34 protein-coding genes, 1 tRNA gene and 2 pseudogenes (2 of these 37 only partly in view) are annotated in these 57,671 nt (G+C 62.6%); 23 read left to right on the forward strand and 14 right to left on the reverse strand.

Annotation, left to right across the window (positions count from 1 at the left end; translation table 11 throughout):
• Together ICJ04_RS07885 and hutC are read left to right on the forward strand one after the other, a co-directional pair.
• On the forward strand, nucleotides 1-639 hold the 3' portion of the coding sequence (locus ICJ04_RS07885; protein WP_188326957.1) for a formimidoylglutamate deiminase. Its footprint begins 732 nt before the window's first position; only the last 639 of its 1,371 coding nucleotides appear in the window; the start codon falls outside the window, past its left edge; it ends in the stop codon at nucleotides 637-639.
• Between the two features lie 23 nt (nucleotides 640-662).
• A complete protein-coding gene (hutC, locus tag ICJ04_RS07890; protein ID WP_188326958.1) occupies nucleotides 663-1,391 on the forward strand; it encodes a histidine utilization repressor in 729 nt (242 codons plus the stop codon).
• A 122-nt stretch (nucleotides 1,392-1,513) separates the two neighbouring features.
• On the opposite strand, the gene ICJ04_RS07895 is transcribed toward hutC, so the two are convergent.
• The 3 genes from ICJ04_RS07895 to ICJ04_RS07905 all read right to left on the reverse strand — a co-directional run bounded on the left by ICJ04_RS07895 (nucleotide 1,514) and on the right by ICJ04_RS07905 (nucleotide 3,628).
• Nucleotides 1,514-2,497, reverse strand: coding sequence for a restriction endonuclease (locus ICJ04_RS07895; RefSeq protein WP_188326959.1), 984 nt, complete (start codon nucleotides 2,495-2,497; stop codon nucleotides 1,514-1,516).
• Nucleotides 2,498-2,742: 245 nt separating this feature from the next.
• Nucleotides 2,743-3,246, reverse strand: coding sequence for a phasin family protein (locus tag ICJ04_RS07900; protein WP_188326960.1), 504 nt, complete (start codon nucleotides 3,244-3,246; stop codon nucleotides 2,743-2,745).
• Between the two features lie 106 nt (nucleotides 3,247-3,352).
• Entirely contained in the window at nucleotides 3,353-3,628 is a 276-nt protein-coding gene (locus ICJ04_RS07905) for a polyhydroxyalkanoic acid system family protein (RefSeq protein ID WP_188326961.1), read from the reverse strand.
• A 115-nt stretch (nucleotides 3,629-3,743) separates the two neighbouring features.
• On the opposite strand from ICJ04_RS07905, the gene ICJ04_RS07910 reads away from it, so the two are divergent.
• The 4 genes from ICJ04_RS07910 (at nucleotide 3,744) to aroA (ending at nucleotide 8,435) form a co-directional block, all read left to right on the forward strand.
• Nucleotides 3,744-4,544: an FHA domain-containing protein gene (locus ICJ04_RS07910; RefSeq protein WP_188326962.1), complete on the forward strand. Its 801-nt coding sequence runs from the start codon at nucleotides 3,744-3,746 to the stop codon at nucleotides 4,542-4,544.
• A 155-nt stretch (nucleotides 4,545-4,699) separates the two neighbouring features.
• Nucleotides 4,700-5,785, forward strand: coding sequence for a 3-phosphoserine/phosphohydroxythreonine transaminase (gene serC / locus ICJ04_RS07915; RefSeq protein ID WP_188326963.1), 1,086 nt, complete (start codon nucleotides 4,700-4,702; stop codon nucleotides 5,783-5,785).
• A 60-nt stretch (nucleotides 5,786-5,845) separates the two neighbouring features.
• Nucleotides 5,846-7,048, forward strand: coding sequence for a prephenate dehydratase (pheA, locus tag ICJ04_RS07920; RefSeq protein ID WP_188326964.1), 1,203 nt, complete (start codon nucleotides 5,846-5,848; stop codon nucleotides 7,046-7,048).
• 79 nt (nucleotides 7,049-7,127) lie between these two features.
• Nucleotides 7,128-8,435, forward strand: coding sequence for a 3-phosphoshikimate 1-carboxyvinyltransferase (gene aroA, locus ICJ04_RS07925; protein ID WP_188326965.1), 1,308 nt, complete (start codon nucleotides 7,128-7,130; stop codon nucleotides 8,433-8,435).
• Between the two features lie 216 nt (nucleotides 8,436-8,651).
• On the opposite strand, the gene ICJ04_RS07930 is transcribed toward aroA, so the two are convergent.
• Nucleotides 8,652-9,197, reverse strand: a complete 546-nt coding sequence (locus ICJ04_RS07930) for an energy transducer TonB (protein ID WP_223203050.1) — start codon at nucleotides 9,195-9,197, stop codon at nucleotides 8,652-8,654.
• Between the two features lie 167 nt (nucleotides 9,198-9,364).
• Nucleotides 9,365-10,009, reverse strand: a complete 645-nt coding sequence (locus ICJ04_RS07935; protein ID WP_188326967.1) for an energy transducer TonB — start codon at nucleotides 10,007-10,009, stop codon at nucleotides 9,365-9,367.
• A 112-nt stretch (nucleotides 10,010-10,121) separates the two neighbouring features.
• Here ICJ04_RS07935 and serS point away from each other — a divergent pair, with 112 nt between their 5' ends.
• Entirely contained in the window at nucleotides 10,122-11,402 is a 1,281-nt protein-coding gene (gene serS / locus ICJ04_RS07940; protein WP_188326968.1) for a serine--tRNA ligase, read from the forward strand.
• 416 nt (nucleotides 11,403-11,818) lie between these two features.
• Here the strand turns inward: serS and ICJ04_RS07945 are convergent, their stop codons facing one another.
• On the reverse strand, nucleotides 11,819-12,397 hold the full coding sequence (locus tag ICJ04_RS07945) for an NAD(P)H-dependent oxidoreductase (RefSeq protein WP_188326969.1): 579 nt from the start codon (nucleotides 12,395-12,397) through the stop codon (nucleotides 11,819-11,821).
• Between the two features lie 120 nt (nucleotides 12,398-12,517).
• Between ICJ04_RS07945 and ICJ04_RS07950 the strand changes: the two genes are divergently transcribed.
• The 3 genes and pseudogenes from ICJ04_RS07950 to ICJ04_RS18525 all read left to right on the forward strand — a co-directional run.
• Nucleotides 12,518-13,510, forward strand: coding sequence for a LysR substrate-binding domain-containing protein (locus ICJ04_RS07950; RefSeq protein ID WP_188326970.1), 993 nt, complete (start codon nucleotides 12,518-12,520; stop codon nucleotides 13,508-13,510).
• A gap of 149 nt (nucleotides 13,511-13,659) precedes the next feature.
• Nucleotides 13,660-13,749: transfer RNA gene (locus ICJ04_RS07955), tRNA-Ser, on the forward strand.
• Nucleotides 13,750-13,961: 212 nt separating this feature from the next.
• Nucleotides 13,962-14,122 (forward strand): annotated as a pseudogene (locus tag ICJ04_RS18525) (XRE family transcriptional regulator); the annotation flags it as partial.
• A gap of 292 nt (nucleotides 14,123-14,414) precedes the next feature.
• On the opposite strand, the gene ICJ04_RS07960 reads toward ICJ04_RS18525, so the two are convergent.
• On the reverse strand, nucleotides 14,415-16,250 hold the full coding sequence (locus ICJ04_RS07960; RefSeq protein WP_188326971.1) for a UvrD-helicase domain-containing protein: 1,836 nt from the start codon (nucleotides 16,248-16,250) through the stop codon (nucleotides 14,415-14,417).
• A complete protein-coding gene (locus tag ICJ04_RS07965; protein WP_188326972.1) occupies nucleotides 16,247-16,576 on the reverse strand; it encodes a hypothetical protein in 330 nt (109 codons plus the stop codon). The genes ICJ04_RS07960 and ICJ04_RS07965 overlap by 4 nt, the downstream gene beginning before the upstream one ends.
• 189 nt (nucleotides 16,577-16,765) lie before the next feature.
• On the opposite strand from ICJ04_RS07965, the gene ICJ04_RS07970 reads away from it, so the two are divergent.
• Nucleotides 16,766-17,928 (forward strand): IS3 family transposase gene (locus ICJ04_RS07970; protein WP_188325893.1). Its coding sequence is split into 2 segments (ribosomal slippage): nucleotides 16,766-17,036 and nucleotides 17,036-17,928, totalling 1,164 coding nucleotides; the frame shifts between segments, so codons are not numbered across the junction.
• A 27-nt stretch (nucleotides 17,929-17,955) separates the two neighbouring features.
• Here ICJ04_RS07970 and ICJ04_RS07975 read toward each other — a convergent pair.
• The gene (locus ICJ04_RS07975; protein WP_223203010.1) at nucleotides 17,956-19,833 is read right to left on the reverse strand and encodes an AAA family ATPase; all 1,878 of its coding nucleotides are present in this window, start codon (nucleotides 19,831-19,833) and stop codon (nucleotides 17,956-17,958) included.
• Nucleotides 19,834-20,207: 374 nt separating this feature from the next.
• On the opposite strand from ICJ04_RS07975, the gene ICJ04_RS07980 reads away from it, so the two are divergent.
• The 4 genes from ICJ04_RS07980 (at nucleotide 20,208) to ICJ04_RS18490 (ending at nucleotide 31,820) form a co-directional block, all read left to right on the forward strand.
• Nucleotides 20,208-22,373: a type I secretion system permease/ATPase gene (locus tag ICJ04_RS07980; protein WP_188326973.1), complete on the forward strand. Its 2,166-nt coding sequence runs from the start codon at nucleotides 20,208-20,210 to the stop codon at nucleotides 22,371-22,373.
• Entirely contained in the window at nucleotides 22,370-23,791 is a 1,422-nt protein-coding gene (locus tag ICJ04_RS07985; protein WP_188326974.1) for an HlyD family type I secretion periplasmic adaptor subunit, read from the forward strand. The genes ICJ04_RS07980 and ICJ04_RS07985 overlap by 4 nt, the downstream gene beginning before the upstream one ends.
• Before the next feature lie 34 nt (nucleotides 23,792-23,825).
• Nucleotides 23,826-24,338, forward strand: a complete 513-nt coding sequence (locus ICJ04_RS07990; RefSeq protein WP_223203011.1) for a transporter — start codon at nucleotides 23,826-23,828, stop codon at nucleotides 24,336-24,338.
• A gap of 195 nt (nucleotides 24,339-24,533) precedes the next feature.
• Nucleotides 24,534-31,820: a calcium-binding protein gene (locus ICJ04_RS18490; RefSeq protein ID WP_188326975.1), complete on the forward strand. Its 7,287-nt coding sequence runs from the start codon at nucleotides 24,534-24,536 to the stop codon at nucleotides 31,818-31,820.
• A 1,193-nt stretch (nucleotides 31,821-33,013) separates the two neighbouring features.
• Here the strand turns inward: ICJ04_RS18490 and ICJ04_RS08000 are convergent.
• The gene (locus ICJ04_RS08000; RefSeq protein WP_188326976.1) at nucleotides 33,014-33,355 is read right to left on the reverse strand and encodes a hypothetical protein; all 342 of its coding nucleotides are present in this window, start codon (nucleotides 33,353-33,355) and stop codon (nucleotides 33,014-33,016) included.
• A gap of 212 nt (nucleotides 33,356-33,567) precedes the next feature.
• Between ICJ04_RS08000 and ICJ04_RS08005 the strand changes: the two genes are divergently transcribed.
• The 4 genes from ICJ04_RS08005 to ICJ04_RS08020 all read left to right on the forward strand — a co-directional run bounded on the left by ICJ04_RS08005 (nucleotide 33,568) and on the right by ICJ04_RS08020 (nucleotide 47,505).
• Nucleotides 33,568-34,245: a response regulator transcription factor gene (locus tag ICJ04_RS08005; RefSeq protein ID WP_188326977.1), complete on the forward strand. Its 678-nt coding sequence runs from the start codon at nucleotides 33,568-33,570 to the stop codon at nucleotides 34,243-34,245.
• A 303-nt stretch (nucleotides 34,246-34,548) separates the two neighbouring features.
• Nucleotides 34,549-42,384, forward strand: a complete 7,836-nt coding sequence (locus tag ICJ04_RS08010; RefSeq protein ID WP_188326978.1) for an Ig-like domain-containing protein — start codon at nucleotides 34,549-34,551, stop codon at nucleotides 42,382-42,384.
• Between the two features lie 226 nt (nucleotides 42,385-42,610).
• Nucleotides 42,611-46,060 (forward strand): hypothetical protein, encoded by a 3,450-nt coding sequence (locus ICJ04_RS08015; protein WP_223203013.1) that lies wholly within the window; start codon nucleotides 42,611-42,613, stop codon nucleotides 46,058-46,060.
• A 161-nt stretch (nucleotides 46,061-46,221) separates the two neighbouring features.
• Nucleotides 46,222-47,505, forward strand: coding sequence for an ATP-binding protein (locus tag ICJ04_RS08020; protein ID WP_188326979.1), 1,284 nt, complete (start codon nucleotides 46,222-46,224; stop codon nucleotides 47,503-47,505).
• A 646-nt stretch (nucleotides 47,506-48,151) separates the two neighbouring features.
• On the opposite strand, the gene ICJ04_RS18495 is transcribed toward ICJ04_RS08020, so the two are convergent.
• Genes ICJ04_RS18495 through ICJ04_RS08030 form a run of 3 tightly spaced genes read right to left on the reverse strand, consistent with a single transcriptional unit; the run spans nucleotide 48,152 to nucleotide 51,551 of the window.
• Complete coding sequence (locus tag ICJ04_RS18495; protein ID WP_274602776.1) at nucleotides 48,152-48,277, reverse strand: hypothetical protein; 126 nt, start codon at nucleotides 48,275-48,277, stop codon at nucleotides 48,152-48,154.
• The gene (locus ICJ04_RS08025; RefSeq protein ID WP_188326980.1) at nucleotides 48,274-49,404 is read right to left on the reverse strand and encodes a PepSY-associated TM helix domain-containing protein; all 1,131 of its coding nucleotides are present in this window, start codon (nucleotides 49,402-49,404) and stop codon (nucleotides 48,274-48,276) included. The genes ICJ04_RS18495 and ICJ04_RS08025 overlap by 4 nt, the downstream gene beginning before the upstream one ends.
• A gap of 8 nt (nucleotides 49,405-49,412) precedes the next feature.
• Nucleotides 49,413-51,551 (reverse strand): TonB-dependent receptor, encoded by a 2,139-nt coding sequence (locus tag ICJ04_RS08030; RefSeq protein ID WP_188326981.1) that lies wholly within the window; start codon nucleotides 51,549-51,551, stop codon nucleotides 49,413-49,415.
• A gap of 309 nt (nucleotides 51,552-51,860) precedes the next feature.
• Between ICJ04_RS08030 and ICJ04_RS08035 the strand changes: the two genes are divergently transcribed.
• The 3 genes and pseudogenes from ICJ04_RS08035 to ICJ04_RS08045 form a co-directional block, all read left to right on the forward strand.
• Nucleotides 51,861-52,310 carry a GNAT family N-acetyltransferase gene (locus tag ICJ04_RS08035; RefSeq protein ID WP_188326982.1) on the forward strand — a complete coding sequence of 150 codons (450 nt, stop codon included), beginning with the start codon at nucleotides 51,861-51,863 and terminating at the stop codon, nucleotides 52,308-52,310.
• Between the two features lie 482 nt (nucleotides 52,311-52,792).
• A complete protein-coding gene (locus tag ICJ04_RS08040) occupies nucleotides 52,793-53,251 on the forward strand; it encodes a BLUF domain-containing protein (RefSeq protein ID WP_188326983.1) in 459 nt (152 codons plus the stop codon).
• Between the two features lie 34 nt (nucleotides 53,252-53,285).
• Nucleotides 53,286-53,663: pseudogene (locus tag ICJ04_RS08045) on the forward strand (IS3 family transposase); the annotation flags it as partial.
• 37 nt (nucleotides 53,664-53,700) lie between these two features.
• On the opposite strand, the gene ICJ04_RS08050 reads toward ICJ04_RS08045, so the two are convergent.
• Nucleotides 53,701-54,450, reverse strand: coding sequence for an abortive infection family protein (locus ICJ04_RS08050; protein ID WP_188326984.1), 750 nt, complete (start codon nucleotides 54,448-54,450; stop codon nucleotides 53,701-53,703).
• 117 nt (nucleotides 54,451-54,567) lie between these two features.
• Between ICJ04_RS08050 and ICJ04_RS08055 the strand changes: the two genes are divergently transcribed.
• Nucleotides 54,568-57,671 carry the 5' portion of a DUF3320 domain-containing protein gene (locus ICJ04_RS08055; protein WP_188326985.1) on the forward strand. 2,497 nt of this gene lie beyond the right edge of the window, so the window shows 3,104 of its 5,601 coding nt (coding positions 1-3,104); it begins with the start codon at nucleotides 54,568-54,570; the stop codon falls past the right edge of the window.

Below are 57,671 nucleotides of genomic sequence, written 5' to 3' on the forward strand. Positions count from 1 at the left end.
GATGCCTGCGTGGCGTGGAGCGGCCTGCGTCCGGTGCGTTGGCTGTACGAACACGCCGCAGTGGACGCACGCTGGTGCCTGGTGCACGCCACCCATATCGACGAAGACGAGCGCGCACGCATCGTGGCCAGCCAAGCCGTAGCAGGGCTGTGCCCGATCACCGAAGCCAACCTGGGTGATGGGCTGTTCCCGATGCAGGCCTTCGCGCGCGAGGGCGGGCGCTTCGGTGTCGGCTCCGATTCCAATGTGCTGATCGATGCGGCCGAGGAACTGCGCCTGCTGGAATACGGGCAGCGCCTGAGCCTGCGTGGCCGCAACGTGATCGCACCCGATGCGTCGCGCAGTTCGGGACGGTTCCTGTTCGACGGCGCGGTTGCCGGGGGAGCACAGGCCCTCGGCGTAGCCGCCGGGCTGCAGGTGGGCGCAAGCGCGGACCTGCTGGAACTGGATGCAACGCACCCGGCCCTGGTGGGCCGCAGCGGCGACGCCTTGCTTGACAGCTGGGTGTTTGCCGCACGTAATGGCGCGCTTCGCACGGTGTGGCGACACGGTCGCGCGTGCGTGTCCGGTGGGCGCCATCATCAGCGCGATGCCATCACCGCCCGCTTCGCCCAGGCCCTGCGCGGCGTACTGGGCTGATTTCCCTACCTCAAGAGACATCCGTGAAGGCCAGCAAGTCCGCCACGCTCAATCAGCGCATCCGCAGCGAACTGGAAGGCCGCATCCTGAGTGGTGAGTGGGCGCCCGGTTTCCGCATCCCGTACGAACACGAGCTGATGGAGCAGTACGGTTGCTCGCGGATGACGGTGAACAAGGTGCTGACCGCACTGGCGGAGAGCGGCATGATCGAGCGCCGGCGTCGCGCCGGTTCGTTCGTGGCCAGGCAGTCACCGCACCTTGAGCAGGTCGCGCTGGAGATTCCGGATATCGCGATGCAGGTCAGCGCGATGGGTCATGCCTACGCGTACCGGCTGCTGCGGCGGCAATTACGTACCGCGCACGAAGGGGATGCGGGCGAGGCCGAATTGGCAGGTACAGCGCGATTGCTGGCGATGGACTGCCTGCACCTGGCGGATGGTCGGCCGCTGGCGCTGGAGCATCGCCTGATCAGCCCGACCGGCGTGCCGGAAGTGCTGGAGGTGGATTTCGCGGTGACGGCGCCGGGCAGCTGGCTGCTGCAGAACGTGTCCTGGACGCGCGCACAGCACCGGATCAGCGCATGGGGGGCGGACGCAGCGACGGCCAAGCTGCTGGACGTCAAGGCAGGCACGGCGTGTCTGGTGATCGAGCGGCATACGTGGCGCGGTGAGCAGGCCATCACCCGAGTGCGGCAGATATTCCTCGGCGATGCCTGGGACCTGGTGGCACGCTTCGCGCCGGGAAACCGGTGAATGGGTAGTGACGGCCGCTGGCCGTCAATCGCCCGAATCGGCCATTCCGCCGAGCATGGCTCGGCGCTACCGACATCGCGCGGATAGGGACCGCCGCTACCGACAATCGTGTGATTCAGGCATTACAGCGTGGTGCACTGCCGCCAGCGCACGGGCTCGTCGACGCCGGGACGGGCGTTGAGCTGTACGCGTACGTTGCGCAGGGCGGGGTAGCGCATCACTTCCTCGCAGATGCGGGGCCACACCTCATCGATCTCCGCGGTGCGGTTCACCGCCAGGGTCTGCCGGGTCTGCCAGATGCCGCTTGCTACGCCGGGCAGGCGGCCCAGGGCGCGCGACAGCTCCTGCTGGTAGCGATCCAGCGTTGCAGTATCCGGATTGATCTCCTGGCCCGCCGGTTCGCGACCCGGGGCATCGGCGGGCGCCGTTGGCGCAGCCGCCGCGGGCGCCACGGCAGGGGCCGCGTCCGCACGGGGTGCCGCTGTGGTCGACTCCACCACCGGTGCCTCACTGTGCACCGTCTGGTAGCCCACGCCCACCAGCAGCCCCAACGTGCTCGACGCCAGCGCGGCAATCAGGATCCGGCGCAACGCTTCATGCCGCGCGGCATTCTTCACGCCCGATTCGATATCGCCCGGCAGGTACGGTGACAGCAACGGCCACAGGCGCCGACCGTCCAGCACTTCCACGGACTGCTTCTCAGCAATCGCCTGGCCGTCGCCGTCCACCAGCCCTTCGGTGATCAGGATCCCGCCGCGTGCACCGGCAAGGCGGGCGGCGGCGCCCAGCTCGTTGATGGCGGCGGTGCCGATGCGGTAAGCCAAGCCGTGCTTGCACGACACCAGCCACTGGTTGGCACCTTCGGCCATCAGGAAATCGCTGCGCGGTTCGCGGCTGTCATCCTCATGGCGCCGCACCTCTTCCAGCCCGCGCCGCTCACGCAGGGCGCGCTTGACCAGTTCAGAGAAATCGCGCCAGTGCATGCCGGCCAGGGCCTGCAGCCCGAGACTCATTTCCTTGCGTCGCCGTTTCACCAGCCACAGGTAGGCGGTGGCAAGCAGGAAACAGGTGAGGGCCAGCAACAGGGCCAATATCCAGGAGAACATGCAGGCGGGAACGCTGACGGCAGAGGGGGGCGGACAGTGTAAAGGTCCTGCGTGCCCATCGCGTCAGGGCCACCCTGACACAGCATCAGCCAAGCCAGGTGCCAGACATGAAAAACCCGCCATTACCTGAAGCCGTGAGGGGAGGGACAAACGGCGGTAACAGCGGGTTGAGGTGATTCTGTTCCAGCAGCCTGCTGCTTTGCAACAAAGCAGCAGGAACGCTGTGTTTCCCGCAGCAACTCCAATCAGGGCGTGCTGCCCGGCGACTGGTGGCTGCCTGGGGTGGGGTCGCCGCTGGCGGTGCTGGCGGTGCGGCTTTCCAAGCGATTGAGGCGCGTGGTCAAGGCATCGATGCGCGCATTGAGCGTTGCCACGTCTTCCGCGTTCGGCACGTGCAGGCGCTTCAGCACACCGTGCACGCGGTCTTCGAAGGCTTTCTCGACCTTGTCCCAGGTGCCGGATGCTTTCTCACGTGCCTGGCCCAGATGTTCTTCCACGTTGTCGCGCCAGCCCGGGCCGTCTTCGGTGGATTTCTCGCGGCGGCGGTTTTCGAACGCTTCGCCTTCCTTCACCAGGCCATCGAAGAAGCGGTTGCCTTCCGCCTGTGCGCGGCCCAACGCGCCGAGACCGGCCAGCCAGACCTGCTGGGCCGAATCACTGAGGCGTCGGGAAACGCGCTCGGCCTGATCCTGGAAGGACGCCTTGTCCTGCGCGTCGTTGCGGGGGTCGTGCTCGTCGTACTGGTTCATGGGGTCTCCTGCATGGACGGATGCAGGAGTCAGCCTAGCGCTGCGAATGCTGGGGCGGCGTGATGGCCGCGCGCCCGGTCGATCCGTGATTCAGCGGGGCGTTGGCTCAGCCCAGCTTTTCCTGCAGTACGCGCTGGATCTCACTTTCCACCATGCCTTTCATCGCTGATAGCAGGAAGCCCAGCTTGGCCGTCACCCGCACGGCGCTGGCCTGCAGCTCGATGGCACCGTCCACGCCGCTGCCGGAGAAATCCAGCACATCGCCGCGCCAGTTCGACTGCACGCCGAACCGCTCGGTGAGTTTGGCCGCCACGTCCTCGATGGCCTGACGCGCAGCGGGCGCGGGCAGGGCGTGGGCGTGGACGATATCGATGCTGGACATGGCGGTTCCTTGCGAATGCTGGTGGTGTTTGACCGTGCATTGTGCGCATGGCGACAGCAAACGCCAACTGACAAGGTTCTTCTGCGAATGTCAGCCACCTGCTAGGCTGCGCCGCATGCCTAATCTGCACGTCCATTACAGCCAGAACCCGCAGCCCGACCAGCCCTTGTTGCCGGGGGTGCAGAAAATAGTGCGCCAGGCCAACGGCAGCATCAAACTGGTGGAAGGCAGCCAAGGCAGCCTGTTGCTGGCCCAGCTCAGCCTGGACCAGCGCGGCCTGTGGCTGCAGGTGGCTGCCGGGGTGCGCGGGCTTCATGTCAACGGCCGTCCGGTGCGGCGCATGGCGCTGCTGCGTGCCGGCGACGCGGTGTATGTGGAAGGCGTGGAGTTGTTGATCGTGGGTGAGGTGGATACACCGGTCATCGCCCCGTCGGCACAGGCCGCACACCCGTCCGACGAACCGCGCCTGCTGCGTGGTGTCGGCGGACCCCACCACGGCCGCGGCTTTCCGCTGGATCGCCCGCTGGTGGTGGGGCGCAGCGCCGACGCAGATATCCAGATCGACGAGCCGGCCTTCGCCGATCAGCATGCGCGCGTGGAAAGTCACGGCGAACGCATCCTGCTGCGCGACCTCGGCACCGGCGAAGGCAGCCGGGTGAACGGCGTGGCCGTGCGGCATTGCTGGCTGCAGGGCGGCGACCAGGTGGTGTTCGATGGCCAGCATCGTTTCGTGCTGGAGCTGCCGGATGACCCGCGCCAGCGACCGCAGCCGATGGACGAGTACACGTACAGCGAGCCGGATGAAGCCGCGACGGATCTGGCACCGCGCCGCGTCCGGCGCTGGCCGTGGTTGTTGGTGAGCGCGCTGCTGCTGGCGGGTGTGCTGAGCCTGCTGCTGTGGTTTGGCGCGCGCTGAGAGATGGCCGCTGCGCTCGCCGAGCGTGGCTCGGCGCTACCGATGTCTCCGGGCGCACGCCGATGGATACCGATGCAACCAAATTTCCCTTGAACGGCCGGGTCTAAAGGCTGGTGCGCTGCGGCATACTAGGGGTCTTGCCTCACAGGTGTGACATGACCCGCGCGTACAACTTCAGTGCCGGCCCTGCAGCGTTGCCGGAAGTGGTCCTGCGCCAGGCGCAGGAAGAGATGCTGGAATGGCATGGTGCTGGCGCCTCCATCGTGGAGATGAGCCATCGCGGACCGGAGTTCATGGCCGTGGCCGCCGCTGCCGAAGCCGATCTGCGGCAACTGCTCAGCGTGCCGGACGACTACGCCGTGCTGTTCCTGCCCGGTGGTGCCACCACCCAGCAGGCACTGATTCCGCTCAATTTCGCCAGCGCCGGCCAACGCGCCGATTATGTGCTGACCGGTCATTGGGGCAATACCGCGGTCAAGCAGGCCTCGCCGTACGTGTCGCCGGTCATCGTCGCCAGCAGCCAGGCCGACGGATTCCGTGACATCCCGGCGCGTGCCGGATGGCAGCTGTCCGACGATGCGGCTTACGTGCATATCACCGCCAATGAAACCATCCACGGCGTGGAGTTCCGCGACACGCCCGATACCGGTGGCGTGCCGCTGGTGGCCGATTTCAGTTCGTCCATCGCCAGCGAACCGCTGGATATCAGCCGCTACGGTGTGATCTATGCCGGCGCGCAGAAGAATCTCGGCCCGGTCGGTATTGCGGTGGTGATCATCCGCCGCGACCTGCTGGAACGCAGCGGGCAATCGCGCGCCGACATTTTTGATTACCGCTCGCACGCCGCGCGCGACTCCATGCTCAATACCCCACCGACCTGGAACTGGTACCTGGCCGGGCTGGTGTTCAAGTGGATGCTGGCCGAGGGCGGCGTGGTCGAGTTCGCCAAGCGCAACGCGGCCAAGGCGGCGCTGGTGTACGCGGCGATCGATGCCTCCGGTGGGTTTTACCGCAACGAGGTCGCCGTCGCGGCGCGCTCGCGGATGAATATCCCGTTCTTCCTGCCCACTGCCGAGTTGGATGCGCGATTTGTCGCCGATGCCAAGGCGGCGGGACTGCTCGCCTTGAAAGGCCACAAGGCCGTGGGCGGCATCCGTGCCTCGCTGTACAACGCCATGCCCGTCGCCGGCGCCGAAGCGCTGGTCGCCTTCATGGCGGACTTCCAGCAACGTCACGGTTGAGTCGCTTCACTGTCCATCCCCGGCGCGCGCTGACTGCGCGCCCTGCATCAAGGAACACAGATGGCTAGCAAACCTGCCAAGCCGGCTGCCGCCAAGGCCGCCAAGGGCAAACCCGCCGCGCCGGGCAAGCCGAACGCCGCCTCGAAAGCCAAGGCCGCGAAGGTCGAAGCACCCGCATCCGTACCCCCGGTGCTGGCCGATGTGCGGGGCAAGATCGACCAGATCGACCGTGACATCCAGTCGCTGATCGCCGAGCGTGCCCGTTTCGCCCACCAGGTGGGCAAGGCCAAGGGCAAGCTCGCCGCGGCCGTGGATTACTACCGCCCCGAACGCGAAGCCCAGGTGCTGCGCATGGTGGTGGACCGCAACGAAGGCCCGCTCAGCGATGAGCTGCTGGTGCATGTCTACCGCGAGATCATGTCGGCCTGCCTGGCCCAGCAGGAGCCGCTGAAGATCGGTTATCTCGGTCCGGAAGGCACCTTCAGCCAGCAGGCCGTGCTCAAGCATTTCGGTCGCTCGGCGCTGGGCCTGCCGATGGGCAGCATCGAAGAAGTGTTCCAGGAAGTGGAAGCAGGCAACGCCGATTTCGGCGTGGTGCCGGTGGAAAACTCGGGGCAGGGCACCATCCAGATCACCCTGGACATGTTCCTGACCTCCAACCTGAAAATCTGTGGCGAAGCCGAACTGCGCGTGCAGCAGTTCATCATGTCGCGCAGTGGCCGACTGGACGACATCGAGCGCATCTACGCGCATCCGCAGTCGTTCATGCAGACCTCGGCATGGCTGCGTGCCAACCTGCCGAAAGCGGAGAAGATCCCGGTATCGAGCAACGCGGAAGGCGCACGTCGCGCCCGCAACGCCGATGATGCGGCGGCGATCGGTGGCGAGAACGCCGGCCACGTGTACAACCTGAAAAAGGTCGTCACCAAGCCGATCCAGAACGACGCCGACAACACCACGCGCTTCCTGGTGATCGGCCGCAACATCTTCCCGACGTCCGGCCATGACCGCACCTCGGTGCTGGTGTTCATCCATGACAAGCCCGGCGCGCTGTTCGACGTGCTCAGCCCGTTCGCGCGCCATGGCATCAGCATGAACCGCATCGAGTCGCGGCCCTCGCACCACGGCAAGTGGGAGTACGGCTTCTTCATCGATCTGGCGGGGCACATCGACGATGAGCCGATGCAGGCCGCACTGGCCGAGCTGGAAGCGCATGCCGCACAGATCAAGGTGCTGGGCTCGTACCCGGTCGCCGTGCCCTGAGTTCATTCCTGCGGGGCCGCCCATGCGCCCCGCACCCAGTTCCTTCGCCGCACGGCGGCGCTGACGGAAGCAGCAGACGATGAGCAACACGCAGCATTGGATCGCCCGCAAGGGCCAGCCCCTGCAGGGCAGCCTGGTCATTCCCGGCGACAAATCGGTGTCCCACCGCGCGGTGATGTTCGCCGCGCTGGCCGACGGCACCTCCACCATCGATGGCTTCCTGGAAGGCGAAGATACCCGCGCGACTGCGCGCATCTTCAGCCAGATGGGCGCACGCATGGAAACGCCATCGCCGTCGCGGCGCGTGGTGCATGGCGTGGGCATCGACGGCCTGCAGGCCCCAACGGGCGAGCTGGATTGCGGCAATGCCGGCACCGGCATGCGGCTGATCGCCGGCGTGCTGGCCGGGCAGGCGTTCGACAGTGTGCTGGTCGGCGATGAATCCTTGTCGCGTCGCCCGATGCGTCGCATCACCGGCCCGCTCGCGCAGATGGGGGCCCAGATCGATACGCAGGACGACGGCACGCCGCCCCTGCACGTGCGCGGTGGCCAGGCGCTGCACGGCATCGACTTCGCCTCGCCGGTGGCCAGCGCGCAGGTCAAATCCGCTGTGCTGTTGGCCGGGTTGTATGCCAGCGGCAAAACGTCCGTGGTGGAACCCCATCCGACGCGCGATTACACCGAGCGCATGCTCGCCGCTTTCGGCGTGGACATCGAGTACTCGCCGGGCAAGGCCCGCCTGCGCGGTGGCCAGCGCCTGCGCGCGACCGACATCGTGGTGCCGGCCGATTTTTCGTCCGCCGCGTTCTTCCTGGTCGCAGCGAGCATCATCCCCGGTTCCGAACTGCGCCTGCAGCAAGTGGGCTTGAATCCCCGCCGCACCGGGCTGCTGCACGCGCTGCGCCTGATGGGCGCGGACATCCGCGAAGAGAATCCGGCGGAGCAGGGCGGGGAACCAGTCGCCGATCTGGTGGTGCGCTACGCGCCGCTGAAGGGCACGCAGATTCCCGAAGCGCTGGTGCCGGACATGATCGACGAGTTCCCGGCGCTGTTCGTGGCCGCCGCCGCAGCGGAAGGCAACACCGTGGTGACCGGCGCGGCCGAACTGCGGGTGAAGGAATCCGACCGTCTGGCCGCCATGGCGGCCGGCCTGCGTACGCTGGGTGTGCAGGTGGATGAGACCGAAGACGGTGCCACGATCCATGGTGGCGCCACGCTGGGCAGCGGCACGATTGAAAGCCACGGCGACCACCGCATCGCGATGTCCTTCGCCATTGCCGGGCAGTTGAGCAACGGGGAGGTGCGGATCAACGATGTGGCCAATGTGGCGACCTCGTTCCCCGGGTTTGATGCGCTGGCGGGTGGTGCGGGGTTCGGGCTGGTGTGAGGTTCGTGACGGTCGCTGGCCGTCAGCTTGGAGCGTTGCTGCTGCAAGGGTAGTGACGGCCGCTGGCCGTCAGCTTGGCGTGTTACCGCTACGCTCGCCGAGCGTGGCTCGGCGCTACCGAGGTGATGCCTCCGGAATTGAACGAGGCAGTGCCTCCGCAATTAAAAATGCCGACCCATTGGGTCGGCATTTTCGTTTCATGTCACGCGATGTTGCTCAACGCTGGGTGCGGAAGTCCACCGGCACGTTGACCACGCTGGCAACAGCACGGCCATTCTGCACGGCCGGCTCGAACTTCCAGCCGCGCACGGTGCTCAGCACGGCGCGATCCAGGTCGCGATCACGCTGGCCGGTACGCGACACGATGCTCGCATCGGTGACGGCACCCGTCGGCGCCACCTTCAGGCTGGCCACCACGCTGCCCTGCACGCCATTACGCAGCGCAGTGGTCGGGTAGGTCGGCTTGGCATTGCTGGTCAGCGGACGCGCTTCGCGGTTGCGTACGGCCGGGGCCGCGCGCTGCTGTGTGGCAGGGGCGGCGGCACGCGGGCGCTCGGCTGGCGCGGTGGCCACGGGGGCATTGGTGGCGGGCAGCATGCGCTCGCCGATAGGCGCCGGTGCCACCTCGGTGTCCGCCATCCGCAACCAAACCAAGGCCGCCGCAAACATCGCCACGATCAACGCAATCCACAACAGCGGTGAGGGGCGACGGCGTTCTACTGCGAGGTCACCATCGGCCTGGTGACGCGACGAAGCGGGCATATCGGGAGCATGGGCCGCACTCATGGTGATTCTCCTGCACTGTCGTTTCCGACGTCGCCCCGAGTCTTGCGCGGTCGGCATGGCGTGTGCGTAAGCATCGCGTCAACGCGGTGCATAAAGTTCAGGTTCGAGTATCGGCTCCGTTCAGCGATGCAGACGGGTCGTGATCAACGACCCGGCGTGAAATCGAACGGCACTTCGACACTGCCCGTCACCGGCTGGCCATTGCTCACCGCAGGGGTGAACTTCCAGCGGCGCACCGCTTCCATGGCGGCGCGATCCAGATCGCGCGAACCGCTGCGCTGCACCAGTGTCACGCCATACGCGCGGCCGGTGGCATCCACATCCACGCGCACCACGACGGAACCGGCGTCGCCGCGGCGCAGGGCAGCGGGCGGATAGGTCGGCGGCGGCGACTGGCCCGGGATCGGCATCGGACGGTCATTGGCCGGCGCGCCCGCGGTAGCCGGGGCAGTGCCCGGCGCAGGAACGCCTTCCGTCATTGCCGGCGGTGCAGGCGTGGTCTCGACCAACTGCGGTATTTCTTCCGACGGCGGGGCAGGGCGCGCCTCGGGCATGTCACTGGACCCGGCCGCAGCGGCCAAGGGCTCCGGCAACGGCTCCACTTCCGCCACTTCCTGCGGCGTCTTCGCTGCCGGTTCGGCCTGGAAGAAGCCCTTGTCGCGGCTTGCCAGCCAGACCGCCACGAACAGCAACAGCCCGACGGCAAACGCGATGCCGGCGATTTTCAGGCTGTTGCGCGGAATCTGCAGGGTGATCGACTTGCCGGACGTAGAACGGGTAGCAGGCATGACTGAAACCGTGAAGGGACCGGGCGATTCTGGCACAGCCCCGATGAACCGGCGGCAGAAATCCGCATAACAAGCGATAATCGGCTTCCTGATCCACAAACGACCTTCCGCCATGCTCGATCCAGCCCTGCTTCGCCAACAGCCCGCCGACCTCGCCGAACGCCTGCGCACCAGTCGCGGCTTCGAGCTCGACGTGTCTGCACTGGAGTCGCTGGAAAGCGACCGCAAGCGCATCCAGGTGCGCACGCAGGAGCTGCAGAGCCTGCGCAACAGCCGTTCCAAGGCGATCGGCCAAGCCAAGGCGAAGGGCGAAGACGTGTCGGCGATCATGGCCGAAGTCGCCGCGTTCGCAGATGAGCTGAAGGCATCGGAAGTGACCCTGGACGAACTGCGCGAGAAGATCGACGCGATCGCGATGATGATCCCGAACCTCCCCTCTGAGGACGTGCCAGCCGGCGCCGACGAGAGTGACAACGTGGAGCAGTCCCGTTGGGGCACCCCGCGCCAGTTTGATTTCAAGGTGCTCGACCACGTAGAGCTGGGCGCCCGCAACAAATGGCTGGACGGCGAGACCGCGGCCAAGCTGTCCGGCTCGCGCTTCACCGTGCTGCGCGGCCCGATCGCGCGCCTGCATCGCGCCCTGGCCCAGTTCATGCTCGATCTGCACAGCGGTGAGCACGAATACCAGGAAACCAACGTGCCGGTGATCGTCAACGCCGACAGCCTGTACGGCACCGGCCAGTTGCCGAAGTTCGAAGAGGACATGTTCATCACCCATCTGGGTGAGCAGAAGCGTTACTTGATCTCGACCTCGGAAATCTCGCTGACCAACATCGTGCGCGACGAAATCGTTGACGCCGAGCGCCTGCCGCTGCGCATGACCGCCCACTCGCTGTGCTTCCGTTCCGAAGCCGGCAGCGGTGGCCGCGACGTGCGCGGCATGATCCGCCAGCACCAGTTCGAGAAAGTGGAACTGGTCACCGCCTGCCGCCCGGAAGACAGCGATGCCGAGCACCAGCGCATGACCCGCTGTGCCGAAGTGGTGCTGGAAAAGCTGGGCCTGCCATACCGCAAGGTGCTGCTGTGCACCGGCGATATGGGGTTCAGCGCGGTAAAGACGTACGACCTGGAAGTGTGGCTGCCCTCGCAGGACACCTACCGCGAGATCTCCTCGTGCTCCAACACCGGTGACTTCCAGGCCCGCCGCATGCAGGCCCGCTGGCGCAACCCCACCACCGGCAAGCCCGAGCTGCTGCACACGCTCAACGGATCCGGCGTGGCCGTCGGCCGCGCCATGATCGCCGTGATGGAGAACTACCAGAACGAAGACGGCAGCATCACCGTCCCCGACGTCCTGCGCCCGTACATGGGCGGCCTGGAAACCATCGCCTGACCGACCAAACGGGTAGAGCCGGCTTCAGCCGGCTGCACGTCGCACCAGGCCCACCGCACCGCCGCACTCGCGCTCGGTAGAGCCGGCTTCAGCCGGCTGCACTTCGCGTCATGCCACACGGCAATGCCGGCCTTGTGCCGTCCCACCCGCCGCTGCGCTCGCCGAGCATGGCTCGGCGCTACCGGGCACCGCCCTTCGCGCCACGCCACACGGCAATGCCGGCCTTGTGCCGTCCCACCCGCCGCTGCGCTCGCCGAGCATGGCTCGGCGCTACCGTCCGACGCGTACCGCAAAAAAAAACGGCCCCACATCTCTGCAGGGCCGCTACACGGGCTGAAACGGGGGAGGGACACTTTCAGCCCACGGTCACCGGCCGACGACGAGCCGCCAGCAACCGCTGGAACACATCAACCAGCTCAGGCCGCAGCCAGCTCCGCTTCCGGCAGGTTCGCCAGCGCCGCGGCGATCGCTTCTTCGCGATGCTTCGGCGAATACGCGATGCCTTCGGCACGCACGAATTCCACGTCATTGATGCCCATGAAGGCAAACACCTGACGCAGCAGCGGCTCCTGGAAGTCCGCCGGCGAATCGGTATAGATGCCGCCACGGCTGCTGACGATGATCACCCGCTTGCCACCCGCCAGCCCAACCGGGCCCGCCTCGGTGTACTTGAAGGTCTTGCCGGCCACCGCAACGCGGTCGATCCAGGCCTTCAGCGTGGACGGGATGCTGAAGTTGTACATCGGCGCACCGATCACCACCACGTCAGCAGCCAGGAACTGCTCCAACACCTGCTGCGCATCAGCGGTTTCTGTCGCGTCCAGCTGGGCCAGCGAGCTGCCGCGCAGGTGGGGGATTGGATTTGCGTCCAGATCGCGGTACGCCACATTCAGGTCCGTAGCGGAATCCTTGAAACGGCCAACCACCGCCGCGGTCAGCTGGCGGGAAACCGAATTGTCGCCGAGCGCGCTGGCGTCGATATGCAGAAGCTTCATGGCAGTCACCTATGTATGGGGGAGGCTTAAGCGCCGCCGACAGGGCACACGATAGGTTGTTGCCAATGTGGGATAAAGATGGTTGAATGCCACGTATTGTTCTACCTATGGAACTGCGACATGCAAGACCTCAACGATCTCTACTACTTCGCCATGGTGGTCGACCACGGCGGTTTTGCCGCAGCAGAACGTGCGCTCGGCATCCCCAAGTCGCGCCTGAGCCGCCGTATCAGCCAGCTGGAAACCGACCTCGGCGTCCGCCTGCTGCAGCGCTCCACGCGTCGCTTTGCCGTCACCGACGTCGGCACCAGCGTGCACCGCCATGCGCAGACCATGCTGGCCGAAGCCCAAGCCGCCCGCGAGGTGGTGGACCGCTTGAGCGCCGAGCCGCGTGGCCTGGTACGGGCGAGTGTGCCGGTATCGCTGGCGCAGATGCAGCTGCCCAAGCTGCTGCCGAAGTTCCTGGAGCAGTACCCCAAGGTGCGGCTGCAGTTGAACATCAGCAACCGCCGCGTAGACATCATCAACGAAGGCTACGACGTCGCCCTGCGCGTGCGTTCGCGGCTGGATGACGATGGCAGCCTGGTCATGCGCAGCTTCGGACAGGTGCAGGAACTGCTGGTCGCCAGCCCGAAGTACCTGGACCGCGCCGGCCGCCCGAAGGATCCGGATGAGCTGATCAACCACGTTACGCTGAGCATCAGCGAAGACGAGGCCCGCCAGCGCTGGGAACTGCACGGACCGGAAGGCGCTGTGCGTCGGGTCGACCTGCAACCGCGCGTAGCCGGCTTCGATTTTCCGCTGCTGCAGAGCATGGTCAAAGACGGTTTCGGCATCACCATGCTGCCGGAAACGGTCTGCGCCGATGCAGTGCGCAAGGGCGAGCTGGAAGTGGTGCTGCCCGAATGGTCGCTGCCGCAGGGCATCTGCCACGCGGTGTTCGCCTCGCGCCGCGGCCTGCTGCCGGCCGTGCGGGTGTTCATCGATTTCCTGGCCGAGCACCTGCCGCCTCAGCTTGAAGCCTCACGACTGGATTGCGGCGGCGCCTGCGAACGGGCCAAAGAGAAGATCAAAGCGACAGCCTTGGGCGCCTTGGCCGTAGACGCCGGCTGACCCAACACGCTGACCGCTGGTAGCGCCGAGCCATGCTCGGCGGAACCCATCACCGTCCAGGCGGCTGGCAGGCACCGAACGATGGGCAAACGCCCCCAACGCATGCGAGAATACGCCTCCCCGGACAGCCTCCGGGACTGCAGCACATCGGAGAGATGGCCGAGCGGTTTAAGGCACCGGTCTTGAAAACCGGCGAAGGGTCAAACCTTCCGTGGGTTCGAATCCCACTCTCTCCGCCAGATACACAAGACGCCCCGAAAGGGGCGTTTTGCGTATCTGACGGAGAGAACCAGGTGCCGAAGCGACGCGGGTTCGACGGATTCGCCAGGAGCGAATCCGGACAGCCGAATGGCTGGCCCTGGAGCGCACAGCGCGGAAGGGTTGGGTGCATGGACGCACCCAACAATCCGACTTGGTCTTTCAGCACGACCCGGGCTCGGCAATCGCTCAGGCCTTGGCAAAAGCCCTCGGTCTGCCGGTGCCATATCTCCACGCTAGCTCCGACACGCTGGCCGAGGTTATTCTGTTGGTCTCAAACTGCCCCTGTCTAAGCAGAAGTCGGCGTTTCAGCGTTTCGGAGATATGGTTGTCAGGGAGGAGACTGGACGTTGAAGACAACGATCTTGGAGCTGCAGATCTGCGTTGCGTCAATCGGTTCCCTGCTGTCAAAGTTCTGTTGGTTCATGTCAGCAAAATTGCAACGCGAATAGATTGATGCTCCCAACGCCCCGGAGCACTTCTCCAAGACAATGTTGTTCTTGTCAGCTGACATGGAACTATTGGGCTGCCCTCGGCGCTTTTTGCACTGGGGCAGCATTGGTCCTTTCCGCGTTGTTCGAAGACTAACCTGGGCACCAAGGATTCGAGCGGTACGGCGGTTGCTCGGAGTTGGTCTCAAGCGATTTCAGACAGTAGTGATTACTTCGTCCTCGCTGAACCAAGCATTGTTGAGGATGAACTTCTTTACCCGCATGACGTCTTCCGTATAAGCGACCAGTGCAAGGCTCTGGGTGGCGCGACTGGCGGTCACATAAAAAAGTCGTCTGGTTGCCTCTAAGGTCTTTCCCTCCGCTTTTCGACCGAAGAGATCTTCATACTTAAACATGAAGCCTCGTGCCTCTCCATCATCCATGATGACCATCACTCGTTCGAACTCCAAACCTTTCACCCCTTGATGGGTATCAAAGCGCGCCTTTCGAGATAGATAAGTGGCCAAAGGACTGATTTGTGAAAAGGGAGTGGCTAGCAGGTCGTCGATGAGCTTCCGACGGACATCGTCGTCGCTCACCTCCACGTCATCGCTTGTCTCTTCCTCGGAGGCAACCGTCCACGCAGCAAGTCGCTCTGGAACTTGGAGGAGATGTTGTTCGGAAACCCGGATAAGGATCTCCTGAAGAGTCGGATCTCGGCCATCCGCCAGGAGGCGCGCTAGTTCATCTACAGCTGATCGGGCCTCTGCAAGCTGGGATTTTCCAGGAGAGCCCTTGAGCTTCTCAACGCTCAGAAGTGGTGAGAGCGTCTTCAGTAGCCGCATCACAGCGAATCTATCGTCTCGCTGATGTGCATTGACCAATGGCAACACTTGGTCCGTAAAAAAAGTTGCTAATGGTTGAGTCCCATTCAAGAGGCTTGTCGAGTCGATCTCGTAGAGCGCGACGAATGCGTCCAGACATCCCAGCCTGGCGGCTGCCATCCTATGCTCAAGAGTGAGCGTCTTTACTGCATCGCGTTGCAGCCATTGCTGATCCAAGCTTAGTTCAGCCATTCTTGCAGCGACACGGTCCTCCAACCCCGGCTTATCCTCGATGCTGGATGGGACAATGAAAAGGCGAACCGTGCCTTCGCATGCGTCCGTCCTGGCTTGCTGCTGGTGAGGGTCGACAGTGCTTCGGACCCTGTTAAGAAGGCTCACGACGCGTTTGGGGCATCGATGGTTCATTTGCTTCCCAGGCGTCGCCCACGTGGAGGGAAGAGCAGTTCCAAGTCCTTCCTTACCGTCAGCATAGATTTGCTGCATCGTGTCGCCGATCAGGCCAAGCGAAAATGACCCGGCTTGCTTAGCTGACACCTCGAAGAGCGCATCGATCAAGTGCCGATTTGTGTCTTGGCTCTCATCCACCAGAAGAATAGGGTAGCGGCCAACAAAAATGCTCTGCATACGGGGCTTGGACTGCAAAAAGTGAGCCGCGATGCGTATCACCTCGGCGTGACTCAATGCATCACGTGTTCGATTAGTCCCAGCCGGGCTGTAGATGAACGTTTTTATGCTGGGCAAGCTGTCGAGGCGCTTAGTGGCTGCGACTATCTTGAGCTTTCGGTCATCAGAGGCCTTACCTGCACGACCCTTCGCCTCTTTCTCTCGTAGGTCATCCAGGTCTTCAGATATCTTGACCCCTAACCATTGCCGTATGTCGTGGTTTAGCCCTTCGATCAACGACCAAGCAAAGCTGTGAATCGTCCGGACGTCGAACAGTGCATCGAATTGAATCCTTCGCTTGATCTCATCGGATGCCGCATTTGTAAACGTGATGACACCGACTCGCTTGCCTTGACGGCGGAGCCCTTCACCCCAATTGGCCTGAACATGCTCCAGTGCCGCCACCAATGAGCGCGTCTTTCCGGACCCAGCACCGGCGAAGAGAAAGAAGCTTTTTGGGTTTTCCGGATTGAGACATTGTGCAATCAGCGCATCAGCAGGCTGATCGGTATCGTTTTCGTCGGAGTGGTGTGCCTCGTTCACGGCTTCACCTCGTTTGGGGTCGCTGCGGCATCGCTGGTGGACACAGGGTTCAGTGGTGTTTTTCCCGCGACATCGTCCTCTTTACGTTTTAGCTGAGCGATAAGCCAAAGAAGACCTTTGTGGATGTAGTCTGGAAGGCCGACTTGGTCCAGGTCGCTGCTTTCGAGCAGCGTCATTGAGAATTCCGCCTTATCGCCGGTCTTCAACGCGGCCTGGATGCTGCTGGAGAGCTCCGGGACAGTCTTCGCTTTTTCGATTGACTCCCGGATCCTTTTGGCCAATCCCGCGCCTTGCAACGATCTGAAGAACTCCAAGTTCTGGTACACCAGGGCATCCTCAAACGTATTCGCAATCGCCTCGACGCCTTTGCTCTCCCCTAAGTCAATTTTGACGGGCTGTTGATATGCGACGCGGAAGCCGAATCCACTTCCATGCACTTCGGTAAGGGATGATCCAGCCCCTGTTTCATGGACACCCGGTTAAGTGATTTGATATCACAACTTGAAGGTGCCCAGATGATCAAGAAGACGACCAAGAAGAGTGCTCAGAAGCCCGCGCCGCCGCCGACCCGTAAACGCTATGGCGAGGAGTTCAAGGTGCAGGCGCTGGAGCGTGCTCGGCGCGATGGTGTAGCCCAGGCTGCGCAGGACCTCGGCCTGCAGGCTCAGCAGCTCTACACGTGGCGAGCCCGCGCACAGGAGAGGGATTCGCTCAGCGAGGAGCAACGCACGGCCCAGGCGGACCTGGCCAAGCTCAAGCGCGAAGTGGCGCGGTTGTCCGAAGAGAACGACTTCCTAAAAAAAGTGGCGGCGCACTTCGCCAAGGGTTCCAAGTGAAGTGCGCCGTGATCGCTGAGCACGTTGGTGAGCACCCGGTAGCTCTGATGTGTCGTGTGCTTGCGATTTCCCGAACCGGCTTCCACGCATGGCATCGCCGCAAGCCCTCGGCCAGAGCACAGCGGCAGTCAGAACTGGATGTCCAAGTGCAGGATGCATTCGTGACAGCCAGACGCCGTGAAGGCGCGCAGCGGTTGAGTCGAAGGCTCCGCCGAGGGCGCCGTCAGGTCGCCGAAAGTCTGCACCGGCAAGGTCTGCGCGCCAAGGCAGCACGTCGATACAAGGCAACGACCAACTCTCGGCACAATCTTCCGGTGGCTGAAAACCTGCTCAATCAGAACTTCCGCACCGAGCGGCCAAACCAGGCCTGGGTCAGCGACATCACCTATATTCAGACCGACGAGGGCTGGATGTACTTGGCTGTGGTGCTGGACCTTTACTCCCGCAAAGTCGTAGGTTGGGCGATGGACAGTCGCATGACCGCGACGCTGGTGTGCGACGCCCTGCTGATGGCTCTTTTCCGGCGCAAGTTCCCACGTGGTGTGATCGTACATAGCGACCGCGGCTCGCAGTACTGCTCGAAAGAGCATCGGAGCTTGCTGGAGACCTACGGCTTGGTGCCCAGCATGAGCGCCAAGGGCAACTGCTATGACAACGCCGCGATGGAGAGCTGGAACCACAGCCTGAAAGTTGAGGCCATCCACGGCGAGCGCTTCGCCACACGCGAGCAAGCCAAAGCCGAGGTGTTTGACTACATCGAGGTCTACTACAATCGATCACGCCTGCACTCGACCTTGGGCTACGTCAGCCCGGATCAGTTCGAGCTTGAAAATATAGCTTAACCCCGTGTCCATGATTGGGGGGCTAGATCAGGATGCCTCTGGCATATCGAGCAATAGGTCAATGGACTCTTCCTTGGGAGCCCAAGTTTTTATCGTTTGGTTCCTCGACGACTGCCCCGCGGATCGCGCCGGAACTGCCTTAGAGCCGTCGGCCGTCTTTGCATCCAGGTCCGTCACTATCAGGGTGTTGAGGCCCAGTTTGGTGAGAAGAGGGCGAAGGCGATGAGCGTGGCTGCCCCCGATTTCCAACCAGGTGAGGTATCGATGCCTGAGATAAGCGTAGGGTTCGCGACATTGCACCATGTGGGGGACCACTATCCGCTCTGCAGGTCCCTCAACGAGGATCGCACCATCGGCGAAGAAGAGATCGCAATGTGTGATCTTTAGGTAACGCTTCACAAAGCGGGTCGTGTCGTCATCAGTGCCAAAGATCTTAGAGAGATTGACAACCTGAGAAACGGGGACGGAGCCCTTCACCGCCTTGACCGGCATGCGGCGGAAATAACGTAAGGAAGTGAAGTCAGCTTCGTGTGCCAGATGGCTTGAGTGAGTGCTGACCACCATTTGGGTATGAAATTCGCTGGAGTCGCCTAAGCTCTCATGCTTTCGGAGCACCGCGTAGGCGTGGGCGATGAAAACCTGTTGAACCTGAGCGTGGAGATGGGCTTCTGGCTCTTCCACCAGGACTAAGTGGAGCGGGGGGATGTTGTCGTCTGCCGCCCATGCTTGTTTCGACGCCTTGCCGACTCGCATCCACCTGTCGCGGAAGCTCATCAGCGCGAACACCATCGAAACCAGGTTCTGGTAGCCCAGTCCGTTGGAGTCCTCAGGTAAACGATTGGAAAAACCTACCTCCGCCAGATGCGTGGGGACCTCATAGTGCACAGCAGACCCATGGTTCAGAGCATCCAGGGGGCGCAGGTCCGCAGCGAGGCGCAGCTTTGGGTCGGTCAAGCCCGGATAGCCCACAGTTTCGAGCTCCTTAAGCGCTGACTCGAAGGAGTCTGAAAGCTGCTTGCCGAAGGCCACCCGAGCTTGGTGTAAGGCCTGAAGCGCCTTCAGGTCCTTTTCTTCAGGTTGGTCGAAGGGGTCCAGATGTTGTGAGTAGTAGCCGCGGAGCTGAGTAGAGAGCTTTTTCCCCAAACGCACAGTCTCTGCATCCAAGTCGTCGTCGCTGGTGCTGCTGGACGCGGCCCATCCGAGTCCACGCTGCGCGCTGATCTCGTCGATGCGTATCAGTCCTTTGAACGGGTCTCCTTTAAGCGGTTCACTGTCGACGGGCAGGGGCTGCGGATTCGCACACCCGTCATCTGGGTCATCCAACAGCGCTGGATCCAGCAGATAGGCCTTGACCTCAAACGTCGATCGAAGTCGTCGTGAAAGGAACTCAATCATCGACTTCGGCCACAGTGAAAAGGGATCATCACTGTCGTCCGGGCCTGAGGCTGCGGCCATCACGCTTTTTGTGGCAGATCTTGCGTTGAGATACTCACGCTTAAAGTCGTCAGCGTTCCTGGGTTCGTATCGAAGGCGGACGCCGATGGCGCTGCCGTCCCAATCCAGCGTTGGAAGGATCCCTTGGACGTAATGAAGTTGGTTGTCAGGAACTTGCAACCAGACATCTAGCGACGGCGAGATCGAGCCCCAGTCGAAGTCTGTGGGCTCACCATCCTCCGATTCTGTCTCCCAAGCGCTCCCCAGCTCGTTGATGGCCGGCCAATGGCTCAGCGTAAAATCGTTGATGTTGAAGTCGCGCTGATCAACGAGGAAGCGTCGCATGGCAACCATCGCAGATGTCTTTCCGCTATTGTTGGCGCCTACAAAGACTGTCGATTCCTTCGCAATATCTATCCTTGTGGCAAGTAGTTTTCGAAAATTCGCCACTTCAATGAAGTCAATGTGCACTTGTACTCCTTCCGGCAGTGCTAGGCCAAAATGCGGACTGACGGCCCGAATATCATTACGTGAGTCGTCCTGGTCGTGGGGTGATTCCCACCGACTTTAGCGGGTAGGGAGGTGCGGCGAAAGTGGCGAGCGGGATGTGCGGCAACGTGGCTCGGGCGGTCACCCAAATCGTAGTCGGCCCTCTCCAGCTTGGAACACTGTCGAATGGGACTGAATTATGTCCCGGACGGAATTTGAGCAGGTTACGGTCCGCGCCGCATTCTATGAGGCTGTGGTGGCGGTCGTTTGAAGGACTATTGACAACAGCACTCGCCGCACTCAATCTCCGCGACGGGGACACGCGCGCTCACTGTGAAGCGCGCTACAGGGATGACATGTCACACGGAAATGCGGCGCTGTCGGTCGTGGGTGATGGGGTGGTCGAGGGTGAAGAGATTAGCCTGGCGTTACGCGGGCTGGTCCTGCTCGCTCAGTTTCATGGAATTGCAGCGGATGCCGGCCAGTTGGCGCACGAATGTGCGTCAGATGATGCGCGTGTGGATGACACCATGCTTGTGTTGCTCGCACGGCGGTTGGGCCTGAAGGCCAAGATCAACAAGCTTTCCTTGGATCGGCTGGCAATGGCGAACCTGCCCGCTCTAGTGTTTGGCGCGGAAGACGACGCGTTCATTCTGGCGCGGATCAACGGTGAACAGGTCTTGATCCACGACCTGCGCACCAAGCGACCGCAGACCATATCGTTTGAACAGCTAACGCAGCGTTACGCTGGCCGAATCTTGCAGGTGGCCTCTCGTGCTTCTGTGTTGGGTGATCTGGCCCGTTTTGATTTCAGTTGGTTCATCCCAGCGGTAGTCAAATACCGGAAATTGCTGATGGAGGTATTCATCGTCTCCTTCTTCATCCAGCTGCTGGCGCTGGTTACGCCGCTGTTCTATCAAGTGGTGATGGACAAAGTCCTCGTGCATCGCGGACTAACAACGCTGGACGTAATCGCCATCGGCCTAGTGTCGATCGCCGTGTTCGACGTAGTGCTTAGCGGGCTGCGGACTTACGTGTTCGCGCACACGACCAGCAAGATCGACGTGGAACTCGGCGCACGCCTGTTCCGGCACATGCTGGCTTTGCCACTGGCCTATTTCGAGTCGCGCAGGGTAGGGGATACCATCGCGCGGGTCCGCGAGCTTGAGAACATCCGTAACTTCCTGACGGGGCAGGCGCTGACCTCGGTCCTGGACCTGTTCTTTACCGTGGTGTTTCTCGCGGTGATGTTCTACTACAGCGGCTGGCTGACCCTGATCGTCGTGTTGTCGCTGCCGCTATATGCGCTCATCTCGGCAGGCATCACACCTGTGCTACGAAAGCGCCTCAACGAGAAGTTCGCACGTGGCGCCGACAACCAGTCGTTCTTGGTGGAAACCGTCAGCGGTATCAGCACCGTCAAAGCGATGGCTGTTGACCCACGCGTGACCCGCACGTGGGACAACCAGCTCGCTGGTTATGTGAGTGCCGGCTTTGGGGTAACCAAGGTAGCAACCGTGGGCCAGCAGGGCGTGCAGCTGGTGCAGAAGCTCGTCAGCGTGGCGATACTTTTCTGGGGCGCGAAGATGGTCATCGATGGCAAGCTGAGCCTGGGCCAGCTGATTGCGTTCAACATGCTGTCTGGCCAAGTGTCAGCTCCCATTATTCGCCTGGCGCAGCTGTGGCAGGACTTCCAGCAGGTGGGCATTTCCGTTGAACGCTTGGGCGATATCCTCAATACCCGGACCGAGCTGCCGGGCAGCCGCCTTGCACTTCCACCGATCAAGGGCCGCGTTACATTCGAGCGGGTAGCGTTCCGCTACCGCCCCGATGCCCCCGAGGTGCTCTCGGGGATCGAGCTCGACATCGGCGCGGGGGAAGTCATCGGCATCGTTGGGCGTTCCGGCTCCGGCAAGAGCACGCTGACTAAGCTGGTGCAACGTCTCTACACCCCCGAACGCGGCCGCGTGCTGGTTGATGGGCAGGACTTGGCATTGGCTGATCCGGCTTGGCTGCGCCGCCAACTCGGTGTTGTGCTGCAAGAGAACTTTCTCTTCAACCGCAGCGTCCGGGAGAACATCGCGTTAAGTGACCCGGGCATGCCTTTGGATCGGGTGATCCAGGCTGCCACACTGGCCGGCGCGCATGAGTTCATCGCAGCACTGCCCGAAGGCTATGACACTAAGGTGGGCGAACATGGAACTGGGCTGTCGGGCGGCCAGCGCCAGCGCATCGCGATCGCGCGAGCTTTGATCACCGATCCGAGGATCCTCATCCTCGATGAAGCCACCAGTGCGCTCGATTACGAGTCCGAACATGCGGTGATGAGCAATATGCGTTCGATCTGCAAGGGGCGCACGGTGCTGATCATTGCCCATCGCCTGTCCACGGTCCGCCACGCCAATCGGATCGTGGTGGTGGAAAAGGGACAGATCGTTGAGAGCGGGACGCATGACGAGTTGGTTATGCGACCCGGGGGGCACTACGCCCACTTGTACCGATTGCAGCAGGGCATTGCATGAAGCACATCCGCGATGGCATCGGTGACTTCATTAAGCGTTACCGTACGGTGTTCGGTGCGGCGTGGAAGGCGAGGCGAGAGATGGACCCGCCGCCTCGCGGCGACGACGAGCGTGCCTTCTTGCCCGCCCATTTGGAACTAATCGAAACGCCGACATCGCCGACGGCGCGGTGGACCATGCGAATCATCATCGGCATGTTCATTGTGGCCATAAGCTGGGCGACCCTCGGTAAGTTGGATATCGTGGCGGTCGCGCCGGGCAAGACCGTGGTGGATTCACGGACCAAGGTGGTGCAGCCGGCGGAAGTTGGCGTGATACGGCAGATCCTAGTGCGCGATGGCCAAGCCGTCCAAGCCGGCCAAGTGCTAATCACCCTGGATGCCACGGCCACCGGTGCCGACGTCGCAAAGGCCGGCGATGCGCTGCTCAACGCGCGCATGACCGCTCTGCGCCTGCGCGCCCTGGGGGTCGCACTAGACACCGATAGCGCCCCGCAGGTCAGTGCGGAGGTAGACCTTCCCTCGGCCCGGGTAGAGGACGAACAGGCCTTGGCGCGTAGCCAGTATGAGGCGCTGGAGGCGCGCCGCCACAGCCTGCAAGCGATGATTGCCCAGCGCCGCGCGGAGCTTGCCACTACCCTGGCCGCAGTGCAGCCGCTGGAGGAATCGGCACGCATCTCCAAGCTGCGCGCCGACGACTATCGCGGCTTGCTCGATGGGAATTACGTAGGCCGGCACGACTACCTGCTGCGTGAGCAGGAACGCATCGCCGGCGAAAGCGACCTGGCCACCCAGCGCAACCGTGTGCAGGAAGTGCGCTCGGCCCTGCTGGCCGCCGAGGAGGAGCTCCGAGTGCTGGTCACCGATTTCCGCCAGCAGACCCTGGACGGCCTGCGCGCGGCGCAGGAACAGATCGGGCAGATGGCCCCCGAAGTGTCACGTAGCGGCCGGCGCGACCACCAGATGACCCTGCGCGCCCCAGTTGCCGGTACCGTGCAGCAGCTGGCGGTACATACCGTTGGCGGCGTTGTGACTCCGGCGCAGCCACTGCTGGCCGTAGTGCCCAGTGAGGAGGCGTTGGAGGTGGAAGCCGCCATCCTCAACAAAGACATCGGCTTCGTCCGGACCGGGCAGGCCGTGACGGTCAAGGTAGAGAGTTTCCCCTATACCCGCTATGGCTACTTGACCGGCAAGGTGGTCAGTGTGTCTCACGATGCAATGCAGGACGAAAAGCTTGGCTTGGTGTTTCCAGTACGGGTGAAGCTGGACAGGTCCGTGCTGCAGATCGATGGGGTCAGCGTTCGCTTGAGCGCCGGCATGAACCTCAGCGCCGAGATCAAGACCGGCAAGCGGCGGGTGATCGACTACCTGCTGAGCCCATTGCAGCAACATACTACAGAATCGCTGCGCGAGCGCTGAGCTCCGGGCACTACAACTACTTGGGAAAGCGGGCATGTTCGAAGGCATGAATCCAGATCAGCAACAGCGGGACGAACAATGGCAACAGGTTTCTCGTTTGTTCAAGATGGCCATGTGGCTTAGCGCATGCCTTGCGCTGGCCGCAGAAGCGATCCACCGCCTGCCGATGGTCAAGCAGCTGATAGAAGATGAGCGCGCTGATGACGCGCGTGCATGGGTGTACGTGGCTCTGATGTACCTGGTGTCCGTGCCCCTGCTTTTTCTTCGTATGCGCCGTGCGCTGTCCGGGTTCAAGCCGCCGGACAATAGCCTGTCCACCCGGGTATTTGTCGCAAGCGCGGGCGCTTTGATCTGCATCGGCCTCATCGTGCTACCGGTTATCGTTCTTGAGTGGGGTCCCAGCGCCGCACTTCGGGGACAGAGCCTCTATCACCTCCTTTCGGGAAATGTACTTGGCACGGCGCTGGTTGGTGGAGTACTCGGCTACGGCGCAGCCCTGGCCGCATGGATGCTTTTCTGCGGCGTGCCCAAGGTTGTTCTGCGGTAGCGGTAGATGCGTGGCTTGGCCGCCACGGACGTGCGCACAGGGGGGGGAAGTGCCAGCTAATTGAGGCGGCGCATACCCGCCCCACCAAGAATTGCATGACCGACTGCGACTCCGCCCTGCCTGCGCGGCGCGGGCACGACGAATTGTACGATCGATTCACCACAACAAAGGAGTGTTCCAGTGGCAACGACAACAATGACGATCGAGCAGATTCAACAGGGTGCTGGTGAATTCGCAGGACACATGAATAATTTCATCGGCGGCTTCTACGATGCGTACGAACAAGGCTACGATCTGGCCATCCAGAACGGCAAGACGGCATTCGAAGCGAAGATCAACGGGCTCCAGAGCGGCATTCAGGCCAATGCACGCTATGCCGATCTCAATGCGCAGCGCTACGCCAACAACCCGAACCTGAGTTTCTCCCAGACCTATCAGAATCTGGCGAATCACTACAATGCGATGGCCGACAGTATGGTCACGCAGAGCATCAAGACCCAAGACCAGCTGAGCAGCTTCATGGGCAACATGCAGCAGAAGGCGCTCAGCGATCTCGGGTCGTTTGGAAACAGCCCGGCCGGGCGCGCGGCCGGCGAACTGCTGGGGCCCGCGTTCGATGCATTCCAGATGGCAAGTGCGGTGGCCGATCAGAACTGGAGCGACTTGGGCAAGGCCGGAAGCAGCCTGCTCATGGCAGAGGCTTTTGGCTTCGCCGCTCTCGCCCTTGCCGGCGCATTTGGCCTGACCATCGGGCTGCCTGTAACCATTGCGGTGGGGCTTGCCGCAGTCCTTGGCGGATACCTTGGGGGAAAGATCTGGGACGAAGTCAATGGACCGATCCAGGACGCGTTGTCGCGGCTTGGCGACGCCATTCGAGGCGACGACTACCGCATCGAGCGCTACGACCCGATTGGCCTGGACCTAAATGGCGATGGAGTGGTGACCACCATCGCGGATGGCAACTGGTCCGGTCCGCTGTTTGATTACAACGGTGACGGCATTCGCACGGCCACGGGCTGGATCGGTGCCGAGGATGGCATGCTGGTTCGGGATTTGGATGGTTCGGGTGCCATTGAAACCGGGCGCGAGCTTTTCGGTGACCAGACGCGCCTGCGCAACGGAAACCTTGCGCTTACGGGCATGGAGGCCTTGGCCGATCTGGACACGAACCAAGATGGTTTTCTTGACGCGGCCGACGCTGCATTCGCTTCACTGCAGATCTGGCAGGACCGCAATGGCAACGGCATCAGCGAGTCGTCGGAGTTGATGACGCTGTCGCAGTTGGGCATCAATCGCCTGAAGACGCAGTTCCTCGGCAATGGACCAGCGAGTGACGACGTTGCGGGCGGAAACCTGATCGCCAGCAGTACGTTCACGCGGGTCGACGCCAACGGCGTGGAAGCCACCCATATCATGCAGGATTTCAACTTCGATGCTGACACGATCCACAGCGACTTCTCAGACCATGTAACCATTCCGGAGGAACTCTTTGCACTGCCAGATCTAAAGGGCATGGGGTTGCTGCGTGATCTGCGTGAAGCGGCTGCACTCTCGCCAGCCCTGTTACAGGCGATCCAGGCATTCGCCGCTGCCACCACGCGTGAAGCTCAGCGAGGACTGATGGATGAGGTTCTCTACCAATGGGCAAAGACCAATCCTAAGTTCAGTGACGATCGCATCGATCTGCACATGGGAGGCGGCCGCTATGACGAAAGCTCTGCCAATGTGGTGCGACTACGTCCGAACGAGGTGATGGTCTGGGGCGACCCCGAGAAACTGGATGATGCATACACACGCAAGGTCCGGGTTGCGGAGGCGGTGCTGGGCATGCTGCCGATCAGCGCCGTATTTTGGGGTACGGCAAACCTGAACAATTACGGGCGTGTGTACGACGCTTTCTTGGAGAGCAGCTACGCCGAGCTGGCGGTCCAGACCCGCCTTCGGGCCTATATCAATAACGTGACCCTGACCATCGACACCGATGCAGGAACCACTGTGGTGGATTTCTCACCGGTGAACGCACTTCTGCTCGATCGCTATGCCATCGACCGGACCAATGCGGCCCTTGATCTGGTCGAGCTGGTGCGCGCCATGCCCCGCCAGGTGCAGGGGGCGATGTGGACCGAAAGCGAGGCAATGCTGCGTAGCTGGGTGGCCGACAATACTCAGGATGCCGCCTTCAACGCCGCGCTGCTTTCGGTCGGGTTGCGGCACGGCACTGGTGGTGCCGAGGCGGACACCGTTCTGGGCGCGGATGCGCCGGATGTCAGCGAGCAGATCCTGGCAGGGGCCGGTAACGATATCGTGTTCGCGGGCCAAGGGCGCAACGTGGTGTACGGGCAGGACGGAGATGACACGCTCTATGGGGGCTCGCAGCAAGATCAGCTGGACGGCGGTACAGGCATCGATATCCTCCATGCCGGCGGAGGCGATGATGCGCTTGAAGGCGGGGATGGTGCCGACAAGCTCTTCGGTGGAAGCGGAGCGGATTCCCTGCATGGTGGCAGCGGCGACGATCGCCTTGACGGCGGAGCCGGGGATGACTACCTGGACGGCGGATGGGGCAGTGACCGCTACGTCTTCGCTCGCGGGGCCGGCCACGATCGGATTCACAACTACGATACCGCAGTTGATCGCCTGGACGTTTTGGAAATCGGTGCGGGCATCGCACCGTCGGACCTTAAGGTCTGGCGCAGTGGCGACTACCTGTGCATCCAGATCGCAGGGACTGACGACCGCATCGACATCCAGAACTATTTCCGCGACGACGGCAGTAGTGCCTATCGACTGGACCAGATTCGCTTTGCCGATGGCACGTCGTGGACGATCGCAGATGTGAAGGCGAAGGTGCTCGTGCCGGTGCCAGGGGTGGATGACCTTTATGGGTACGACACGGACGATGTCATCAACGGCGGCGACGGCAATGAATGGTTAAGTGGCCGCGGTGGCAACGACACCCTGTCGGGCGGGGGAGGGGCTGACCGGCTGAACGGCGATGACGGCAACGATCAGCTCACTGGCGACGCCGGAAACGACCGGCTGTCCGGCGGCGAGGGCGTGGACTTCCTATCCGGCGGGGAGGGCGACGATCATCTTGATGGTGGCGCAGGCGCGGATCGCTTGGAGGGCGGCACCGGTAATGACGTGCTTCAGGGGGGCGATGGCAACGACGTCTATGTGTTCGGGGTCGGCTTCGGTCGTGACGTGATCAACAACTATGATGACGGTCAGGGGCGCGTGGATGCCGTGCAGTTCCTTTCCGGCATCGCCCCGGGCGACGTAATCGCGACCCGCAGTGGCGACGACCTTCATCTTGCAGTCGGCAACAACGGCGATCTCGTGGTCGTATCCGGCTACTTCATCGGAAACGGCTCTGGCGCGACGCGGATCGACGAGATCCGCTTCGCCGACAGCGTCGTCTGGAACGTCGACGCAGTGAAGTCGATGGTGCAGCAGGCGACGGCTGGCGATGACGCGCTGCAGGGCTACGATGGCAATGACACGCTGGCCGGCCTGGCCGGTCACGACGACATTCGCGGCGGCATCGGCAATGACCAGCTTTCCGGGGGCGAGGGCGACGATCTGCTGCAGGGTGAGGAAGGCGATGACATCGTCCTGGGAGAGGACGGCAACGATACCCTGACCGGTGGCGAGGGTTCGGACACGCTGAGCGGCGGCGCCGGCATGGACGCGCTCTATGGAGGCAGCGGCGTCGACATACTGGACGGAGGCGACGGTCGAGACTGGATGGCCGGCGACCAAGGTGACGACGTGCTATCAGGTGGTGCGGATATCGACGAGATGTTGGGCGGATCGGGCAATGACGTCCTGACTGGCGGCGCCGGCGATGATCGAATGGAAGGTGGCGAGGGCGATGACGAATACGTATTCGCACGGGGTGATGGTCGTGACACGATCTCCGACCTTGCTGGGCTCAGCACCCTGCGCCTGCAAGGCGTCACCGCGTCCGAGGTTGTCATGCGCCGCGACGGCACCAGTCTGGTGCTGCGTTACGCCGGTACCGAGGGGGACGAGATCCGACTCGAGGGCATGTTCGACCCGATCACGGGGCTGGCGACAACCGGATTGCGCGTAATCGCCGGCACGGGCCCTGCCTTGCAGGTGGACGCGTCGGGGCTGGACGCGGAAGTACTTCGCGCAACGTCAGCTGATGACACAATTATCGGCAACAGCCTGGCCAACCTGATCCATGGGCAGGCGGGCGACGATGTGATCCACGCCGAAGACGGCGATGATGCAGTGCATGGCGATGCAGGCGATGATCAGCTATTCGGTGGCGCCGGCAACGATGAGCTTCTTGGCGGCGCCGGTGCCGATCGGCTTGACGGCGGCCAGGGCGCGGATAGGGCAATCGGTGGTGACGGTGACGACTACTATGTTGTCGGCGACGCTGGGGATACGGTCGTGGAAGCGGCTGTCGGTGGGCACGACACAGTGCTGGCCGCTATCGACCACGTGCTATCCGATAACGTCGAAGATCTGGTGCTTGCGGGGTGGGAATCGATTAATGGCAGCGGCAACAGCGGCGCAAACACGCTGAGCGGGAACGATGCCGGTAACCGTCTCGATGGTGGTTATGGAAATGATCGTCTATTCGGGATGGGCGGGAATGACGAGTTGGAAGGTAGCGCGGGCAACGACCTGTTGGACGGAGGGCAAGGCATCGACTTGCTCGCTGGTGGTGTCGGCGATGATGAGTACCGGATCGATACTAGTGAGGACGTTGTCTTCGAACTGGCTGGCGAGGGGACGGACAGTGTCCACGCCAGCAGCGATTACACACTGTCGGCCAACATCGAGCGACTGATCCAGGTGGAAGGCAGCAGCGCCGTTGTCGCGATCGGGAACCAGAGCGACAACGAGCTGATCGGCAATAGCAACAGTAACCGGCTGGACGGCGGGGCCGGTGCAGATCGTATGCTAGGCGGCCTTGGTGACGATACCTACGTGGTCGACCAGGCAGGCGATCTTGTGGTCGAGCTGGCCGATGAGGGGCGCGACACTGTCGAATCGAGTATCGATTACGTGCTGGGCACCACATTGGAAGAACTTGTACTGACCGGTATCGGCAACATCAATGGCACCGGCAATGACGGTGACAACCAGCTAGTGGGTAATGCCGGCAACAACCGCCTAGATGGCGGCGCCGGTGGCGACCAAATGTACGGCGGCCTGGGGGATGACTACTTCATCAACGAAAGCAGCGCCGATTGGATCCACGAGTACGCTGGCGAAGGTGTCGACACCGTCGAACGACGCTACGAGACCAATTTGGTGCTTGCTGACGAGGTTGAGAATCTCATCCTGGCCGTCGGTATCCAGACCGGGAACGGCAATGGGTTGGACAACACGATCACGGGCAACTCAGCGGCCAATACACTGGGCGGCTGGGATGGTGACGATCTTCTGTATGGCCTGGATGGAAACGACTCCCTCTTCGGAGGTACAGGCACCGACCAACTGTACGGTGGGGCTGGGAGCGACTATCTCGATGGTGGAGAGGGGACAGACCGTCTTGAAGGGGGATTGGGCGATGACGTCTACATCACTGATGACAGCGGAGATGTCGTTGTGGAGGCGCTCGGCGCCGGCAAGGACCAAGTGCAGACCACAGCATCGTATGTCTTGTCGGAGAATATTGAGAACCTGTTCCTGAGCGGCGCTGGGGTCATCAACGGCACTGGCAATGCACTGGACAACTATCTGGCCGGCAATGCGCAAGGCAATGTCATGAACGGCATGGGTGGGAGCGACACCATCGTGGGTGGCGCCGGCAATGACACGCTGATTGGCGGTACTGGCGATGATAAGTACGTGTTCGACGCCACAAGCGGCTTTGATCGTGTGGACAACACCGGAGGCGGCTTCGACGGCGTCTTCTTCAACAGCGGCGTTACCCGTGAGCGGATCTCGTTCAGCCGGGACGGCAATGATCTCTTGATCATCCTGGACAACGCAGCGACACCCAGCGTCCGCGTGGCCAACCACTTCCTCGGTGGTGATGCGGCTATTGACTACGTGCAACCCGATGGGGGCTCATACCTCACTACGGCGCAGATCAACCAGATCGTGGCTGGCGGCGGTACCGGCTTCGACCAGGTCATTCAGGGCACTGCCGCAGGCGAGCAGCTGGTAGGCAGCACGGGCAAGGATCTGCTGGAGGGCTTCGGCGGCAATGACACGTTGTTCGGCATGGCCGGTGATGACACCCTGCGTGGTGGTGACGGCAACGATTCGCTGGCTGGGGGTAATGGCAGTGCGGCAGGTTCCGGCAACGACCGACTCGAAGGCGGCGCGGGCAATGACTCACTGCGCGGACAGGACGGCAGCAATGTGCTGATCGGGGGCAGTGGTGACGACCAGTACATCTACGGCGGTGGTGTCGACGTCATCGACAACACTGGCGGCGGTACCGAATGGTTGTTCTTCCAGAACGGCATCACTGCGGCGCAGCTTGGGTTTACCCGAGACGGCGACAACCTGGTCATCACCGTCAACGGCAACAGCAACCAGCGCGTTACCGTGACCGGCCACTTCCTGGGCGGCGACATGTCGTTGGACTACCTGCAACCCGCGAGCGGTTCGGCGCTCAACACTGCGGCAATCAATGCGTTGGTGGGTAACAACGGAGGCGGCGGCAACGACGGCGGCGGTACGCCGGGTGCCGGGAACGACAGCGACTATCCGTCCAAAATCAACGGCACCGCTAGTGCTGAGCAGTTGGTGGGGACGAGCGGGCGAGATCTGATCAAGGGCCTCGCCGGGGCCGATACGCTGTTTGGGATGGGAGGCGACGACAAGCTGGAAGGCGGCGATGGCAACGACTACTTGTCCGGTGGCAACGGCAGCTTCAGTGGATCGGGTAAGGACATCCTCATCGGGGGTGCTGGCGACGACCAGCTGGTGGGCGAAGATGGAAATGATCAGCTGTTCGGCGGTGCCGGCAACGATACCTACTTCTATGCCGAGGGATCGGGTGCGGACACAGTCGATAATACGGGTGGCGGCACCGATTGGTTGTACTTCGATGCCATCAGCCGCAACCGCCTGTCCTACCATCGCGACGGGGACGACCTGGTCGTCCGCGTTGATGGCAGTGCAGCCCAGCAAATGCGCGTGCTGCGTCACTTCCAAGGCGGCGAGTTCGCAATTGGCTTCGTGCAACCCGGTGATGGTGGTAACGCCATCTCTGCAAGCAGTATCGCCAGCCAGCTGACTCCGTTGTCTTCCGCCAATTCAGTGTCCGCATCCCAAGCCGGACGAGTTGAGAATGGAGTCGGGGCCGGGCAGGTCTCAGGAAGCGCTGAACTGAATCTTCTCATCGGTGCCATGAGCACATTCCAGGCGGCGTCTACAGGTATGACGGACGGCCACAGTGCTGTGGGCGACATCGCCGGCTCGTCATTCTGGGGAGCTGGCGAGCTGCCCCGAGGGGAGCGCTTGGCCACGCACGTTCTCTAAGGTTAGATACAGAGATACACGGGGTCTGGGGGCGGCTTACTGGTCGCCCCCCAGATCACTCGCGGCTTCGTGCGGTCGGAAAGGCACGTCGGTGAGAATGGGGCGCTCTCCCGCGCAGCTATCACGTTATGCGCTCTGCCATACCTACACCTCAGTCATCAAAAGCACCTGCCAAAGTTTGGCTAGATGGCTACGGGGGCTAAGATACTATTCCGAACATCTGCCAAGGATGACGTGATGGAAGAAGAAATCCAGAAAGCTGATGAGAAAAAACGAGGCAAGACTTAGCTTGAGCTGTTCTTGGCTAACAAGTTAACCGCCCTGTTGTTGTTTCTGTCCGTTGCTGTAGCGGTAATTACCGCGTACGTCAGGTCCCAGCCAGTCGATATGGGCCGCGATCCAGGCGCACGGATGAATGCAATTTTCATGGTCTACTTGGCATTTCTTGATGAGTGGGGCTGTGTAAGAGCATCCAAGTAAGGGCTTGGTACATTGCTCACGGCTGTGGGCTTGGCCCTCTCGCTCATCGATATGGCTGGGCAGCCCGCCGGCGCTTGGCACGCGATTAGAGATGCGTTCCGCCTGTAGTTTCCAATTGTCAGGTATTGGAAACGGTGAACGTAGCTTACGTTCATCCTTGAAAGCATGAATGCTCCAGAAGCTCCCACTGTCCGTGCCGTCTTCGCCGCTCGCTTGAAGGAGCATCGGCAAGCGAACGGCCGCAGTCAAAAGGCCTTAGGAGTGGCATGGGCTGCCAGAGGATGTGGCCGCGGTCCGAATCAACAGATGCGAACGCGCCGTACACGATTGCCATAGCGAGATCGCCCAGAAGCCTGCGCAGGCGCTTGGGGTGTCTGTGGCATATCTCTGACTGAGACCGATGAACTCGCTGAGTTGATTCAAGAGTTCACGCGCCTGCCCGCGTCGGAGCAGCAGGCCGTCCTGCAGGAACTTAGGAAGCGGTTGCTCCTAGCGCTAGCGCTAGCGCGGCGCCAGCTGCTGGGCGGCAGTCGCAAGGCTCTATTTATCAACGCCTTCGGCCCTGTAGCGGCGCACTCGTGTCCGATAGTGCCAATCGGACAAGCTTGACGCCGGGCCTCACGTATTGTCCCGGGCGGCTACGCCCGAGTGAATGGGTCTTCGCGGAAGCGGCACCTTCAGGCATGCCAAGAATCATGCCGGTCGTCTGTCTGTTATGCAGACCAACAGTAGAGTGGGCTTCCCCAAACCCCGTGCGCGCCCAGCATCTCTTTGTCGATACCCCAGAACGCGTAAAATTGATCATTCTCTGGGCGGTACACCAGCCACTTCCCATCCAGTTCCGCAATGCAGAGACCTGAAATCGCACTGCCCAGCTCGAATCCAGGAAGCCCCGGGGCCATCACGATCGCTGTGAGTGGAAATGGGTCGCGTCGATTCGAAACGATTTCGCGACTCAGGTCCTTGAGATACGCATCTGGATCTACCTCGGCACCGACGTAGACATCCTCGGAGAGCCGCAAATGCCGATCCAGGATCTGATCAACATCAACCATGGTTGTGGTCTCTCCTTAAGCGCCGACGGCTTAGGATAGTGCAACGTCCGCGCGGCCGCTTTCCGGCGGGGCCATGGGTTCCACGGTTACAATAGCTGAGACCTCGTAAGCGACGGCTACGCCGCAGGCGAGGGGGCGGCTGATCTGGTCCCTGAGACACGATGGAGGCATCAATGGAGTCGGGCTCATCGGAACGGCCCAAGAGGGTCCTCGTGGTCGAAGACGACCTTGAGTTGCGCGAACAGATACTGGTCCCGGATCTGGCCGACTTGGGCTTTGACGTGCGGGCGGCGGGCAGCGCACTGGAAATGTATCGGCACCTGATGAGTGCTGAAATAGATGCGGTCGTGCTCGACGTTGGATTGCCGGACGAAGACGGCTTCAGCGCGCTTGCCCATCTACGGCGGAGCACGGACATCGTCGTTGTGTTGCTCACGGGCCGATCGGGCAGCGTGGACCAGATACGGGGACTGGATGGGGGCGCAGACGCATACCTGGTCAAGCCCATCGAGACCGAGGTGCTTGCGGCGACATTACGTAGTGTTTTGCGCCGACGTGGGGCAGGGGTGCCCAACGGGGCGATTGCCAAGGCGCTGAAGGCCTCCGGCTGGGAGCTTGCCTTGGACGGCTGGCGGCTCACCTCGCCCGAGCGCAAGCAGATTCAACTGTCACACGCAGAGCTATTGCTGCTCGCAGCGCTCATGCGCACGCCGGGATCGGCCATTTCGAGAGAAGACCTGACGCGCGGCATTGTCGCTGAGCTTCCCGAGTTCGATCCCTACCGCCTTGAGATGGTCATGCACCGTCTTCGGCGGAAGGTGGAGGAGGGCTGCGAGCGCGCGCTGCCGGTCAGATCCATTCGATCGGTTGGCTACGCATGGACGTCATAAGCCGTCTTTGATTTATTTCGTTTTATTTCACGCGATGCAAACATCCGTGATTGAGTGCTAGAAGCCCCCTGCTTATAGTGCGCGCCTCGCAATGGGGCGCTCGGCCACTCGCCGCAGCAACGTCTTTCTCTATCTCCGACCGCTGTCACCAGCGGTGCGCCTGTGTGCGCGTGCGTGACTTTCGTAAATGGCTTGTGCCGTCGCACCAACAGGGGTTCCAAGGATATGGCTCGTCAGCTCGCACGCTCTTCGCAAGGGCGCATCCGTCGTTGCTTCGGTTTTGGCCTTTGGTTGATGGTGCTGATGGCCCTGGCGCCGCTGACCGCGTTGGCCCAGCTCGCTCCCCGCCACAGTTTCAACGCGCGCGGCGACGTCGCCATGGTGGGCAACGCCTTGCTGACTTGCGCCACCTCAGGAACCGGCTCGGCGAACTGCGCAAGCCAGCGGATGAGCAACAGCACCGGCGGCAACGGCAACCGGGTGATGGAGTACATCAACGTGGACGCTGCAGGACTCCCCGCCACTGTGCCGGAGAATTCGTCTGCAGCCACGCTGACCTTGCCAGCGGGGGCACGGGTCCGGTCCGCCGGCCTGTACTGGGGCTCCCGAGCCGACAACACCGATGCAGCGCGGCGGACTATCCAGCTGCGGGTGCCGGGCGGCACCTACCGCTCAGTGACCGCCAGTGCGGCCGACCTGAACACCTTCAATGATCAAGGCGATACCAACGCCAACCGGCCATACACCGCTTACGCGGACGTGACCGCACTGGTCGCCGCCTCAGGGAGCGGCACGTATTACGCGGGCGGGTTGACGGCTGTCACCGGGAATGGCGGGGGACTGGGAAACTACGGCGGCTGGGCGCTCATCGTGCTCTACGAAGACAACAGCAAGCCTTTCCGCCGTTTGATGGTGTTCGATGGCAACGCGGGCTACGTCAGCGGCGGCAACGCGCAATCCGCGTCGGTAACGGGTCTGCTGACGCCGGCTAGCGGGCCGTTCAATGCCTTCATGGGCGCTTTGGTGTGGGAGGGCGACGGCGATATCACCGGCGATGCGTTCCAGCTGAGCGGCAACGGCAACGTTCTCAATGCAGGTGCTGTCAGCGATGGCTTGAGCCCGGCGAACAACTTCTGGAACAGCGGCATCACCCGGCTGGGTGAGCGCTTCACCAACAAGGCGCCCGACTACGCCAACCAGTTCGCAGTCGATTTGAAGTTGGTCGACATTTCCAACAATGCGGCGAACGCATCCGCAGCCCGTCCGCGGTTGGCCAATAGCGCCACCGGCGCCACCCTGACGTTCACCAGCACCGGTGACGCGTACTTCCCGCATGCATTGGTGTTCGTGACTGACTTGTTCGTGCCGGATCTGGTCAGCTCACTGGACAAGACGGTGCGCAATGTAACCCATCCGACCGGCCCACTGCGGCGCGGGGACATTCTCGAATACACCGTCTCTTTCCAAAACAGCGGCCAAGACGGCGCTACGCGCACGACGGTTCGAGACCCGATCCCAGCCCACACGGCGTATGTCCCAGGCAGCCTGCTCGTAGTGTCCGACGATGGCCGAGGCTTGACGGGGAACAGCGCTGCTGAAACCGATGCGGCGGGAGATGATGTGGCTGAGTTTGACGCCGCTGGCAACCGCGTGGTGTTCCGCGTCGGCGCAGGTGCCAACGGGACGAATGGGGGACTGTTGACGCCGGGCCAGGGTGCAACGTTGCGCTTCCAGGTCAAGGTCAGTGACGCGGCTCCGGACACGGCGCAGATCGTCAACAACGCGGAGGTCACGCACAACGGTCAGACGGTCGAGGTGCCGGACGACTACGAGGGACGTGCCTCGGCCACCATTGGGCCGGTCGAAGTACCCGCCATCGCCGCGGTGAACTTTTGCCCTGCGGACGGGGGTATTTTTGGCGTAGTGAATGGCGCCGGTTTCCGACGCTTTGTTCCGGGGACCAGCACCGACGAGACCGTCGGAGACCTCGCCGTCAGTCTGCCAGGCAACCTCAACGGCTTGATGGTGGATGCTGCGCGCAACCGCCTGTTGGTCCACACCCGGGCTAACGGTTCGGGCGGCGAAGTGTGGGCGTATGACGCCAACAACGGTGGCTGGTATCAGACCGGCGCGGTGATCGCCGCGGATCTGCCGCGCGCGGGCATGACCCGAGACGGCGTCGGCTACATGGTGACCTCGGTCACCGGCAGGACCGCCCGCATGTATCGGCTCGACCCTGCTGGAACGTTTGGCTACACCGCCGGCGCTCCCACCACACTGACCTATGACGTCGCTCCGTCAGACACCGGCTCGGGCGACATCGCCTTCGACCAAGACGGGGTTGGCTGGCTTGTCGCCGGGTCCGATCTTTACCGGGTCGATGTGAACGCAGGCACCGCGACCCTTCAACAGCGCTTTACCGGCGCGCCGTCCGGTGCTTTTTATGCCGGTGCGGCATTCGGCGCCGACGGAAAGCTTTACGTCGTGGTCAACGCGACGGGCAACTACTACGCGATGGATCTGACCACCGGCACGATGACGCTGGCGGGCAACTCCTCTTTGACCAGCGGTGGCGACCGCGGCCGCGATCTCGCGTCTTGCAGCTTCCCGGCCATTGCGCCGCCGCAGCTGCAAGTCAGCAAGGTGCTGAGCACGGTCAACGGCCAATCGCCGGGGACCAGCGTCGCGCCAGGCGATGTTCTGGAATACGAGATCCGTATCAGCCACGTCGCCGGCTCCCAAGCCGCAACGCTCTTTGCAGGGGATGTAGTCGAAGGCGTGCCAACGAATACGACGTTCCTTCCGGCTGGAAGCGACTTCACGTGCACCGCCGCGGCATGTTCGAACACCAACGCGGTCAACATCACGGCCGGTGGCTCGGCGACGTTGCGCTTCCGTGTGCAGGTGGCCACGACGATGCCCGGCGCGGCGACAGCGATCCGCAACGAAGTCGCTGTGCGAGGCAATACGCCCGTGGATTGTGCCGCGACGGGCAATGATTGCGAGGAGACTACGCCGCTGATGCTGACGCCCGGTCTGACGTCGACCAAAGCGCTGACCCTGGTCAACGGTGCTGCGCCCAGTGGCACGGTTGCCGTGGGCGATATGCTGACCTACGTCGTCACAGCGACGAACACCGGCAATATGGTGCTGCCGTCTGTCGTGGTGGCCGATGCACGCATCGTGCCGGCCACTCTTACCTGCGCGGATCTGGCGCCTGCCGCCGCGTGCGTGCTGACCGGTGTCTACACGGTCACCCAGGCGGACGTGGACAGCGGCGTGGTCCGGAATACGGCCTCGATCACCACGCCGGGCACCGATGGGGTTTGTCCTGTTGGCAACAGCACGGCATCGTGCAACCCCACCCTGGACACGCCAGTGGACCCGGCGCTTCCTGCGTTGACGATCGTCAAGACCGGCAGCATCCCGAGTACGTCCACCGTGGGTGGCACGATGACGTACAGCTTTGTCGTGACCAATACGGGCAACGTCACGTTGAACGCGGTTGCGGTTGTCGATGACAAGCTGACGGCAGCGCCCGTGTGCCCGGTGACCACGTTGGCGCCCGGAGCGGCGACCACCTGCACGGGCACCTACACCCTGGTTCAGACCGATCTGGATGCGGGCCGCGTGGTGAACCGCGCGCGCGCCGAAGGCGTGCCGCCGGCAACGCCTGGCAACCCCAACCCGCCCCGCGTGCCCAGCCCGGAAGACGAAGAGATCACGGACCTGCCGTCGGCCCCGGCCCTCACCATCGTGAAGTCTGCTGGCCTGCCCAGTGGAACCACCGTGGGCAGCACCATCGCCTACGCGTTCCTGGTCACCAACACCGGCAACGTGACACTGCGCGACATTGCGGTGGTCGATGCCAAGCTGGCAACGGCACCGGTTTGCCCGGTCACCACGCTCGCGCCGGGCGCGACGACTACGTGCACGGGCACCTACACGTTGGTGCAGGCGGATCTGGACGCAGGCCGGGTGGTGAACACGGCCCGAGCCGAAGGCACCCCGCTTTCCACGTTCAGTAATCCGACCCCACCGCGCGTGCCGAGCCCGGAGGACGAGGAAACCGTCGATCTGCCTGCGTCCCCGGCAATGAGCATCGTCAAGACCGCAGGCCAGCCGAGCGGGACGGCCGTGGGCAGCTCCATCCGGTATTCGTTCCTGGTGACCAACACCGGCAATGTGACGTTGAACGACATCGTGGTGGTGGATGACAAACTCGCGGCCGCCCCCACATGCCCGTTGACGACGTTGGCACCGGGCGCAGCCACGACCTGTTCGGGTATCTATACGCTGACCCAGGCCGACGTGGACGCAGGGCGGGTGGTCAACGCTGCCCGGGCCGAAGGTACGCCGCCGGCGACCCCGGGCAACCCCAACCCGCCGCGTGTGCCCAGCCCGGAAGATGAGGAAACAACCGACCTGCCGTCGGACCCGTCGCTGTCGATCGTGAAAACGGCCGGCACGCCGACCGGCGCCACCGTCGGAAGCACGATCGCCTACAGCTTCCGGGTGACCAACATCGGCAATGTAACCTTGACCGAGGTCGCGGTGATCGACGTCAAGCTGAGCACGCCGCCGGCCTGCCCGGCGACCACGCTCGCCCCTGGCGCCACGGTGCTCTGCACCGGCACGTATACCCTGACGCAGGCGGATCTCGACGCTGGGCAGGTGCTCAATTCGGCGCATGCCGAAGGTGCCCCGCCAGCAACCCCGGGTAACCCGACCCCTCCGCGGGTTCCGAGTCCCGAGGACGAGGTGATCACGAATCTGCCGTCCGCGCCGTCGCTTTCGATCGTGAAGACGGGCAGTACCCCTTCGGGCACTACGGCGGGCAGCACCATCGGCTACACCTTCGTCGTGACCAATACGGGCAACGTTACCCTCAGTGACATCCGCGTTGTGGATGCGAAGTTGGCCGCTGCGCCGGTTTGCCCGGTGACCACGCTGGCCCCCGGCGCCGTGACCACGTGCACGGGCAACTACACCCTGACCCAGGTCGATCTTGACGCCGGCCGCGTGGTGAACCGCGCCTACGCCGAAGGCGTGCCGCCGGCGAGCCCGGGCAATCCCAACCCGCCGCGTGTGCCAAGCACGGAAGACGAGGAGATCGTGGACCTGCCGGCGGCGCCGTCGTTGAGCATCGAAAAGACGGCCGACCCCGCCAGTGGCAACGCAGTGGGCAGCACGATCGCCTACAGCTTCCTGGTCACCAATACGGGCAACGTGACGTTGAGCGCGCTCACGGTCGTGGACAGCAAGTTGGCCACTGCACCGAGCTGTCCGGTCAACACGCTGCCGCCGGGCGCAAGCACGGTATGCACGGGAACCTACACGCTTGACCAGGCTGATCTGGACGCGGGCGAAGTGGTCAATACCGCCCATGCCGAAGGGACGCCGCCGTCAACGCCGGGCAACCCCGGTTCGGTCCCGGTGAAGAGCCCGGAAGACACGGTGCGCACGCCGGTGGCGCAGGCGCCGGCGCTCGAATCGACCAAGCAGCTTCTTCGCAATGCCGATGAAGACGGTTCGGGCTCGGTGACGTTCAATGACACCCTCACCTACACCGTCACTGCCAGCAATGTGGGCAATACGACGCTGAAAGATGTCGTTGTGACCGACAGCAAGATCACGCCGGCAAGCATCACCTGCGGCAGCCTTGCGCCAGCTGCACGCTGCGTTCTGGAAGGCACGTACCGGGTCAGCCAGGCCGATGTGGTTGCAGGCAACGTCCGCAACGTTGCGCTCATCGCCACGGCAACGCCGGGCCTTTGCGGCACCGGGACAGATAACCCTGCGTGTGCTCCAAGCCTCGATATCCCGGTCCTGGCCTGGGAGATCGACGCAGAAGATGATCGCGACCGCACGCCGCAGAACACGCCGGTGACTACCCCCGTTCTGCAGAATGACCTGCTGGACGGCAAGGCGGTAGATCCGGCATTGGTGCAGGTCAGTGAGCACATGCCGCCCACCAATGGTTCGATCATCGTCAATGACGACGGCACCGTCACCTACACGCCGAACCCCGGTTTCTGGGGCGAGGACAGCTACGAGTACCAGATCTGCGAGCGGGCCAACCCGACCAACTGCACCAACGCTCGCGTGGTCATCGCCATCGATCCCAACCGGGTCGAAGCGATCGACGATGCAGGCCGCACCGAGCCGGGTGTTCCTCTGCAACTGGTCGTGGTCGGCAATGACCGCAGCCACGGTGCGCCACTGGATCCGGAATCCGTGTTGCTGATGACGCCGCCGTCAAACGGCAGTGTCACGTGCGCGGCAGGCAGCTGCAGCTACATGCCGACGGCCGGTTTTGCCGGCACCGACACCTACGTCTACCGGGTATGCGATACGTCGTACCCCACGGCGCTGTGTGCTGACGCAACCGTTACGGTGGAAATCGAAGGCACGGCCTCGCTCCGGCTGACGAAGTCGACCCCCTCGCGTGACATCAAGACGGGCGATCTGGTTCGTTACAGCGTCACGATCGAGAACGTCGGCAGCGTTGATCTGTCCGGCGGCAGTGTCCTAGATACCCCGCCGGCTGGCTTCACCTACGTCGAAGGGTCGCTGACTGCCAGCGACGCACGATCGAACGTTGTAGTGAGCGGCTTTAATCCGGTTCGCTTCGACGGGATCGATCTGAAGGTCGGCGACCAGATGACAGTGGTCTACCTGATGCGCGTCGGCGCAGGGGTTCAGCGCGGGGTGCAGATCAACCGTGCACAGGCGCTCGATGGAACGGGTCAGCCGGCGTCCAACGTTGCGACCGCGGAAGTAGTACTCGATGCCGATCCGTTGCTGGACGAGAGCCTGGTGTTCGGAACCGTGTTCGATGACCGGGACGGCGACGGTTGGCAGGACAGTGCAGCATTGACGGGCTTGAAGGTGCAGGGCGGTTTCGCCGCAGGCGACTACGTCGCGGGATCGACCTTGGTTGACAAGGGCGATGGCAATGGGATGTCGCCGGTCGCCGATGCGAGCGCGCCGTTGTTGCGCGGCCTTTCCTTGGGCCGCTTGAGCGGACGCCAGTCGGTGGCCGACCCGGCGGACCGCCACGTGGTGGTGATTCGCCAGCGCTTGCGCACTGCTGCCTTCACGGATGACTTTGTACTGGAGAGCGACCAGGGCATCCGCGTTCGCGTGGCCGCCGATGGCAGTACGCGTGTCGAGACGCGGGGGGAGGCAGCGAAGGGCCTGACTGCCGCAGCACCAGTCGTGGAGCGTCGTACCGTCGTCGAGGGCAACGAGGTCGTTGTGGATTACATCATCCGCAACGAAGGCATCGATGAGCGGGGCATTCCGGGCGTCCGCCTGGCGTCAGTGGAAGGGTTGCTGATCGAGACCGACCAGTTTGGCCGCTACCACCTCACCGGAGTCGATGGTGGCGCGTGGACGCACGGGCGCAACTTCATCCTGAAGGTGGATCCTTCCACGCTGCCGGCCGGCGCTGAGTTCACCACGGCCAATCCACTGCTGCGGCGGGTAACCCCCGGCGTCCCGGTGCGCTTCGATTTCGGAGTGCGCCTGCCTGAACCGATCCGCGCCGACGCGCAGGCGATGGAGTTGGAACTGGGTGAGGTGCTTTTCGCCCCGGACAGTGCGGTCGTGCAGTCACGCTACGGTGCGGTGCTCGAAAAGATGGCCGCGCAGGTGCAGAGCTACAACGGCGGCGACGTCCTGATTCGGGGCGACGGCAATCAGGCGCTGGGCTACCAGCGCGCGGTCGCTGTTCGGGATGCGCTGATCGCACGCATTCCGCCAGAAGTGGCTGAACGCACCTTTGTCAGCGTGCGCGGGGACCTGGGCGATCCCGCCAGTCGCTCCCTCACCCTGCAGGGCGCTGACATCCTTCTTGGGACCGTGCTTTTTGATACGGACAAGGCCGAGATAAAGCCGGAGTTCGGCCCCCTGATGGAGCAGGTAGCGGCGGCCACCGTGCAGACCAAGGGGCGCCTGATTCTGACCGGCCACACCGATGTGCGCGGTTCTCATGCCTACAACAAGCAACTCGGGCTCCGCCGTGCCCAGGCTGTGCAGCGCGCCATTGCGGCGAAGCTGCCGCCCGGGACGGTCGAGGCAGTGAACGTGGAATACAACGATGACCCGGCAACCCCTGCCGAGCACGGTCGCTGAGAAGGAACAGGGGACAGCCATGAAAATTCAAATGAAGCTGCTGGATTGCGCGCTCATCAGCCTGCTTGCCGGCGGGATGGGGCTGGGAACGGCCTACGCCCAGGAACGGGCTGCTGACTGCACGGACAGCGGTTGCCGCTCCGAAGACGGCGTCCTCTTCCAGCTCCGGACCCGAAGCTACGACGAGCCAGTGACGCGGGGAACAGCGCCGAGCTCAGGGTCTCACGTGCTGGCACCCGATCGCCGGGTCCAGGTAGCGTTGGCGCAGCCGGGTCGCGCCGTCGCCAGTGGAAAGTTCTCGATCGATCTACCGAACGGTGGCGCGGTCTGGGCCACCGAAGATCCCACGCTGGGGCAGCCGACGCTGTCCATCTCGGCGCCGTCGATCGTTGCCTTCGACGGCACCCGCGTGACCAAGCCGGTCCAGTTCTACGTTCGCAGCAACTACCCGCGCTTTATCGACCGATACGAGTTGAGCATCCATCGGGCAGAAGATGTGGACCTGATCGAGCCGCTGGCCCGCGTACCCCTTGAGGTGGCCGCCGTGTCAACCGGTGAGTGGGACGGCGAGCTCCCGGGCCGGTACCGCTACCGGGCGGGGGACGAGCTGGTCTACGTGCTGCGTGCATACGATTCGGACGGGCGCTTTGATGAAACCCAACCGCGTCAGCTGCAGTTGGTGCGGCCTGAAGAGGCGGAGCGCGGCGCAGTGTTGCTGCGTCAGAGCGTGGAAAAGAGCTTGGGTACTGCGCTGACCACGGAGCAAGCGCAGCAGCAGAGCCTGCTTGACGAGGTTTTCGCCATCGATGGCCTCCGTCAGCAGAATATCCCGATCCACGGTTCCCGTATCCGGATCAATGGACGGAACGTGCCCGAAGGCTTGAGCCTGAAGATCAATGGCGACACCTATCCGGTGGACATGGAGCGGAAGTTCGTTGCCGAGTACCTGTCCCCGATCGGCTTGAGCTCGTTCCTGATAGAGCTGGAAGGCAAGGGCGAGCCCATCCGCAGCACGCTGGATGTCGATGTCACCGGGCGCTACCTGTTCGGGGTGGGCCTGGCGGACGTGACGGTGTATCAGAACAAGGTGGGCGGCTCTGTCGACGCAACGGCGGTGAACGAACGTTACGCCGACGACGTGATCAGCGATGGCCGCTTGGCGTTCTATTTGAAAGCCAAGACGCAGGGCCGCTACCTCATCACCGCTCAGGCCGATACGACCGAGCGTGACCTCGAAGCGCTGTTCACGGGGTTCACAAAGGCTGACGCGACGGACATTTTCCGCCGCCTCGACCCGGATCTGTACTACCCGGTGTATGGCGATGATTCCAACGTTTATCGGGACGTGGACACCATGGGCCGGTTCTACGTGCGCATGGAGTGGGACAAGAACCAAGCCCTCTGGGGCAACTTCGCCACAGGGATCACCGGCACCGAATATGCACAGTACGTGCGTTCACTGTACGGCGCAGCCTTGGACTGGCGTTCGCGTGCGAGCAACGCGTGGGGAGACCCCGCGACCATGCTGCGCGCGTTTGCCTCCGAAGCGCAGACCGCGCCGGGTCACAGTGAGTTCCTGGGCACCGGGGGCAGCCTTTACTACCTCCGACATGCCGACGTCCTGCCGGGCTCCGAGCAGGTCGTACTGGAGATCCGCGACCTGACCACGGGGCGGGTGGAAAGCACGGTATCGCTGCAGCGCGGCGCAGACTACGAGATCGATGAACTGCAGGGCCGCATCCTGTTGACCCGACCCCTCGCGCAGGTCACCCGTGAGAACATGCCCTCGATAACGCGCGATACGCCGCTGGACGGCTACCAGCAACGCTTGGTCGTAGATTACGAATGGGTGCCCTCCGAGTTCGATGCCGACGACATGACGGCAGGCCTGCGAGCCAAGCACTGGTTCGGTAACCACGTGGGTGTGGGTGTCACCCAGGTCAACGAGAATCGGTCGGGCGAGGACTACTCGCTTTCCGGTGCAGATCTGACGCTGCAGGCAGGCAAGGGGACCTTCCTGAAGATCGAGCACAGCCGCACCGAGTCGAGCAGCGCACCGCTGTTCTTCTCTGACAACGGTGGCTTCACCTTCCAGCGTATCGATGGGGCCGGGCCGCAAAGCGGCGAGGCCACGGCGGTCGAAGGCCGCGTGAACCTCAAGGAGCTGGGCTGGACCGCCCAGGATTGGAGCGCGGCCGCCTGGTGGCGGGAGGTGGGAGCGGGATATTCCATCAGTCGCTACGACACGGCAGCCGATGTCACCGAGTACGGTGCAGAGGTGCTGGGTCAGCTCCATAGAGACCTGTCGCTCTACAGCCGTGTCAGCCGCGCCGAGCGGGGCAGCGAGGCGCTGGAACAGGTGCAGGTGACCGCGCAATGGCGGATAGGTGACTTCGACGCATTGACCGCCGAGCTGCGGCGAACGGATGAGGAGCGCGCAACGGGCGATGCCGCTGGCACCCTTGGCGCGATCAAGTACACCCGCCGAGTGGGCACGGCGTTGGACGTGTACGGCGTCGCGCAGGTCACGCTTGACGATGACGAAGGAAAGTACGCTGCCAACGATGCCTACACGCTGGGAAGTAAATACCTTTTCGGTGACAGCTCGACCGTCGGCTTGGAGACGACGCAGGGGGACCGGGGAGACTCCACTCAGGTCGATGCCGAGTACCGGGTCAACGCGCAGCAGAGCATCTATGGCAATTACACCCTTTCGACGGACAGTACCAGCTACGACTCCTTGTTCAACCCGGAGCGCCAGTCCGGCTGGACGGCTGGTCAGCGTTGGCGCATGTCCAACCAGGTGAACGTTTTCAATGAGAGCCAATACCTGAAGAATCCGGACGAGTCCGGCCTGGCGCATACCTTCGGTATGGACTTCTATCCCGCCCAAGGGTGGAACCTGGGGTTCACGCTGCAAGACGGCGAGCTGACCAACAACGACGGGGGCAATGTTGATCGCCGCGCGGTCAGCGTGACAGGTGGGCGCACCTCGGTCGTGACGGATTGGCAGAGCAAGATGGAATGGCGTCGCGATACCGGTGCCGAACGCCGTGAACAATGGGTTGTCACCAACCGCCTGACCTACCGCTTCAATGACAGCTGGCGCATGGCAGCGCGCTTGAACTGGTCAGACACGGACGACGAGCTCGACCCCACGCAGGGAGCCCGCTTCATTGAGGGCAACGTCGGCTTCGCGTGGCGCCCTTGGGAAAGCACGCGCTGGGGAATCTTTGGCCGATACACGTATCTGTATGACCTGTCCACGCTGGGTCAGATCAACGGCACGAACGTCGACCAGAAGACCCAGGTGCTCTCCTTCGAGGGCGTCTACCGGATCGATCAACGATGGGAGGTGGCGGCCAAGGTGGCCCAACGCGAGGGCGAAGTCCGGATGGGACGAGGTTCTGGTCCGTGGTTCGACTCGTCGACTACCTTCATGGCGGGGCAGTTGCGGTATGACCTTTTCCAGGCGTGGCATGGGCTGGCGGAATACCGCACGCTGCAGGTCAAGGACGGTGGCACCCGACAGGGTTGGCTGGTCGGGCTGGACCGTGACGTCGGCAAAAATTTCCGGGTGGGCGCAGGCTACAACTTCACCGACTTCAGCGATAAGCTCACCGACTTCGACTACGATCACCGCGGCTGGTATCTCAACGTCGTGGGCACCTACTGAGGGTTATGGGAACGAATCTGCCGGGGCATCCAACCACCGCTGACGGTTCAGACGGCGATCAGCGACCCGCAGGGGGCGGGGCGCTTTCCATGCTGAGCCTTCCTGTGCGTTGGCTCAGGAATGTCCCGGTGGCGGACCCGGTCGATCGGCGGAACGCGCCCATGCTTCAGCTGGTGCTGTTGCTGCTCGGCGGGCTTCCCCCCTTGGCTTGGGCCTATCGGGCTTTTGCCATGGATGTGCCTTGGCGGGAGGGCGAGCTGGGCAGCATGGCGTTGAGCCTGCTCTTGAGCGCCGTCGCCCTGGCCGGGTTCGCTTTGGTGCGGCTGGGGCACTTCCGTTGGGCGGCGTATCAGCTTCTGGCCGTCTTTGCTGTGTCGGTGTGCCTGTCGTATGCCGGCAGCGGGTTTGGCTCCCAGCGGTTCGAACAACCTGTGTTGACGGTCTGTATGGTCATTGGGGCGCTGGTTGTGGGTCGCGGCGCATTGTGGGGCGTGACGATCTCCATATGGGTCGCCTTCGGACTAGGGGTCTGGAGGGACCGGGCGTCCGATGGCACGGCGGAGCTGATCGTCGATGGAATCATCAGCGGGGTCATCTTCTTGCTGATCGCCGTGGTGCTGGACCGCGCCAGCTCTGCACTCCGTCAGAGTCTGGTGGAGGCGAAGGCGAAGGGGAGAGACGCGAGCGAGGCCTATGTGCGTCTTCAAGGCGAGGTCGAGCAGCGGCGCAAGGTCGAGCAACAACTGGTCCATGCGAGAAAAATCGAAGCAGTGGCGCGGCTGGCGGCCGGCTTGAATCACGACTTCAATCACCTCTTGTCGCTGATTCTGGGCTACGTTCAACAAGCCAAGCGCGGGCAGACGTCCGAAAAGGTCGCTGCGTCTTTGGCCGGCGCGGAGACTGCCGTTCGCAAGGCGGATACCTTGAGCCGCCGGCTTCTGACGTTCAGCCGACAGAGCGACACCGTCATTGATCGCCACGAGGTGCGGGACGTGGTGGATGATCTCGCGCCGCTGCTGCGACAGACGGTTTCCCCAGGCGTGCGGATCCATACAGAAATTCCCGCTGATCTTTGGGTGGACTTCGACCGCGATCAGCTCGGGCTCATCTTGTTGAACTTGCTGAGCAACGCGGACGACGCCATGGGCGGGGAGGGCGATATACGCCTGACTGCTCAGGAGACGGCCAGCGGCGTCTGCGTTTCATGTATCGATACAGGTCCGGGAATCGAGGCGGAACTGCAGGCCCGGATTTTCGAACCGTTTGTCACGACGAAGGCGTCCGGCCAAGGGACAGGCCTGGGCTTGGCCATGGCGAGGGACCTGATGTCTGCCCATGGGGGTAGCATTGCCGTCGAAAGCACGCTGGGCCGCGGCACCATCTTCCGTTTGCACTTCGCTCAATCTCCACCCGCTGTCGTTTCACGGGCCGTCGAGCTGTCCTGAGACCCGAGCCCGCAGCGCAGAATCCATCGCGGCGATCAAAAGGCTGCCGTGGCTGGTCTCCGCCCTTCAACATCAGCAGAGCGGCTGGCGCGAATCTAAAAGTGGCATCCACTGTTTTCTTTGAGCGGCTGATGCCGCTGGCTGAGGCGTCCAATGGGCACCGCGCTACACAATGATCGCCTCTTCGTAGACAGGCTGATCTGGGACGGACACGGCTACAAAGCATACTTGTGGAAAGAGGGCCTGGATTGCTGGCGACTCCTGGCCGTGCGCCTGGATATAGGGCCTTCCCGTGAGAACCTCAGCATTGTCTGCACCTCGAGAACCGATGCCCGCATCGAAGCAGAGGCGATCGCAGATGCTCTAGTTCAGAACGCCAATGTCAGGCCGGCTTAAGCCACTTAGGCGAGACAGTCTAGAAGAAGGGTTCATTCGCTCCGCAGTAGAGATCATTGCTAATCCTGGCAACAGGTCGGCCGTGGTTGCGAGACCTGACCATCCAACGGCGTTGGTGGCGCGCCGCACTGGCCTGTAGCGGTTCGGAGATGCCTGCATGCGCACGCACATGATCTCACGATGATTGCTGGAGCCGCGAACTGACATAAGCGCGCGCCATTTTGGAGGCCTACGCCGCTTCGTCGGGAATCTATTTCCCCGCTTCAAACGGCACCAGCGACGCCCACACCAGCAACAACACCAGCCACAGCCAGCGCCACCGGCCCATGCCGTGCCATGCCGCGCGCCAAGGCCCCGGCAGCTTCTCACCACTCATGCCTGCCTCCTCTTTGCCGCCGATCGCAGCGAATCCACCGTGCGCAGTCCATAGAGATACACCCCGGTAAAGCACAGTCCGGTCAGCAGGGTGCCGGCCAGCAACCAGAGCAGTCGGATGGGCCAGCCACCGAAACTGCCGAAGTGCAGTGGATCGGCCATTTCCGCAATGCGCTGATGCACGCCCAGTGCTTGGCCGTCATGCATGCCCATCACCTGCCCGGTATGCAGGTCGACGGCGATGTTGTTCGCCCGCTCCCGCACCAGCCAGGCGTCGGCTTCGCCCATGAAGAGGATGCTGCCGCCATCGACCGCGGGAATGGCCGCGAGGATGGCCAGCCCGGGCCATTGCTGGCGGACGCTCTCCACCGCCTCGTCGACGGCAGCCGGGTCTACGGGGGCAACGCGGTCGCTGCTCTCGGCCAGTTGCATCGTGGGCGCGGCCGGTGCATCGCCGCCGAGCGATTCGATCAGGTACCACGCCCCGGTCAATCCGATCAGCAGCAGGAACCAGAGCGACCACACCCCGGCCAGACGATGCACATCGCCCCACAGGCGGCGCGGTCGGGAGGGGTCGGGCCGTTTGAAGAATCCGCGCCACCACTTCTTGTAGATGTACAGGCTGCTCAATAGCGAAAGCAGCAGCGGGATGGACAGTGCCGCCACCAGTGGCACGCCCCAGGCCACCGGCAGCATCAGGTGGCGGTGGGTGTTGCGCAGCAGCCGCTGCGTATTGAACCAGCCGGTGTCGCCGGTCACCCGCGCTGTATACGGATTGACCCAGACGAAGCGTCGCTTTCCATCGGGCAGGTGCATCTGCGCGCGCGCCGCGAACAGGCGGGTGTGGCCGGCGGTGATGCCTTCCAGTTCCCAGTCCGGATGTGCCGTCTGTGCAGCATGGATGACCGCACCCCAGCTGGCCTGCTCGCCCCCGTCAGCCACGCGCATGGGGGAGTGCAGCAGCCAGTCGATCTCCTGCGAGAACACCGCCAGCGTCCCGGTGAGGCAGACAAAGCCCATGAACAGGCAGAGCTTCAGGCCCAGCCAACTGTGCAGGTCGAACCACAGCCGACGCCCGCTCCCGCTGCGCGCAGGGCGGTTGGGGTGCGCTGGCGTAGGCTGGCGCATGGGCAGGCTCAGAAGGAGTACGCCGCTTGCACGTACACGCGGCGTGGCTCACCCGGGAAGTGGCCGGTGCGCTCGGTGAATCCACTGGCGGCATAGACCTTGTCGAACAGGTTCTTGATGTTGGCTTGGAACTGCCACTGCTGCCACTGCGTCTTCCAGCTCATGTCGAACACGGTGTACGGCTTGACCCGTTGGCCATCCAGGCTGACGCGCTCATCCACGTAATCCGCGCCAAAGCCGATGGCGGAGTTGATCGCCGGCAGGTCGTAGCGTGTCCACAGGCCGAGTTTGTTCTGCGGCGCATTGGCAAAGCGGTCGCCCGAGGCATTGGTGATGCCGTTGCTGCCGGCATCCTTCACCCGCGCATCGTTGTAGGCGTAGGTCAGGTTGAGCACCCAGCGTTCGGTGACATCGGCCAGCAGATCCAGCTCCATGCCCGTACTGCGCACGAGGCCCAGGGCGGCCAGCTGGTTGACGCCGTCCACGATCTCGCCGGTGGCCTGCACGATATTGCTGCGGTCGATCCGGTACGCGGCCAGGTTCAGGGTCACACGCTCGGCCAGCAGGGATTTCAACCCGACTTCCCATTGTTTACTGCGCTCGGCATCGAACGGGCCGCCGGCCTCGGCGCTTTGGTTGCCCGCGCTCTGGGGCATGAAGCCGCTGGCAATGTTGGCGTAGACATTGACGCCGTCGCGCACGGTATACGTGCTGCCCAGCCGCCAGCTGATGTCGTTGCCATCCACGCTGGTGCCGGCAATGCGGTCATCGTCCTTGAACCCGTCCCAGCGCAGTCCGGCCAGCACATGCCAGCGCGGTGTCAGGGTCAGTTCGTCCTGCAGGTAGCCGCCATAGCGCTTGCTGCGCGTGCTCGTGCTGCGCCAGGGCAGGGCGGCCAGGTTGTAATCGCGCCACGAACTTGCGCCATACACCGGGTTGAACAGGTCGATGCCCGGCACCGGGCCGGCACCCCGCGCCAGATCCGCGCTGTTGGCCGTCTGCGCGGTGAAGTCCGCATCCTGCTGGTACACATCGGCGCCGAACAGCACCTTGTGCTCGATACTGCCGGTGCTGACGCGCCACACGGCGTTGCCGTTGGCCGTGAATGCGTCGTTGTCGCGGATCTGGTTGCGCAGCTGGCGGGTCATCCATTCGGGCACGCCGTCGCGGTTGCGGTCGATCAGGCCCATCGGCTCGTGGTAGATCTGATGCTCGTTGTTCTCGAACCAGCGTGCCCCCACATCCACGTCCAGGTTGGTGCTGGGCGAGAAGCGGTACTGCGCCAGGGCAACCTTGGCGCGCATGTCGAGAAAGTCGGTGGCTTCGTTGTGGTTCCAGCGACGGTCGGTCAGAAAGCTGCCGTTGTCGTCCACAGGCACGCCGCGCAGGCGGTTGCCGCCCAGGTTCTGGGTGATGTCGGTGAACTGCAGGGTCAGCTCGCCGGTGTCGCCGACGTCGAAGGCCAGCGATGCGTCCCCGATCACGCTCTCGCTGTCCGCGTTCCAGCGCACGCCCTGTTCGGTGTCGCCATACAGCCCGGCGCGATAGCGCACGCTGCCCGCAGCATTCAGTGGCCCGGTGGCGTCGATCGATGCTGCCCTGAAATCATTGTTGCCGGCCTGCAGTTCGATGCGGCGCTCCGGGGTGGCTTTCGGCTTACGTGTCACGTAGTTGATGACGCCCCCAGCATCGCCGCCGCCGTACAGCGCGCCGGCCGGCCCCTTCAGGACCTCCACGCGCTCGATGTTGAACAGCTGCGGCACCGAAAACCCAGCATAGGGGTCGCCACGCAAGCCGTCATACAGCACGTTCTCCTGGCGGAAGCCGCGCAGGGTCACGCCGGCGTAGCTGAAGAAACTGATGCCGCTGATGCTGCGGTACAGGTCGGTGATCTGGCGGGCCGCCTGGTCTTCAATCAGCTCGCGCGGCACCACCTGGATGGACTGTGGCACCAGCGCCAGTGGCGTGTCCGTGCGCGTGCCGACCGTGGCGTCGTCCACCCGGTAGAGGCTCTGGGCGCGACCGAGCACCTGCACAGCGTCCAACTGGCGCACATCGGGCGAGGAGGGCGGGGCCGCATGGGCAGACGCACAGGCCGAGGTCAGGGCCAGGCCCACGGCAGAGAAGCGGAACGGCTTGCGGGTCATCGAGGTGGAGGTCAGTAGGTGCGAATGAGAAATATTAACATGTAGGCCGATCGCGTCGACCGTTCGGTTTGAGGTCCGGTCTGATGTCGCGGCGACGCCGAAGAGGCTGCAGGCGCAGAGCACCGCCGGCCGTTCCGACGCTGGATCGCCACAGTGGCGCGTCGACCCTGCCACTTCGCCGGGCCATCCATAGCCGTGCACGTGACCAATTTCGTTACCCGCCTTCGCCTGCAGCCAATAATGCAAACCCGCCTGTGCAACGCATCTGTAAAATCGTGTTTACCTTTCGATGGTGATTGAGGTCAGCTCTTGTCAGTTCGCGCGCTCGCTCCACACGATTTCGAAGATGCCAGTGCAATCTGCATAGCGGCATTCGCACAGTCGGTTGCTCCTACGGTTACCGCTCAGGGTGTGGCGACATTCGGCACGATCGCAGCCGCGTCATCCTTCGCCAAGCGTTTCGCAGGCGACAACAACATGTTCGTGTTCGAAGAGGCTGGGCGCGTAGTCGGTGTGATTGAGCTCAAGGAAGGCCGGCACATTTCCATGCTGTTCGTCGACCCGAACGCCCAGGGACGCGGCATTGGGCGACAACTGGTTGAAGCGGCCTTGGCGCAGGCTCGGGCCGATTTGATCACCGTCAGCGCGTCGCTGCCCTCGGTGCCGGCATACACGCGGTATGGATTCGCCTTGGCCGGTCCGGTGGCTGAAGCTGCTGGGCTTATCTATCAGCCCATGAATCGCGCCCTGGCTGCCTGAGTGGCGTCCAGAAAATGATCGGCCAGGCGTGGGCAACGTCGGTCAGGCCGAGCTTGGCAGGGCGCAACGCCGGGCCTGGACGAAGCGACCGCACACAGCCGCTCACGCTCTGGCGGCGTCAGGGCGGGCAGACGACAAGCCCGCATTGGGGAGCGCTTGCCGATTGCTGCACTGCTCGCATTGCATTACCAAGCCCCCGGTCAGGTGGTGGATTGCCCCGTCGGTGATGGTGGTAACGTGGCCACACCGTAGGCAACGGGCCGTGATGGAATCGACCACCTCGTCTTCAGCCTCGGGAATACGGACCATTTCGAATCTCAGGATCTCGAATGCGCCGGTGTTCGTCATAGCTGATCCATGTTGTGACCTGCACTGAACGTACGCTCGCGCATGTGAAGTTGACCTCACCCTTTCGTGGGCCTAGCACCATGGGCTCTTGAGGGCATGAGCACGCTGCTTTCATATTTCCCAAAGTGGGCGCAATGCCAATTCGAGCAATTGCTTACACCAGCAGTGCAAGTCCGGGGCTTTCTCTGGCGTCAGTCCAAGATTTCGTCCGAAAAGCCGCTGCGTTCAATATGCAGGCCGGCGTGACGGGTGTGCTGTTATCCGACGGCGAACGGTTCTTCCAATACATCGAAGGGCCGGAGGATGGGTTGTCTGTGGCCTTCGCCCGTGTGATCCATTCTGAGGCCCACACCGACATCATTGAGCTGGGCCGCGCGCGGACAGGTGGACGCCACTTTCCTTACTGGTCTATGCGAGTGCTGTCCACGGATGAGCGGGACATCAGCAAGCTTGTAGCCAGTGCATGGGACAGTTTTGCTCTCCGTCCGGTTCGCGAGGAGCAGACCTTGCCTACCGGTGTGGAGGAGCTGTCTCAGATTGTGCTCCCGCACGTGATGGGCGGCCTTTCGATCTCTGTCCCAAGCCAACCGTAGGCGATGCACTGCTTGTGCGTGCAAGGCCGACTATTTGAGCGATGCCTGCCATCACTATCAGGTAACGGTCTGCCAGGAAGACGCGGTCATCGCCGACTTTTTTGTCAGGATGACTAGTGCTTACCGTGACTGGGGGTTAGGGCTGTTTTCTTGCATCTGCGGAACGTGAAAGGGTTTGCCTGGAATCACGAGCATGTGTATCGCATCTACTGCGAGCTGGAACTGAATCTCCGGATCAAGCCACGCAAGCGCATCATCCGAGAGACCCCGGAGCCGCTGGCGGTACCGGAGGCGGCCAACCAGACCTGGTCGCTGGATTTCCTGCATCCGCTCGCCGATGGGCGAAGCTTTCGGCTTCTGAATGTGCTGGACAGATTTCAACTGGCACGCACTGTCGATGGAGGTCGATATCTGACTGAATGCAGCGAGGCCCGATAGCTCTTCAATCTTCAGGAAAACTTGCAGTCTAGGTACTGAAACACGGACCGGGCGGCGTTGATCGCGAGCATGGCCTCATCTTTGTCCAGCAGAGCGTCGTTGGCATGAGCCAAACTGCCGTGGTTGCGAACTGGATTGAGGCAGTCAATAACATTGCTCAACGACCTCAATACATTGTTCATTGTTTCCGATTGGCTTCCCAAGTCGCGCAGGCTCGGGTGCTCTGTTCGAAGAAGCTTGAATAAGTTGGTGATTGTTGCGTTTGGCGGTGTTTCAAGGCCTTGCGTGTGACAAACAGCTTTTAGGTAGGCATGAAGCGCCGTGTGGACGCGATCAACCGCGTGCGTTGGGCCCGCGCTTTGGATCAGCGTATTGGCGTCGGCAAGTGCGCGCTTCAAGATATCGCTCGTGATGACGGGGTTGCTTGCCTGCACTGAAAGCCCATCGGCGCATCGCTTAGCCAGCGCTAAAAGTTTTTGATAGGCCTGTGGCGTCCGAAAGTGTTCCCCTCCATGCGGATACTTTTCGGCAATGCCTCGAAGAATGGCTGCTTGTTGGTATCCTTCAACGCCATTTAGGATGGCCAGAAATCGCTCGCGCGTTGTGTTGCCGCCGAAGGCATCGAGATCCAGGTCCAGGTCGCAGAAAGCTGAATAAAACTCCCGGTGGGTACGGTAGGAGAAGTCGCCCAAGTAGCCACCCTCCACGCCGACGTAGTGGTGGACTACCCAATGAATCTCACTGCTTCGCAACTCGCCCACAGATCACCCCTTAATCGGCTGGAACACTCGTCGCATTAAGAGCATTATAGGCAGACGCTTTGGGGCAGCGAAGGGGCGTTCGACGCCCGGCTTGGCCCCGTAATCAGGGAAAAGTCAATGGATCAGACGGCGCTGGCACAGGCAGGTGAAGAGTCCTCCTCCCTACGGGGGGCTGGTGGCCTTAATGACAAGATCGAAAGGGCCCGCTTGGAGCTTTTGGATCTGTCGACGCGAAATCGACTCCTTCACACGCCCCGAGGCGGACGCGCGAAGACCATCGAGGTTGCCCATGAGCTGGCCAAGGCGATGTATCAGACCTTGGTCATCGACGGTAAACGCTTCACCTTCGTAGCAGGCAAAGAAGATCCAAAGCGGGGCAGCGCGATGCCTGGCATGGATGAAGATGACACGGAAGTTTTCCTGGATGAAGCGCCGGAAGACCCGGATCTGATCGCGCAACCAGACTTTGAGCTAGATGAGAGCGGGCGCGTCAAGACGCATTGGGATGCGCATCTCACAACGCGCCTAACGCCCACGGGTCTGCAAAAGCGTTTATTGGATCTCTACATGGACGCGCGGACGCTCCAAGAAGAGCAGGGCGTCAATGTTCTTTACTTGGCGGTCGGCTACTTGCGCTGGCGCGCTACCTCCACGCCGCAAACTGACCGCTTTGCGCCTTTGGTGTTGATCCCCGTTCAATTAGAGCGCAGCACAGCAGGCGAGAAGTTCCACCTTAAATGGACCGGCGACGACATCCAAGCGAACTTGTCATTGCAGCTTTTTCTGCAGCGCGAGTTTGGTCTTCGTTTGCCGGGCATTGAGGAGTTCGAAACACTCGATATAGATGCCTACTTGGCTTCGGTTGAAGTGATGCTGGAAGGGAAAGAAAGCTGGGGCGTGCTTCGCGATGACGCCATCCTTGGGCTTTTCTCTTTCGCCAAGTTCATGATGTATCGAGACCTGGACCCCCAAGGCTGGGTGGCGCTTGGCGGTATGGAGTCCATCCCGACGCTTCGCGGCGTCGTTCAGGACGGCTTTCCAGGTGCGAGTCTGACGGATGAAGCGAGCAATCTGGATTTCATCATCCCTCCCGAGAAGATGCGTCATGTCGTTGATTGCGATTCGTCGCAAGCCTTGGTGGTGCACGATGTGCTCAAAGGCAACAATATTTTGGTGCAAGGGCCGCCTGGAACGGGTAAGTCTCAGACCATCGCGAACATCATCTCTGGCGCTGTGGCTGAGGGTAAGCGCGTGCTGTTCGTGGCCGAAAAGATGGCCGCGCTTGAAGTTGTCAAACGGCGGCTGGACCATGTCGGTGTGGGCGTGGCGTGTTTGGAGCTTCACAGCAACAAGGCCAACAAGCGTTCTCTTCTGGAAGAACTTCGGCAGACGCTGAGCCTAGGTGAACCGAAGCGAACCAGCACGGCGCCCATAATCGAGCAGCTCACTGAGAGACGCGACACGCTCAACGCCCATGTCGCGCGAGTCCACGAAGCTCATCAGCCGTCTGGACTGACGGCCTACCAAGTCTTCGGACACATGGTGCGCCTGCGTCGATTGGGCTACACGACCCAAAGCCTGCCTCTCGCAGAACCGACCTCTTGGGCGTCCCATCAAAAAGAGGAGCGGGAATCGCTCCTACGCGAACTTATCGAGCGAATTGAGGTAATCGGCGTTCCAGATCAGCACGCTTGGAGCGGCGTTCAGAACGACGGCCTCTTGCCGAGTGAACGCGATCGGTTGCTCATTTTGGTCGCGGAAGTGAGCGAGCGATTGAACGATTGGGAGGCATCTACCACCGAGCTTCACAGTGCGCTGGATCTTGCCCCTCCGGTTCGGTTTGATGACGCCGGCCTTGCTGTTCAACGCGTTAAGGCTCTGCTCGAAGCGCCAAAACTTGGTTCCAATGCGCTTCAGAGCAAGGTTTGGGATGAAGCTGGTCGTGCTTCGAAAGTCATCGATGCGCTGGAAAACGTTCAGAAAGCGAGGGCGTCTGTCGAGGGACGGATCAAGGTAGAGGCGGTAGAGCAAGACTGGGACGCTACCAGGGCCGCTTTGAGTGCTTTGCCAGACAGTTTCGTTTTGGGGAAAGAGCTTGCAACGCTAGGTGCTGCACACAGTGCCTTGGCCCGGATCCTGCCTGACCTCACTCGGTTGACGCAGCTTCTGGCCGAGAGGGCGCCACTTACGCTGGATCTGGCCCTTCGACTGGTTGCCATTGCTGAGCGTGCGACGAGCATTCCGGAACTCGACCGCGATGCGTTGGTAGCTCACATTTGGGACCGAGGCGTTGATGCAGTCGAAGATATCGTGGTCGCCGTTGAAACGGTCCAGCGGGCCAAATCAAACTTGTCCACGGTCTTCCGAGACGCAGCTTGGAGCAAAGACAGCGCGGAGCTTGAAGAGGCACGTGGGCAGCTGGCCATGCGCGGCACGAGCCTGTTCCGCTTCCTGCGTGGAGATTGGCGTCGCGCCAATCAGACAGTCCGCACACTGCTTTCTGATCCCAAGCTGCCGGCTCTGGACATGCTTGGGTCGCTCGATATGCTCTTGGATGCCAAGAGCGCTCAGAAAAGAATTGTTGAACACGACACCCAAGGACGAGAGGCATTTGGCTCGAACTGGCAGGGTGAGCGTTCGAATCCATCGTTCCTCCGAGGAGTCGTGGCTTGGATGCGTACGCTTCGTCCCTTGGGAAGCGGAGTGCGCGAGCGTTTGGCCGAGATCGGTGATCGGGTGCTGGCAACCGAAATCGCCAAGCGTGTGAAGCCATTCTTGGAAGAACTCAGTCGCAATCTTTCGCCCGTGCACGAAGCGCTGCTTGCAGCTGAGCGTAATCCTTGGGGCGAGGAGACGGTCTTAAAGCGTGTCGCGCTCTCTGATCTCACGGATAAATCTGCTCTGTGGTTCGCCGCATTTGAACAGGCAGCATTCTTGCGCGGGTCAGAGGATCTACCGGTTGAGCAGGCGCTTGCCGTGATTGGGGAGATCCAGCAGGCACAAGCAGCACATGCTGCTTATGAGGCCATGGCAGAGGATGGAGGCGTTGCGTTCGGCTCGTTCTGGCTTGCACTTGAAGGTAAGCCGGAGGAGCTTCGCAAAATTGTGTCTTGGATTGAGCAGAATCCTGAGCTTCGCTCATTGGCAGCACGCATCAGTGAGCCTCAGCTGCTGTTGGGCCAATCCGAGCGCGCCTCGTCGTCGGCAGGCGCCCTGGCAGG

It is taken from the genome of Stenotrophomonas sp. 169 (assembly GCF_014621775.1).
Taxonomy (GTDB): domain Bacteria; phylum Pseudomonadota; class Gammaproteobacteria; order Xanthomonadales; family Xanthomonadaceae; genus Stenotrophomonas.

Coding starts and splice junctions, on each gene's coding strand:
- ICJ04_RS07895 (WP_188326959.1), bottom strand. CDS start 2,497: ATGTTCTCCTGGATATTGGCCCTGTTGCTGGCCCTCACCTGTTTCCTG.
- ICJ04_RS07900 (WP_188326960.1), bottom strand. CDS start 3,246: ATGAACCAGTACGACGAGCACGACCCCCGCAACGACGCGCAGGACAAG.
- ICJ04_RS07905 (WP_188326961.1), bottom strand. CDS start 3,628: ATGTCCAGCATCGATATCGTCCACGCCCACGCCCTGCCCGCGCCCGCT.
- ICJ04_RS07910 (WP_188326962.1), top strand. CDS start 3,744: ATGCCTAATCTGCACGTCCATTACAGCCAGAACCCGCAGCCCGACCAG.
- serC (WP_188326963.1), top strand. CDS start 4,700: ATGACCCGCGCGTACAACTTCAGTGCCGGCCCTGCAGCGTTGCCGGAA.
- pheA (WP_188326964.1), top strand. CDS start 5,846: ATGGCTAGCAAACCTGCCAAGCCGGCTGCCGCCAAGGCCGCCAAGGGC.
- aroA (WP_188326965.1), top strand. CDS start 7,128: ATGAGCAACACGCAGCATTGGATCGCCCGCAAGGGCCAGCCCCTGCAG.
- ICJ04_RS07930 (WP_223203050.1), bottom strand. CDS start 9,197: ATGCCCGCTTCGTCGCGTCACCAGGCCGATGGTGACCTCGCAGTAGAA.
- ICJ04_RS07935 (WP_188326967.1), bottom strand. CDS start 10,009: ATGCCTGCTACCCGTTCTACGTCCGGCAAGTCGATCACCCTGCAGATT.
- serS (WP_188326968.1), top strand. CDS start 10,122: ATGCTCGATCCAGCCCTGCTTCGCCAACAGCCCGCCGACCTCGCCGAA.
- ICJ04_RS07945 (WP_188326969.1), bottom strand. CDS start 12,397: ATGAAGCTTCTGCATATCGACGCCAGCGCGCTCGGCGACAATTCGGTT.
- ICJ04_RS07950 (WP_188326970.1), top strand. CDS start 12,518: ATGCAAGACCTCAACGATCTCTACTACTTCGCCATGGTGGTCGACCAC.
- ICJ04_RS07980 (WP_188326973.1), top strand. CDS start 20,208: ATGTCACACGGAAATGCGGCGCTGTCGGTCGTGGGTGATGGGGTGGTC.
- ICJ04_RS07985 (WP_188326974.1), top strand. CDS start 22,370: ATGAAGCACATCCGCGATGGCATCGGTGACTTCATTAAGCGTTACCGT.
- ICJ04_RS07990 (WP_223203011.1), top strand. CDS start 23,826: ATGTTCGAAGGCATGAATCCAGATCAGCAACAGCGGGACGAACAATGG.
- ICJ04_RS18490 (WP_188326975.1), top strand. CDS start 24,534: ATGACGATCGAGCAGATTCAACAGGGTGCTGGTGAATTCGCAGGACAC.
- ICJ04_RS08000 (WP_188326976.1), bottom strand. CDS start 33,355: ATGGTTGATGTTGATCAGATCCTGGATCGGCATTTGCGGCTCTCCGAG.
- ICJ04_RS08010 (WP_188326978.1), top strand. CDS start 34,549: ATGGCCCTGGCGCCGCTGACCGCGTTGGCCCAGCTCGCTCCCCGCCAC.
- ICJ04_RS08020 (WP_188326979.1), top strand. CDS start 46,222: ATGCTTCAGCTGGTGCTGTTGCTGCTCGGCGGGCTTCCCCCCTTGGCT.
- ICJ04_RS18495 (WP_274602776.1), bottom strand. CDS start 48,277: ATGAGTGGTGAGAAGCTGCCGGGGCCTTGGCGCGCGGCATGGCACGGC.
- ICJ04_RS08025 (WP_188326980.1), bottom strand. CDS start 49,404: ATGCGCCAGCCTACGCCAGCGCACCCCAACCGCCCTGCGCGCAGCGGG.
- ICJ04_RS08030 (WP_188326981.1), bottom strand. CDS start 51,551: ATGACCCGCAAGCCGTTCCGCTTCTCTGCCGTGGGCCTGGCCCTGACC.
- ICJ04_RS08040 (WP_188326983.1), top strand. CDS start 52,793: ATGCCAATTCGAGCAATTGCTTACACCAGCAGTGCAAGTCCGGGGCTT.